Annotated in this window: 56 protein-coding genes (2 of these 56 cut by a window edge); 33 read left to right on the forward strand and 23 right to left on the reverse strand. The window is 65.0% G+C overall.

Features of this window, described 5'->3' with window-relative positions:
• Positions 1–630, forward strand: partial view of a trehalose-phosphatase gene (gene otsB / locus LB529_RS04490; RefSeq protein WP_224710353.1) — the 3' portion only. It extends 153 nt beyond the left edge of the window; the window shows 630 of its 783 coding nt (coding positions 154–783); its start codon lies beyond the left edge, outside the window; the stop codon is at positions 628–630.
• Between the two features lie 120 nt (positions 631–750).
• Here otsB and LB529_RS04495 read toward each other — a convergent pair whose 3' ends face one another.
• The 8 genes from LB529_RS04495 to LB529_RS04535 all read right to left on the reverse strand — a co-directional run bounded on the left by LB529_RS04495 (position 751) and on the right by LB529_RS04535 (position 9,572).
• A complete protein-coding gene (locus tag LB529_RS04495) occupies positions 751–1,860 on the reverse strand; it encodes an ABC transporter ATP-binding protein (RefSeq protein WP_224522943.1) in 1,110 nt (369 codons plus the stop codon).
• Positions 1,857–2,657 (reverse strand): ABC transporter permease, encoded by an 801-nt coding sequence (locus LB529_RS04500; RefSeq protein ID WP_224522942.1) that lies wholly within the window; start codon positions 2,655–2,657, stop codon positions 1,857–1,859. Before LB529_RS04500 ends, LB529_RS04495 begins: the two co-directional genes overlap by 4 nt.
• Before the next feature lies 1 nt (position 2,658).
• A complete protein-coding gene (locus tag LB529_RS04505; protein ID WP_224522941.1) occupies positions 2,659–3,519 on the reverse strand; it encodes an ABC transporter permease in 861 nt (286 codons plus the stop codon).
• A gap of 68 nt (positions 3,520–3,587) precedes the next feature.
• Positions 3,588–4,592, reverse strand: coding sequence for an ABC transporter substrate-binding protein (locus tag LB529_RS04510; protein WP_224522940.1), 1,005 nt, complete (start codon positions 4,590–4,592; stop codon positions 3,588–3,590).
• 61 nt (positions 4,593–4,653) lie between these two features.
• Positions 4,654–6,129, reverse strand: coding sequence for an aldehyde dehydrogenase (locus LB529_RS04515; protein WP_224522939.1), 1,476 nt, complete (start codon positions 6,127–6,129; stop codon positions 4,654–4,656).
• The gene (locus tag LB529_RS04520) at positions 6,126–7,178 is read right to left on the reverse strand and encodes an LLM class flavin-dependent oxidoreductase (protein WP_224710354.1); all 1,053 of its coding nucleotides are present in this window, start codon (positions 7,176–7,178) and stop codon (positions 6,126–6,128) included. The genes LB529_RS04515 and LB529_RS04520 overlap by 4 nt, the downstream gene beginning before the upstream one ends.
• A 5-nt stretch (positions 7,179–7,183) precedes the next feature.
• Positions 7,184–8,992: an alpha/beta fold hydrolase gene (locus tag LB529_RS29125; protein WP_318012543.1), complete on the reverse strand. Its 1,809-nt coding sequence runs from the start codon at positions 8,990–8,992 to the stop codon at positions 7,184–7,186.
• Positions 8,985–9,572 carry an amino acid synthesis family protein gene (locus LB529_RS04535; RefSeq protein WP_224625592.1) on the reverse strand — a complete coding sequence of 196 codons (588 nt, stop codon included), beginning with the start codon at positions 9,570–9,572 and terminating at the stop codon, positions 8,985–8,987. Before LB529_RS04535 ends, LB529_RS29125 begins: the two co-directional genes overlap by 8 nt.
• 139 nt (positions 9,573–9,711) lie before the next feature.
• Between LB529_RS04535 and LB529_RS04540 the strand changes: the two genes are divergently transcribed.
• Positions 9,712–10,386, forward strand: coding sequence for a GntR family transcriptional regulator (locus LB529_RS04540; RefSeq protein WP_224710355.1), 675 nt, complete (start codon positions 9,712–9,714; stop codon positions 10,384–10,386).
• A 15-nt stretch (positions 10,387–10,401) separates the two neighbouring features.
• Here the strand turns inward: LB529_RS04540 and LB529_RS04545 are convergent, their stop codons facing one another.
• Positions 10,402–11,433, reverse strand: a complete 1,032-nt coding sequence (locus tag LB529_RS04545; RefSeq protein WP_224710356.1) for a hydroxyacid dehydrogenase — start codon at positions 11,431–11,433, stop codon at positions 10,402–10,404.
• A gap of 144 nt (positions 11,434–11,577) precedes the next feature.
• Here LB529_RS04545 and LB529_RS04550 point away from each other — a divergent pair, with 144 nt between their 5' ends.
• From LB529_RS04550 to LB529_RS04570, 5 genes are all read left to right on the forward strand, one after another.
• Complete coding sequence (locus LB529_RS04550) at positions 11,578–12,654, forward strand: LacI family DNA-binding transcriptional regulator (protein WP_224710357.1); 1,077 nt, start codon at positions 11,578–11,580, stop codon at positions 12,652–12,654.
• 60 nt (positions 12,655–12,714) lie between these two features.
• Positions 12,715–13,704, forward strand: coding sequence for a substrate-binding domain-containing protein (locus LB529_RS04555; RefSeq protein WP_224710358.1), 990 nt, complete (start codon positions 12,715–12,717; stop codon positions 13,702–13,704).
• 147 nt (positions 13,705–13,851) lie between these two features.
• Positions 13,852–14,838 carry an ABC transporter permease gene (locus LB529_RS04560; RefSeq protein WP_224710359.1) on the forward strand — a complete coding sequence of 329 codons (987 nt, stop codon included), beginning with the start codon at positions 13,852–13,854 and terminating at the stop codon, positions 14,836–14,838.
• Positions 14,835–15,611 (forward strand): ATP-binding cassette domain-containing protein, encoded by a 777-nt coding sequence (locus tag LB529_RS04565; RefSeq protein ID WP_224710360.1) that lies wholly within the window; start codon positions 14,835–14,837, stop codon positions 15,609–15,611. Before LB529_RS04560 ends, LB529_RS04565 begins: the two co-directional genes overlap by 4 nt.
• A 1-nt stretch (position 15,612) precedes the next feature.
• A complete protein-coding gene (locus tag LB529_RS04570) occupies positions 15,613–16,467 on the forward strand; it encodes a sugar phosphate isomerase/epimerase family protein (protein ID WP_140838949.1) in 855 nt (284 codons plus the stop codon).
• Between the two features lie 4 nt (positions 16,468–16,471).
• Here the strand turns inward: LB529_RS04570 and LB529_RS04575 are convergent, their stop codons facing one another.
• From LB529_RS04575 to pcaQ, 8 genes are all read right to left on the reverse strand, one after another.
• Complete coding sequence (locus LB529_RS04575) at positions 16,472–17,917, reverse strand: aldehyde dehydrogenase (protein WP_224710361.1); 1,446 nt, start codon at positions 17,915–17,917, stop codon at positions 16,472–16,474.
• Positions 17,918–17,953: 36 nt separating this feature from the next.
• Positions 17,954–18,739: a coniferyl-alcohol dehydrogenase gene (locus LB529_RS04580; protein WP_224710409.1), complete on the reverse strand. Its 786-nt coding sequence runs from the start codon at positions 18,737–18,739 to the stop codon at positions 17,954–17,956.
• A 2-nt stretch (positions 18,740–18,741) separates the two neighbouring features.
• Positions 18,742–19,803, reverse strand: coding sequence for a branched-chain amino acid ABC transporter permease (locus LB529_RS04585; RefSeq protein ID WP_224710362.1), 1,062 nt, complete (start codon positions 19,801–19,803; stop codon positions 18,742–18,744).
• Positions 19,800–20,696 carry a branched-chain amino acid ABC transporter permease gene (locus LB529_RS04590; RefSeq protein WP_224710363.1) on the reverse strand — a complete coding sequence of 299 codons (897 nt, stop codon included), beginning with the start codon at positions 20,694–20,696 and terminating at the stop codon, positions 19,800–19,802. The genes LB529_RS04585 and LB529_RS04590 overlap by 4 nt, the downstream gene beginning before the upstream one ends.
• Positions 20,693–21,421, reverse strand: a complete 729-nt coding sequence (locus tag LB529_RS04595) for an ABC transporter ATP-binding protein (RefSeq protein WP_224710364.1) — start codon at positions 21,419–21,421, stop codon at positions 20,693–20,695. Before LB529_RS04595 ends, LB529_RS04590 begins: the two co-directional genes overlap by 4 nt.
• Positions 21,418–22,092 (reverse strand): ABC transporter ATP-binding protein, encoded by a 675-nt coding sequence (locus LB529_RS04600; protein ID WP_224544960.1) that lies wholly within the window; start codon positions 22,090–22,092, stop codon positions 21,418–21,420. Before LB529_RS04600 ends, LB529_RS04595 begins: the two co-directional genes overlap by 4 nt.
• A gap of 85 nt (positions 22,093–22,177) precedes the next feature.
• Positions 22,178–23,494 carry an ABC transporter substrate-binding protein gene (locus LB529_RS04605; protein ID WP_224609892.1) on the reverse strand — a complete coding sequence of 439 codons (1,317 nt, stop codon included), beginning with the start codon at positions 23,492–23,494 and terminating at the stop codon, positions 22,178–22,180.
• A 181-nt stretch (positions 23,495–23,675) separates the two neighbouring features.
• Positions 23,676–24,593 (reverse strand): pca operon transcription factor PcaQ, encoded by a 918-nt coding sequence (gene pcaQ / locus LB529_RS04610; RefSeq protein WP_095769789.1) that lies wholly within the window; start codon positions 24,591–24,593, stop codon positions 23,676–23,678.
• Between the two features lie 92 nt (positions 24,594–24,685).
• Here pcaQ and pcaD point away from each other — a divergent pair, with 92 nt between their 5' ends.
• Genes pcaD through pobA form a run of 6 tightly spaced genes read left to right on the forward strand, consistent with a single transcriptional unit; the run spans position 24,686 to position 29,484 of the window.
• The gene (gene pcaD, locus LB529_RS04615; protein ID WP_224710365.1) at positions 24,686–25,498 is read left to right on the forward strand and encodes a 3-oxoadipate enol-lactonase; all 813 of its coding nucleotides are present in this window, start codon (positions 24,686–24,688) and stop codon (positions 25,496–25,498) included.
• The gene (pcaC, locus tag LB529_RS04620) at positions 25,491–25,889 is read left to right on the forward strand and encodes a 4-carboxymuconolactone decarboxylase (protein WP_140838939.1); all 399 of its coding nucleotides are present in this window, start codon (positions 25,491–25,493) and stop codon (positions 25,887–25,889) included. The genes pcaD and pcaC overlap by 8 nt, the downstream gene beginning before the upstream one ends.
• A complete protein-coding gene (pcaH, locus tag LB529_RS04625) occupies positions 25,882–26,634 on the forward strand; it encodes a protocatechuate 3,4-dioxygenase subunit beta (RefSeq protein ID WP_140838937.1) in 753 nt (250 codons plus the stop codon). Before pcaC ends, pcaH begins: the two co-directional genes overlap by 8 nt.
• Positions 26,634–27,248, forward strand: coding sequence for a protocatechuate 3,4-dioxygenase subunit alpha (gene pcaG, locus LB529_RS04630; protein WP_224710366.1), 615 nt, complete (start codon positions 26,634–26,636; stop codon positions 27,246–27,248). The genes pcaH and pcaG overlap by 1 nt, the downstream gene beginning before the upstream one ends.
• An 11-nt stretch (positions 27,249–27,259) precedes the next feature.
• A complete protein-coding gene (locus LB529_RS04635) occupies positions 27,260–28,312 on the forward strand; it encodes a 3-carboxy-cis,cis-muconate cycloisomerase (RefSeq protein ID WP_224710367.1) in 1,053 nt (350 codons plus the stop codon).
• Positions 28,312–29,484: a 4-hydroxybenzoate 3-monooxygenase gene (gene pobA, locus LB529_RS04640; protein ID WP_224710368.1), complete on the forward strand. Its 1,173-nt coding sequence runs from the start codon at positions 28,312–28,314 to the stop codon at positions 29,482–29,484. Before LB529_RS04635 ends, pobA begins: the two co-directional genes overlap by 1 nt.
• 9 nt (positions 29,485–29,493) lie before the next feature.
• On the opposite strand, the gene pcaF is transcribed toward pobA, so the two are convergent.
• From pcaF to LB529_RS04655, 3 genes are read right to left on the reverse strand one after another with little or no spacing between them, the layout of a single operon-like run.
• Complete coding sequence (pcaF, locus tag LB529_RS04645; protein WP_224710369.1) at positions 29,494–30,699, reverse strand: 3-oxoadipyl-CoA thiolase; 1,206 nt, start codon at positions 30,697–30,699, stop codon at positions 29,494–29,496.
• On the reverse strand, positions 30,700–31,503 hold the full coding sequence (locus tag LB529_RS04650) for a CoA-transferase subunit beta (RefSeq protein WP_224710370.1): 804 nt from the start codon (positions 31,501–31,503) through the stop codon (positions 30,700–30,702).
• A complete protein-coding gene (locus LB529_RS04655) occupies positions 31,500–32,357 on the reverse strand; it encodes a CoA transferase subunit A (RefSeq protein WP_224710371.1) in 858 nt (285 codons plus the stop codon). The genes LB529_RS04650 and LB529_RS04655 overlap by 4 nt, the downstream gene beginning before the upstream one ends.
• Positions 32,358–32,458: 101 nt before the next feature.
• Here LB529_RS04655 and LB529_RS04660 point away from each other — a divergent pair, with 101 nt between their 5' ends.
• The 8 genes from LB529_RS04660 to LB529_RS04695 all read left to right on the forward strand — a co-directional run bounded on the left by LB529_RS04660 (position 32,459) and on the right by LB529_RS04695 (position 39,954).
• Entirely contained in the window at positions 32,459–33,229 is a 771-nt protein-coding gene (locus tag LB529_RS04660; RefSeq protein WP_224710372.1) for an IclR family transcriptional regulator C-terminal domain-containing protein, read from the forward strand.
• 142 nt (positions 33,230–33,371) lie between these two features.
• Positions 33,372–34,097, forward strand: coding sequence for a GntR family transcriptional regulator (locus tag LB529_RS04665; RefSeq protein ID WP_224710373.1), 726 nt, complete (start codon positions 33,372–33,374; stop codon positions 34,095–34,097).
• 2 nt (positions 34,098–34,099) lie between these two features.
• Entirely contained in the window at positions 34,100–35,128 is a 1,029-nt protein-coding gene (locus LB529_RS04670) for an ADP-ribosylglycohydrolase family protein (RefSeq protein ID WP_224710374.1), read from the forward strand.
• Positions 35,128–36,102, forward strand: a complete 975-nt coding sequence (locus LB529_RS04675) for a PfkB family carbohydrate kinase (protein WP_224710375.1) — start codon at positions 35,128–35,130, stop codon at positions 36,100–36,102. Before LB529_RS04670 ends, LB529_RS04675 begins: the two co-directional genes overlap by 1 nt.
• Before the next feature lie 39 nt (positions 36,103–36,141).
• The gene (locus LB529_RS04680) at positions 36,142–37,206 is read left to right on the forward strand and encodes an ABC transporter substrate-binding protein (protein ID WP_224625571.1); all 1,065 of its coding nucleotides are present in this window, start codon (positions 36,142–36,144) and stop codon (positions 37,204–37,206) included.
• A gap of 26 nt (positions 37,207–37,232) precedes the next feature.
• Positions 37,233–38,102 (forward strand): ABC transporter permease, encoded by an 870-nt coding sequence (locus tag LB529_RS04685; RefSeq protein WP_224710376.1) that lies wholly within the window; start codon positions 37,233–37,235, stop codon positions 38,100–38,102.
• Entirely contained in the window at positions 38,102–38,890 is a 789-nt protein-coding gene (locus tag LB529_RS04690) for an ABC transporter permease (protein WP_224609870.1), read from the forward strand. Before LB529_RS04685 ends, LB529_RS04690 begins: the two co-directional genes overlap by 1 nt.
• Complete coding sequence (locus tag LB529_RS04695; protein ID WP_224710377.1) at positions 38,890–39,954, forward strand: ABC transporter ATP-binding protein; 1,065 nt, start codon at positions 38,890–38,892, stop codon at positions 39,952–39,954. The genes LB529_RS04690 and LB529_RS04695 overlap by 1 nt, the downstream gene beginning before the upstream one ends.
• 18 nt (positions 39,955–39,972) lie before the next feature.
• Here the strand turns inward: LB529_RS04695 and LB529_RS04700 are convergent, their stop codons facing one another.
• Positions 39,973–41,001 (reverse strand): LacI family DNA-binding transcriptional regulator, encoded by a 1,029-nt coding sequence (locus tag LB529_RS04700; protein WP_224710378.1) that lies wholly within the window; start codon positions 40,999–41,001, stop codon positions 39,973–39,975.
• Positions 41,002–41,353: 352 nt separating this feature from the next.
• Between LB529_RS04700 and LB529_RS04705 the strand changes: the two genes are divergently transcribed.
• From LB529_RS04705 to LB529_RS04755, 11 genes are all read left to right on the forward strand, one after another.
• A complete protein-coding gene (locus LB529_RS04705) occupies positions 41,354–42,967 on the forward strand; it encodes an extracellular solute-binding protein (RefSeq protein WP_224710379.1) in 1,614 nt (537 codons plus the stop codon).
• Between the two features lie 81 nt (positions 42,968–43,048).
• Positions 43,049–43,909, forward strand: a complete 861-nt coding sequence (locus LB529_RS04710; RefSeq protein WP_224710380.1) for a carbohydrate ABC transporter permease — start codon at positions 43,049–43,051, stop codon at positions 43,907–43,909.
• Positions 43,906–44,862, forward strand: a complete 957-nt coding sequence (locus LB529_RS04715) for a carbohydrate ABC transporter permease (protein ID WP_224710381.1) — start codon at positions 43,906–43,908, stop codon at positions 44,860–44,862. Before LB529_RS04710 ends, LB529_RS04715 begins: the two co-directional genes overlap by 4 nt.
• Entirely contained in the window at positions 44,859–45,944 is a 1,086-nt protein-coding gene (locus LB529_RS04720; RefSeq protein ID WP_224710382.1) for an ABC transporter ATP-binding protein, read from the forward strand. Before LB529_RS04715 ends, LB529_RS04720 begins: the two co-directional genes overlap by 4 nt.
• Before the next feature lie 3 nt (positions 45,945–45,947).
• Positions 45,948–47,009 (forward strand): ABC transporter ATP-binding protein, encoded by a 1,062-nt coding sequence (locus tag LB529_RS04725; RefSeq protein WP_224710383.1) that lies wholly within the window; start codon positions 45,948–45,950, stop codon positions 47,007–47,009.
• A 35-nt stretch (positions 47,010–47,044) separates the two neighbouring features.
• Positions 47,045–48,133: a Gfo/Idh/MocA family protein gene (locus tag LB529_RS04730; RefSeq protein WP_224710384.1), complete on the forward strand. Its 1,089-nt coding sequence runs from the start codon at positions 47,045–47,047 to the stop codon at positions 48,131–48,133.
• A gap of 35 nt (positions 48,134–48,168) precedes the next feature.
• Positions 48,169–49,083, forward strand: coding sequence for a sugar phosphate isomerase/epimerase family protein (locus LB529_RS04735; RefSeq protein ID WP_224710385.1), 915 nt, complete (start codon positions 48,169–48,171; stop codon positions 49,081–49,083).
• A 44-nt stretch (positions 49,084–49,127) separates the two neighbouring features.
• Positions 49,128–50,309 (forward strand): aldose 1-epimerase family protein, encoded by a 1,182-nt coding sequence (locus LB529_RS04740; RefSeq protein WP_224710386.1) that lies wholly within the window; start codon positions 49,128–49,130, stop codon positions 50,307–50,309.
• An 82-nt stretch (positions 50,310–50,391) separates the two neighbouring features.
• On the forward strand, positions 50,392–51,477 hold the full coding sequence (locus LB529_RS04745; RefSeq protein ID WP_224710410.1) for a fatty acid desaturase family protein: 1,086 nt from the start codon (positions 50,392–50,394) through the stop codon (positions 51,475–51,477).
• Between the two features lie 29 nt (positions 51,478–51,506).
• Complete coding sequence (locus LB529_RS04750; RefSeq protein ID WP_224710387.1) at positions 51,507–51,821, forward strand: MocE family 2Fe-2S type ferredoxin; 315 nt, start codon at positions 51,507–51,509, stop codon at positions 51,819–51,821.
• 29 nt (positions 51,822–51,850) lie between these two features.
• Positions 51,851–52,654: a 3-methyl-2-oxobutanoate hydroxymethyltransferase gene (locus LB529_RS04755; protein WP_224710388.1), complete on the forward strand. Its 804-nt coding sequence runs from the start codon at positions 51,851–51,853 to the stop codon at positions 52,652–52,654.
• Positions 52,655–52,672: 18 nt separating this feature from the next.
• Here LB529_RS04755 and hutH read toward each other — a convergent pair whose 3' ends face one another.
• Both hutH and LB529_RS04765 read right to left on the reverse strand, forming a co-directional pair.
• Positions 52,673–54,169 carry a histidine ammonia-lyase gene (hutH, locus tag LB529_RS04760; RefSeq protein WP_224710389.1) on the reverse strand — a complete coding sequence of 499 codons (1,497 nt, stop codon included), beginning with the start codon at positions 54,167–54,169 and terminating at the stop codon, positions 52,673–52,675.
• Positions 54,166–55,167, reverse strand: coding sequence for an ornithine cyclodeaminase family protein (locus tag LB529_RS04765; RefSeq protein ID WP_224710390.1), 1,002 nt, complete (start codon positions 55,165–55,167; stop codon positions 54,166–54,168). Before LB529_RS04765 ends, hutH begins: the two co-directional genes overlap by 4 nt.
• A gap of 443 nt (positions 55,168–55,610) precedes the next feature.
• On the opposite strand from LB529_RS04765, the gene LB529_RS04770 reads away from it, so the two are divergent.
• Positions 55,611–55,861, forward strand: the start of a protein-coding gene (locus LB529_RS04770) for an ABC transporter permease (RefSeq protein ID WP_224710391.1). It continues 736 nt past the right edge of the window; 251 of the gene's 987 nt are visible here — the first part of the coding sequence; it begins with the start codon at positions 55,611–55,613; its stop codon lies beyond the right edge, outside the window.

Below are 55,861 nucleotides of genomic sequence, written 5' to 3' on the forward strand. Positions count from 1 at the left end.
CGGCTGGACGGAGCGCTCGCCTTCATCACCGGCCGCTCGATCGCGGCAGTGGACCATCTGTTCAATCCCTTGAAGCTCAGGATCGCCGGTCTCTATGGGCTGGAGCACAGGCTTGCGCCGGATGGCCGGATCGAGGCCGCCGACGAGCCGGCGGACATGGCGGCGCTCGCCGACGAGATCGAACTGGAGCTGGCAAGCAAGGCCGTCTATGTCGAGCGCAAGGGACCTGTGCTCGCCATCCATACGAGAGCAGCGCCCCAGCTTCTGGCACGGGCGACGGAACTGGTCGAGGCAGCGCTTCAGCGCCTGCCCAAAGGCTACCGTGTGATCGCCGGCAATGCCGGCGTCGAGCTGATGCCGCTCGAGGCCGCCAAGGGCGCTGCGATCCGGCGCTTCATGCAGACTGGTCCGTTCAGCGGCAGGCGTCCTGTGTTCCTTGGCGACGACACGTCCGACGAGAACGGCTTCGAAACGGTCAATGCCGCGGGCGGAATCTCGATCCGCGTGAAGCCGCAGGACGAGACGGCTGCCCGCTTCGTCATCGAGGATGTTGCAAGCGCGATCGCCTGGCTAGAAGCCAATTTCGGCGAGCCGGTCGCACCAACGGTGAGCCGCAACCTCGTCGCCTAAATCGGCAAAAGGTGCTCCACAGCTGCTGCTGCAGGCCCGGATCATGGCGATGATCCCGTCCTTGTCGGTCTTCTTCGACTCGCGCACGCTCGCCCGGGCGTTCAACTTTGATCGGGACCGTTAATACGTCACCTCCTTGCCCGGGGTTTTGCTCGAGGCAGGAAATAGGAAGGCGCCGGCAGGATCGAAGAATATCTGCCGCCTGCCCAGCGAGGCATCATGCGTTGCCGCTGCCGAAGATGTCGGCCGGATGTCGATTTCCTGTCCAGCGCTCGTGCGCGCGACAATACGCCGGCGCTCGCCGTAGAAGGCGACATCGACGATCTCGACCGAAAGCTCCGCATTGTTCGGCGAGCGCTCCAGGCGAAATGCTTCGGGCCTGATCATCAGCCTGGTTTTCTGTCCGGGCGCGAAGCTGCCATTGGCATTTATGCCGGAGACAAGCGCGCCGTCGGCGAGGCGAATGGTCGAGGCGCCGCCCACCGTTTCCAGATGCTCGGCGGCGAGGAAATTCGAGTTGCCGATAAAGCCGGCAACAAAATCGGTTGCGGGTCTAAGGTAGAGGTCTTCGCCGGTGCCGATCTGTTCGATGCGGCCATCCCTGAAGAGGGCGATGCGGTCCGACAGATGCAGCGCTTCTTCCTGATCGTGGGTGACGTAAAGGATGGTGACGCCGGTTTCGCGATGGATGCGTCGGATCTCGGCCTGGATCTCCTCGCGCAGCTTCTTGTCCAGTGCCGACAATGGTTCGTCCATCAGCAGGATCGGCGGATCATACGCCAGCGCACGGGCAAGCGCGACGCGCTGCTGCTGACCGCCCGAGAGAGCCGCGGGCAGACGCTCGGCGAAGCTTTCCAGCCGCACCAGGGAGAGCATGTCGGCGACCTTGCGCCTGACCTCGGTCTCAGGCCGGCGGCGGACGCGAAGCGGGAAGGCGACGTTTTCGGCGACGCTCAGATGCGGGAACAGCGTGTAGCGCTGAAAAACCATGCCGATGTTGCGCTTGTGCGAAGGCACTGAAAGCAGCGACTTGCCCTGCAGCAGCACGTCGCCGGAGGTCGGATCCTGGAAGCCGGCGATGGCATAGAGCGTGGTCGACTTGCCGGAACCGGACGGCCCGAGGAAGGTCAGGAATTCGCCCTTCGGAATATCCAGCGTCAAATCATGAACGGCGGTGAAGGCACCGAACGCCTTGCGCAATTTGCGGATCGAGAGAAAGGGTTGGGTCATGTCTGCAGCTTTCGGCGCAAGAGTGCCGTCACGATCATCAGGGCCAGCGTGAGCGCGACCAGCAGACTGGAGGCGGCGGCGATGACGGGGGTGAGGTCGGAGCGGAGACTCCCCCAGATCTTGACCGGCAAGGTCTGCAAAGTGGGGCTCGCCATGAAGATCGCCACCACCACCTCGTCCCATGAAGCGAGGAAGGAAAAGATCGCGGCGGAGAAGATGCCGATGCGGATCGACGGCAGAGTGATCCTGAGCTTGGCCTGCAGCGGGCTGGCGCCGCAGACGATGGCCGCATCCTCGATCGACTTGTCGAAGCCTTCCAGAGCGGTCGCGATCGGAATGATCGCGAAGGGCAGCGCCAATACGGTGTGGGCGACGACGAAGCCGATGGTGGTGCCGCCGAGGCCAAGCCGCAGGAAGAAGGCGTAGATGGCGATGGCGAAAACGACAACCGGCAGCACCATTGGCGTGAGCAGCAGCCCGCGCAGGACTTCGCGGCCGCGGAACGTGCCGCGGACCAGCGCGAAGGAGGCGAGCAGGCCGATGGTGACGGCCAGGATAGCGGTCATCGTGGCGATGCGGGCGCTCGTCAGCGCGGCCTCGATCCACGACGGATCTGCAAACAGTTCGTGATACCATTTCAATGTCCAGCCGGGCGGCGGGAAGGCAAGCCAGCGTGACGAGCCGAAGGACAGCAGCACGATGAACACCACGGGCAGCAGCAGGAAGGCGGCGACCAGCGCGGTGAAGGCGAGCAGTGCTGCCTTCAACCAGCCGAGGCGGTCGTAGTCGAGCAGCATCTCAGGTGCCTCCCGCCGCGCGTTTTGACCCGACCAGGCGCAGTTGCAATGCATAAAGCGCCATGGTGACGACGAGCAGGATGAAGGCGGCAGCACTCCCCAGGCCCCAGTTGAGCAGTGACTGGATCATCTGCGCGATCATTTCAGCGAGCATCATGTTCGACGTGCCGCCGAGCAGCGCCGGCGTGACGAAATAGCCGAGCGACATGACGAAGACCATCAGGCCGCCGGCGGCGATGCCGGGCAGAGACAGCGGCAACAGGATGCGCCTGAAGGCGGCGAGCGGGCTGGCACCACAAAGGGCGGCTGCGCGCAAAGTCATCGGATCGATGGCGCGCAAGGTGCCGACCAGCGGCAGGATCATGAAGGGCAGCATGATGTAGACCATGCCGATGGTGACGCCGGTGAGATTGTTGATGAGCGGCAGCGGCTGGTCGATGATGCCGGCCCCCATCAGCGCCCGGTTGATGACGCCGGTGCGCTGCAACAGCACCATCCAAGCATAGGTGCGGGTCAAGAGGTTCGTCCACATCGAAAGGATGATGATGCCGAACAGGATCGAGGCGAGCGCCGGCGGCATGATCGCCAGCATCCAGGCAACCGGAAAAGCGACGACCACGGTGACGAGGGTGACGACGAAGGCGACGAGGAAAGTGTTGAAGAAGACGCGCGCGTATGTGCCGTCGCCAAGCAACGCCGCATAGTTCTGCAGGCCCGGAGCGGGGTCGGTGACACTGCGCAGCAGGAGCGCCAGCACCGGCACTCCGAAAAAGAGCCCGATCAGGATCAACGCCGGAAGCAGGCCGCCGAGGCCTGCCGGTATTCGAGGGCTTGCGACCCCTTGCTGTGCTTCCACCGACATGACGGTAATCCCGGATTGGGATCGGGACGGCGAGCGCCGTCCCGATCCTTGTCACGAAAGGACGGCGTCTACTTTGCCTGCCAGGCGTACCAGCGTGTGGCGATCTCGTCGCGATGCTCGGCCCAGTAGTTCATGTCGAGATTGATCTGTCCGTCGACATGCGCGTCGGGCAAGCCCTTGACCACGTCGGCGGGCATTTCGGCCTTGGCCTTGGTATTGATCGGCGCGTAGCCGCTCGCCTCGGCAAATTTCGCCTGGCCGGTCGGGCTGGTCGCGGCGGCGAGGAACTTCATGGCGCCGTCCTTGTTCTTGGCGCCCTTCGGCACCACTAGGACGTCGGCGGCGGTGAGGTTCTGGTTCCAGGACACGCCGACATCGGCGCCGTCCTTCTCGAGCGCGAAGACGCGGCCGTTCCAGAGCTGGCCGAAGGCGGCCTCGCCGGAGGCGATCAGCTGCTGCGATTCGGCGCCGCCGCCCCACCAGACGATGTCCGACTTGATGGTGTCGAGCTTCTTGAAGGCGCGGTCGAGGTCGAGCGGATAGAGCTTGTCGGCCGGCACGCCGTCGGCGAGCAGCGCGATCTCGATCACGCCCGGCGCCGACCATTTGTAAAAGGTGCGCTTGCCCGGAAACTTCTTGGTGTCGAACATGTCCGCCCAGCTTGCCGGCTCACCGGAGACGGCGCCCTTGTTCCAGGCGAGCACGAAGGAATAGTAAAAGCTGCCGACGGCGTTCTCATTGCTGAAGCGGGGGTCGAGATCGGCCTTCGGCACGACGGCGAAGTCGATCGGCTCGAGCAACCCGTCCTTGGCCGCCTTGATGGCGAAATCCATCTCGACGTCGACGACGTCCCAGGTGACGTTCTTGGCGTCGACCATCGCCTTCAGCTTGCCGTAGTCGGTCGGTCCGTCCTGCAGCACCTTGATGCCCGAAGAGGCGGTGAAAGGCTCGGCCCAGGATTTGGTCTGGGCTTCCTGCGTCGTCCCGCCCCAGCTGGTGAACACCATTTCATCGGCCTTCGCGGCCGTGGTCGCCATCAGTCCGGCAAGGATGCCGGCGAAAATCAGTTTCATGTCGTTCTCCTCTGATTGGTTGTTCCGTTTCTTGTTCTTGTCTGCACCTCGCCATGCCTTCTCAGCGCATGACGAACGGATCGGGGATCGGGTCGTCGGAGGTGCGTATCCACACCGATTTCGAGCGCGTGTAATCGCGGATGGCGTCGATGCCGCCTTCGCGACCGAGACCCGAAAGGCCGTAGCCGCCGAAGGGGACCAGCGGCGAGACGGCCCGGTAGGTGTTGACCCAGACGACGCCGGCATGGACGCCGCGGGCCATGCGATGCGCCTTGGCGAGATTCGAGGTGAAGACGCCGGAGGCGAGCCCGAATTGCGTGTCGTTGGCCAAAGCCAGCGCTTCAGCCTCGCTGTCGAAGGCAAGCACGCTCAGCACCGGACCGAACAGCTCTTCGCGCACGCAGGCGAGAGCCTGGTCCTGCGCCTCTATGATGGTCGGCGCGTAGTAGTATCCGTCAGTCTTGCCCTTCGGCCGCGCGCCGCCGGTGACCAGTCGGCCGCCTGCTGCCACGCTCTCCGCCACGATTGCCTCGATCCTTTCGCGCTGGCGCGCGGTCGCCAGCGGACCCATCTCGGTTGCGGGATCCTGCGGGTCGCCGATGACGATGGCTTCCGCCTTGCGCTTCAGCCGCGCGAGGAATTCGTCCTTGACCGAGCGCTCGACCAGCAGCCGCGAGCCCGCGACGCAGCTCTGGCCGGTAGCCGCGAAGATGCCGGCGACGACCGCATTGGCGGCGCTGTCGAGATCGGCGTCGGCGAAGACGACGACCGGGCTTTTGCCACCGAGCTCGAGCGTGGTGTAAGCGAGATTGTCGGCGGTGTTGGCGACGATCCGCCGGGCGGTCGAAGGGCCGCCGGTGAAGGCGACACGGGCGACGAGCGGATGGCTGGTCAGGCGGTGTCCGCAATCATGGCCGAAGCCGGTGAGGATGTTGACCGCGCCGGCTGGAAAGCCGGCTTCGCTAACCAACTCCGCGAAAGCGAGCAGCGGCGCCGGCCCATCCTCGGAGGCCTTGAGCACGACGGTGCAGCCGGCGGCCAGCGCCGGGCCGAGCTTGACCGCCGACAGGAAGAGTTGCGAGTTCCAGGGTACGACGGCGGCAACGACGCCGATCGGCGCGGGCCGCACCGTCACTTCCATGTCAGCCTTGTCGATCGGGATGAAGGCACCTTCGTGCTTGTCGGCCAGTCCGCCATAATAGCGGTAGTAATCGCCGACATAGGCGATCTGTGCGCGCGTCTCGCGGATGATCTTGCCGGTGTCGCGCGTTTCAAGCTCGGCGAGACGGCCGGCATTGGCGGCGACGAGATCGCCGAGATTCACCAGCAGTTTTCCACGCGCCGTTGCGGTCAGCGTCGACCATGGGCCGGAGCGCAACGCCCGGTGCGCGGCCTCCACCGCGCGGTCGACATCGGCAACGGAAGCGGCGGGCATCGTCGCCCAGGGCAGGCCCGTCGACGGATCGATGCTGTCGAAAGTGGAGGACGCCTCGGCGAACTGGCCGTCTATGTAGTTCCTGAAGGCGGTGCTGCTCATCGCGACCCCATCTCCTGGAAGGCCGGCATCACCTTGTCGATGAACAGCCGCAGCGACTTCTTCTTGCGCTCATGCGAGAGGCCGCTGTCGATCCAGATCGAGTACTGGTCATAGCCTTGCGCCTCGTAGCTCTTCAGCCTCGCGATCACCTCGTCGGCCTCGCCGATGACGAGGTTCTGCCGGATCTTGTCGGGCGCGTATTGGGGCATCGCCGCGATCTCATCCTCGGTCAGTTGCTCGAGAACGCCCTGGCGGACGGGTTTCTTGTTCTGGAACCAGGCGCCGAACTGGCAGTAGAACTGCGAGAGGTCCTGGGTCAGGCGGTCGGCGTCGGCGGCGTCCTCGGCGACGAACGTGTGCATCAGGAGCATGATCTGTGGCCGCGCTATGTCCGGATGCGCCTGGCATGCGGCATTGAAGCGTTCCATCAGGCTTGCGACCTCGCCGTCGCCGGAGGCCAGGGGCGTCACCTGGACTTGGCATTGGTTGGCCACTGCGAAGTCGTGGGAGTTCGGATCGCGCGCGGCCACCCAGATCGGCGGGTAGGGTTTTTGCAAAGGCTTGGGCGAGGAGGTCGTCGGCGGGAACTGCCAGAACTCGCCGGAATGCTCGTAATCGCCGTCCCAGAGGCCGCGGATCGCCGGTATGATCTCGCGCATGCGCTGGCCGGCGCCCCACGCATCCAGTCCCGGGAAGACGCGCTGATACTCATAGCTGTAGGCGCCGCGCGCGATGCCCAGATCCAGCCGACCGCCGGTGATGACATCGGCCATCGCCGCTTCGCCGGCGAGCTTGATCGGATGCCAGAACGGCGCGATGATCGTGCCGGTGCCAAGACGGATGGTTTTCGTCTTGGCGGCGAGATAGGCGATGTTGATGAAGGGATTCGGCGAGATGGTGAATTCCATCCCGTGATGCTCGCCAATCCAGGCCGTCTCGAAGCCGGCCTGCTCCGCCAGCAGCACCAGTTCTTCAAGTTCCGTAAGCAATTCGGAATGCGGCTTGGCGAGATCCGAGCGCTCCATATGGACGAAAAGCGAAAATTTCATCGGTCTCACCGCTGGCCGGAATGGATTGGGCCGGAATGGCTTGGCGTCGACGGCGCCGGCCTTGCGAGCGGCCGGACCTCGCCTTCCACCTCGTTGCCGACATAGACGCCGAACGTGTCTTCGGCGCGCTCGCGCGCGTAGCGGGCGAGCATCGAACGCACTGCTGGATCGGCGATCTTCAATTCGGCGATGCGTTCGATCTCGACAAACCGGATCTGGCCGTCGCCGGAGACGGGGGCGTCCACCGTCCCGCGATAGTAGACGTGCGTGCGGGCAGCGTCCGTCGCGTCGTCCCACACTGCGTAAAGGAAGCCGAGCTCGGCATCAATCGCCTTGGCGGCAAGTTTTCCCCTGAGGCTGCGGGCATCGTTCGCGGCACCGAGACCGCGACCGGCCGGCAATTGGTAGGATCCCTCGGCAGTCTCGAAGAAGAGGACGCGGCCTTCTTTCTCGAGAATCGCGCCGACCTCGGTTCCGGGGGGAGCGCTCGCCGCCAGCGCCTCCTGGCTAAGCCCCGGCGTGACATAGGCGCCCCGGCAGTAGCCGAGAGGCTGGGCACCATTGTGGCTGAAGTCATGGACGCGGCCGATGAGGATCGAATGGTCACCGGCATCGACCAATTGCTCCATGCCGCAATCGAACACCGCAACTGATCCCTCGATCAGCGGATTGCCGGTCTGCCCGGGCTGCCATGCCACGGAGGCGAATTTGTCCGCGGTCTTTGAGGCGAAGACACCGGATGCGGCTTTCTGGGCTTCCGACAGGACGTTGATGGCAAAGCCTCTCGAAGTCGAGAAGGCCTGATGCCCCAGCGCCTTCTTGGCAATGCAGACCAGCACCAGTGGCGGGTCGAGCGAGACGGAGGTGAAGGAGTTGGCGGTGAAGCCGCGCGCATCGCCAGCCTCGTCGATCGTGGTGACGATGGTGACGCCGGTCAGGAAGGAGCCGAGCGCGCGTCGAAATTCCATGGCGTCGAATGCGGGACCGGCCTCCGCGCCTGCGGAAGCACTCGACGCCTCGTCGAGAAAGTTCATTATCCGTTGAGTCACTTTTTGCGGCGAAGCGATTGTCATCATGTGCTTTTCGCCATTCAGCACCAAGCACCGCCCCGCCGGCGCAAGCCGCGCCATCGCCGCTGACATGGCGGGTGTCGAGTTGCGATCCTCCGAGCCGGTCATGAACAGCGCGGGTGCGGCAAGGTCGGCCAGGTGATCGGTGTGCGCGGTGTCGGCGCTGGCAAAGAGGCGGTAGGTGCGGGCATAGCCTTCGGCGTCGACGCTTTCGAGCGCGGCGCGGGCCGTCGCGGCCGCGTCTGAAAGAGCCGGCGGAATCGGGTTGCCGAACCAGCGGGCGATCGTGGCGGCGATGGCCGACGGATCGCCGGGCCGGCCAAGCGCTGCCGCCCGTTCGCGCACCGCCTGCGCGAGCTCGGGCGGGCGACGGAAGACGGCGTTGAGACAGACGATGGCGCTGATGCGCGACGGGGCGCGAAGCGCGATTTCCTGTGCGACAAGCGCGCCCATCGAGTGGCCGATGACAGCGACGCGGGCAAGGCCGAGATGATCAAGCAGGCGGATCGCCTGATCGGCGAAGTCCGACAGGCGGGCGTTCTCCGGCGGCAGGGGCGAAGAACCGTGGCCGAGTATGTCGATGGCGATCACGTCGAAGCGGTCCTGCATCGCGGCGATCTGGGGCTGCCAGATCGCGGCATCCATGCCGACGCCGTGGATGAGCAGGACCGGCGCGCCCGAACCGGCGCGGATGAAGCCGGTGCCGTCGGGCGCCTTGCTGCGGATCGTCGCGGCGTCAGCCATGCAGATCTCCGAGCTCCTTCAGGTCCTGGTAGCGGTCGCCGATCCGGTGATGCGGGCGGCCGCCGATGGACGCGCCGAGCGCCACCACCAGCTCGTCCGGCGCGGGCGCGTCGCCGATCTGGAAATGCACGGTCAGGTAATGCGAGCGGCGGCCTTCGTCGTTCTTGTCCATCAGCGGGATCATGATCGGCGTGTTCGGACCGCCACGCAGATTGGTGAAGGCGAGATAGGTCTTGGCGCCGACGGCCCGGCGATAGTGATTGCCGAAATGCAGCGTGTGGATCAGCGCCGACGCATGCTCGACCTCACCCGACGTGCCGCAAATGGCGGCCTTGCCGTAGCCTTCGATGACCTCGCCCGAGCCTGCCGCGCCGATAATCTCATTGGTCAGCGTTTCGCCGAGCACCGGCGCGAAAGCGCGGATCTCGGGGGAGAGGTCCTCGATGAAGCCGCGGCCTGCCCATGGGTTGGTGAGCACCGCGGCGACGCCGATCAGACGCAGCGGCCGCGGGGCCGTCTTGCCGCCCTCGATCAGGGTGTTCTCGGTATAGGTGACGATCTTGCGGATGGCCGGCTGCATGAAATTCCTCAGGATGGGAGCCGCTCGGGGCCCATCGATTTCTGTATCGTCTTATGGTATACCATGCTATGGAGTGCCATGCGTCTTGTCAATCGGTCATGGAATCGGTTTTTGTGACGAGGCTAAGGATTCAGGAAAAATGGCTGACACGCTTCGCATAGACCGCTCCGCCAAAACGTTGAGGACGCTGGCGCTGGAGCGCATGCGCGAGGCGATCATGGATTTCCATTTCCAGCCCGGCGAAAGGCTGGTCGAGCGGCCGCTATGCGACCAGCTCGGGGTCAGCCGTTCGGTCGTGCGCGAGGTGCTGCGGCAGTTGGAGGCCGAAGGCCTGGTGCAGATGATACCTGGACATGGGCCGGCCGTGGCGAAGCCTGATCTTGGCCGGACCGACGAGATCTACGAGTTGCGCGCGCTGCTGGAGGGCATTGCGGCGAAGGCCTGCGCCACATCGGCCACCGACGGTCAGATCGCGCTGCTCGATACGGCGCTGGCAAAGCTGCTCGAGGCGTGGGCGTCGGGCGTGCCGGCCGAGGTGATGCGGGCGACGGCGAGCTTCTATGAGGTGCTCTTTGAAGCCGCCGACAAGCGCATAGCTTGGGAGATCGTCACCGGTCTCAACGTCCGCATCAACCAGCTGCGTTCGATGACAATCCTGTCGCAGAACCGCCGCGAGCCGGCGATCGCCGAAATGCAGGCGATCATGGAGGCGATCCGTTCGCGCAAGCCGGAAGCGGCGGAGGCGGCGGCGCGGCGGCATGTGGAGACGGCCTGGCAAATCGCGCGCGACGCGCTTCGGCTCGGGACGCTTTAGGCAGCCTACTCGAAACTAATTCCTGTCGACCGGCTTGGAGCGCATGCGCGAAACCGTCTCGCGCTCGGCGCGCTTGGAGCGCAGCGGCGGCAGGCCGCGGTCGATAAGGTCCATATCCTCCAGCACCATGTCGCCCATGCGCTTGAAGGCGATATCGAGCGCGCCGGCGCGATGCGCCGAACGCAGGAAGCCGGGGAGGGTGCGGACGGGATGGTCCTTGGCCAGCGGCTCCTCGGGGAAGACGTCGCTTGCAGCGACGATGTGGCCGCTCTTCACCGCTTGCATCAATGCCGGGAAATCGACGACGCCGGCGCGGCTGAGCAGGATGAAGGCCGCGCCCTTGCGCATCCTGGCAAAGGCGTCGGCGCCCAGGAAACCCTCATTCTCGCTGGTGACGGAAGCGACGACGAAGACGAAATCGCTTTGCGACAGCACCTCGTCCAGCGAGGCCGGCTCGACGCCATTGTCGATCAGGATCGATGGCGGCAGCCATGGATCAAAAACTTTCGTGCGGGTGCGGAAGCCGGTCAGCAAGCGGTTGAGCGCGCGGCCGAGATCGCCGAAGCCGATGATGCCCACATCCGCCCCGGAGAGAAGCCGCGCGGTCTGGTTGCCGTCGCCGCCCCACAGTTCCTTGCCCTGCCGGAAAGCGAGGTCGGCGTCGACGATGTTTCTGGCAAGGTTCAGCGCCATGGCAAGGCCGAGCTCCGCCACCGGTTCGGCAAAAACCAGGCCGGTGGTGACGACATGGATGCCGCGCGCAAACAGCGTCTCATAAGGCATGTTGTTGAGGAGGTTGGTCTCGACGTTGAAGATACAGCGCAGCGCCTTCAGCTTCTCCAGAGTCTCAGCTGAAATCGGCGGCTGGCCGATGATAAAACGCGCCTCGGCCAGAGTTTCGGCGGGCAGGGCGGCAACGCCTTCCGGGGTGGTCTCGACAATGCGATAGTGTTTGCGCAGGCGCGCCAGCTGCGGCGGCGTGAAGATGAGCTCCAATGTGCGCGGTTCGGGCGCGCTGATAACCAGCGGCAAGGCTTTGTCGGGCATGTTTTTCCTCCGGGCGCGATTGGATCGCGTCAACCACGCATTCAAGTCTTACTCCCGATGAAACGATTTACAAGAACGAAAAATCGATTTATCGATTACGATAGCGAGGCAGAAAATCAGCTGCCTGCCCTCGGGAGGAGGTCAATGGCACAACACCAAACCCGGCAGCGGCGTCCGTCGATCCACGACGTGGCAAGCCATGCCGGCGTGTCCGCGGCCACCGTCTCCAAGGTGCTGGCCGGCGTCACCACGGTCAAGCCGGAAAACGCGCAGCGTGTGTTCGATGCCGTCGAGCATCTGGGCTATCGCGTCGATCCTTTAGCCTCCGATATGCGCAGGGCCAAGCGCCGCATCATCGGCGCCATCATGCCCGAATTCGAGAGCGAGTTCTTCGGCCAGATGGTGACCGAGCTCGAAGGCCTTGCCGAACAGCGCGGCTACACGTTGGTCGCCGCATCGAGCCGTGAATCGGAGGCGCGCGAGAAGGAAATCCTTGCCCGCATGCATGACTGGCGCGTTGCCGGCGTCGTGCTGGCGCCTGTGCGCAACGAGCATGGTCCGGCGGCCGCCTTCATGAAAGCCCACGGCATGACCGGCGTGCTGATCGACCGCGTCTTGTCCGACGACGCGTTCGACACCGTCTCGGCCGACAGCGCCTCCGCCAGCGCCGAAGTGGCGCGGATGCTGGTCGGCAATGGGCACAGTCATATACTGGTCATCGGCCTTGCGGAGCAGGCGGCGACGGTGCGCGCGCGCCTGGAAGGTTTTCGCAGCCAGGCGCTGGCGCTCAACCCATCGGTGCGCATCGACGTCATCACCTCGGAAGTCAGCGTCGCGCCGCTGCGATCCTCGCTGCGCGATTACTTTGCCAGGGGAGAGCGGCCGACCGCCGTCTATTCGCTGCTTTTGAAGGGCACGCTCGTCGCGCTGTCCGAGTTCCGCCGGCGTGGCTGGCATTGCCCGAACGACATCTCGCTGGTCGGCTTCGACGATGCGGAGTGGATGCAGGTGACATGGCCGGCGATCGCCGCCGTGGTGCAGCCGGTGCACCGGATTGCCAGCGAGGCGATGAACCTTTTGTTTCGCAGGGTCGAGGGTGACGTGGGACCACCCACGGCGCGGCTCGAGCCCTGCCAGGTGTTGATGCGGGAATCCGTTGGCTCGCCAGGCAGCGGTCCGCATTCCGGGGGAGGAGACCGACAACAGCCCCCATTGTCGTGAGCGGAAGCATGCGCCGGCCCTGGCCGTGGCGTCCGGCGCCAAGGATCAACGGAGGATAGAATGATATCGCATTTCCCGAGGATAAATCGATTTACCCTTGCCATCGGCGTCGCGCTTGCGTTTTCCGCCGTCGGCGTTGCCAATGCCGAGGACGGCGAATATGGCGTGCTGATGAAGACACTGGCCAATCCGTTCTGGGGCGCGATGGCGCAGGGTGTCGCGGACGGCGCCAAGGAAGCCGGCGTGAAATATTTCCAGCAGGCGGCCGAGAGCGATCAGGCAGCCGAACCGCAGCTCAACCTTTGCAATACGATGCTCGAACGCAAGCCGGTGGCGATGATCACCGCGGCCATCAACTCGACCAACCTCCTGCCTTGCCTGAAGTCGGCGCAGGATGCCGGGATCAAGATCGTCGACCTCGACAACAATCTCGACCAAGCGGTGCTCGACAAGGAAGGCGTCAAGGTCACCTTCCATATCGGCTCCGACAACATCGCCGCCGGCGCGCAGGGCGCGGAGTATCTCGCCAACAAGCTCGGCAAGGACGCCAAGGGTCCGGTGCTGGTGATCGAAGGTCTGTCCGGCAACATCACCGGCGAGAAGCGTGCCAAGGGTTTTGCCGACAAGCTGAAGGAGCTGGCGCCCGGCCTCGAAATCGTCGCTTCGCTGCCGGGCGACTGGGACCGCGGCAAGGCCGCTTCGATCGCCACCGACACGCTGACGGCGCATCCCGATCTCGTCGCCATCTTCTGCGCGAACGACGGCATGGCGCTTGGTGCAGTGGAATCGGTCTATGCGGCGGGCAAGGGTTCGCAGGTGACGATCATCGGCGTCGACGGCAATGTCGATGCGGTGAAATCGATCAAGGAAGGCCGCCTCAATGCCTCGGTGGCGCAGCTTCCCTATCTGGTCGGCAAGCAGGCGGTCGAGAACGTCAAGAAGGCGCTCGGCGGCGAGAAGGTTCCGGAAAGCATTGCCGTGCCGACTTTGGTGCTGACCAAGGACGTGCTCGACGCCGGCAAGGAACCGATGCTGCAATATGTGAAGTGAGTAGGGATAGGCAGTAGGCAGTAGGCAGTAGGCAGTAGGCAGTAGGGGAGACACGCGGGTTCGCACCGCTCAGATCGCTCTTATATTTCTCTACTGCCTAAGTCCTACTGCCTACTGCCTTACCGCCCTCTCTCAAGGTGCAAAGACATGGCTTCTGAACAGCCCGGCTTCTGGGCTCGGGTGCAGCGAGCATCCGTCGAAAGGCTCCACATCCGGCTGGAGTCGCTGGTGGTGCTTCTGGCGCTGAGCACGGCGATGGCGCTCCTGTCGCCCTATTTCCTGTCGCTCAGCAATTTCCTCAACATCCTGCTTGCGACCTCGACAATCGGCGTGCTGGCGATCGCCGCCACTTTCGTCATCGGTTCGGGCGGGCTCGATCTGTCGCTCGGCTCGGTCATGGGGCTTGCGGGCGTCGCAGGCGCTTTCGTGGCGGTCAATCTCGGCTGGCCGTCGGTCTTCGCCGTCGCCGCCTGCATCCTGGCCGGCGGGATCGCCGGCTACATCAACGGCCAACTGGTCACCCGCGCCTTCGTGCCGGCCTTCATCGTCACACTCGGCATGCTAGGCCTGGCGCGCGGTCTGGCGCTGGTCATCTCGAAGGGCAGGGCGATCTACGGCCTGCCGCCCGAGATCGTCTATATCGGGCAGGGGCGGCCGTTCGGCGTCCCGATGCCGGTGATCATCCTGGTGCTGACGGCCATCGTCGCGCATGCGGTGCTTGCCTATACGCGTTTCGGTCGCCACACGCTAGCGCTGGGAGATAGCGAAGGTGCTGCGCGAGCCGCGGGCATCCGCGTCGAGCATCACCGCCGCATCATCTACACGCTGTCGGGGGCGCTGGCCGGGCTTGCCGGCCTGCTGTTCACCGCCCGCGTCAATGCCGGCGATCCGACCGCCGGCATCAATTACGAGCTCACCGCCATCACGGCGGCGATCATCGGCGGCACCAACCTGTTCGGCGGCCGCGCCTCGATCCTCGGCACCATGATCGGCGCGCTGATCATGGGCGTCTTGCAGAACGGGCTGACGCTGCTTGCCGTCCAATCCTACTACCAGCAGATGGCGATTGGCGCGGTGCTGATCCTCGCGGTCTTCATCGACCAGTATCAGGTGCGGAAGGAGTCGCGCGTATGACCCTGCTTTCGCTGCGCGGCATCCGCAAAAGCTTCGGCGCGGTCGACGTGCTGCATGGCGTCGATCTTTCGGTCGCGGCCGGCGAGGTGGTCGGACTGGTCGGCGACAATGGCGCCGGCAAGTCGACGCTGATGAAGACCATCACCGGCATCTACCGTGCCGACACCGGCTCGATCGAGTTCGATGGCAAGGATATCCTGGCGCTGGACCCCGGTCAGCGGCGGCGCCTCGGCATCGAAATGATTTACCAGGATCTGTCTTTGGCCAAGCAACAGGACGTGGCGTCGAATATCTTCCTCGGACGCGAACCGACGAAAAAGTTGCTCGGCCTGTTCCCCGGCTTCGTCGACAAAAGCGAGATGGATCGCCAAGCGTCGAAAATGATCGAGCGGCTGGGCGCGCATCTGCCGTCGATAAACCGGTCGGTCGGTTCGTTCTCCGGCGGCCAGCAGCAGACGGTGGCGATCGCGCGCGCGCTCACCTTCAATCCGAAGCTCGTCATCATGGACGAACCGACTGCGGCGCTTGCCGTGCGCGAGGTGCAGAGCGTGCTCGATCTCATCCGGCGGCTGAGGTCGGAAGGCATCGCGGTGATCCTGATCTCGCACCGGCTGAACGACGTGCTGTCGGTCACCGACCGCATCGTCGTGCTGCGCCACGGCAGGGCGGACGCCGATCTCGTCACCGCCAGGACCAACATGAACGAAGTCGTCAGCCGCATCGTTGGCGGCGGCGATACGGCCGCAGCGGCGGCGCATGAGCAACGAGGCTGACATGAACACGTTCGGACTGCATACTTTCGCCATCGCACCGGTCTGGGACCTCGCCCGCATCGAGCCGCAGATGGACAGGCTCAAGGAATACGGCATCGGGCTGATGGAGATTCCTTTGCTTCGGCCTGAGGAGATCGACACCAAGCGGACGCGCAGCTTTGCCAATCACTATCGTGTTGAACTGGTCCCCTCGCTGGGCCTGCCGCGCGCGCTCGATGTGGTCGAACGGCCGGACGAGGCGCTGGATTTCCTCGAACCGGCTTTCCGGGTCTGCAACGAGGTCGGCGCGGAAGCGCTCGGCGGCGTCACCTACGGCACGATCGGCAAGACCACCGGCCGCGCGCCGACGCAAAGGGAAATCGACGGTATGTGCCGTTTCCTCGAACGCGCGGCGAAGGCGGCGAAGTCGCGCGGCCTGAAGCTCGGCATCGAGCCCTGCAACCGCTATGAGACGCACCTGATCAACCGCGGCATCGACGCGGCAAAGATCATCGAGCGCATCGGCGCGCCCAACATCTTCATTCATCTCGACACCTACCACATGCATATCGAGGAAGAGAGCTTTGCTTCCGGTTTCGAGGCGGCGGCGCCCTATCTCGGCTATGTGCATGTGTCGGAAGCCAACCGCGGCGTGCCGGGGCGTGGCATGCTGAACTGGGCGGCCTGCATGAAGGCCATCGCCGACATCGGCTATCAGGGCGCGATCACGCTCGAAAGCATGAACCATGTCGATGTCGACATCGCCGGCGGGCTCGCCGTGTGGCGGCCGGTGGCCGAGAATCCGCGCGACGTCATCGAGGTCGGACTGCCGTTCTTGCGCGAGGAGGCGAGGAAGGCCGGGCTGACGCTGGGGTGAACCCTCAGAACGGGTAGTGCTGTCCGGGATCCTCGATCGTCACCCAGCGCAGGTCGGTGAATTCGGCGATCGAGGCCTTGCCCCCGAAACGGCCATAGCCCGAGCCCTTGACGCCGCCGAAAGGCATCTGCGCCTCGTCGCCGACGGTCGGGCCGTTGATGTGGCAGATGCCGGCCTGGATGCGCGCGGCTATCGCCATGGCGCGGCGGATGTCGCGGCTGAAGACGGCCGACGACAGGCCGTATTCGGTGTCGTTGGCGACGCGCACCGCTTCGTCCTCGCCTTTCACGCGAATGACCGGCTTCACCGGACCGAAGGACTCTTCCGAATAGACGCGCATGGCGGGCGTCACGTGGTCGAGGAGCGTCGCTTCCACCACCGTTCCTGTCCGCTTGCCGCCGGCCGCGAGCGTTGCACTCTTCGCGGTCGCGTCGGCAATCAGCTCCTCCATCTTATCCGCCGCCTGGCTGCTGATCAGCGAGCCGAGCACGACATGACCGCGCGGGTCGCCGGCCGGCAGTTGCGAGGCACGCGCGGCAAGCTTGGCGACGAACTCGTCGGCGATCTTCTCATCGACGATCAGCCGCTCGGTCGACATGCAGATCTGACCCTGATGCATGAAGGCGCCGAAAGTCGCGGCATTCACTGCAGCGTCGATGTCGGCGTCATCCAGCACGACCAGTGGCGCCTTGCCGCCGAGCTCGAGCAGCGCCGGCTTGAGGTGCCGCCCCGAGAGCTCGGCGATGATGCGGCCGACCTTGGTCGAGCCGGTGAAATTGACGCGCTTCACCGCCGGATGCGCGATCAGCGCCTCGACGATTGCCGCCGCGTCCTTCGGGTCGTTGGTGACGACATTGACGACGCCCTTTGGCAGGCCGGCCTCGACCAGCACCTGACCGATCAGGCGATGCGTGCCGGGGCATAGTTCGGACGCCTTCAGCACCACCGTGTTGCCGCAGGCGAGCGGCATTGCGAGTGCGCGCGTGCCGAGGATGACCGGCGCGTTCCACGGCGCGATGCCGAGGCACACACCAGCCGGCTGGCGGATCGCCATGGCGAGCGTGCCCGGCTTGTCGGATGGAATAACCTCGCCGGAAATCTGCGTGGTCATCGCCGCCGCCTCGCGCAGCATGTTGGACGCCAGCATGACGTTGAAGCCCGCCCAGGGTCCGGTGGCGCCGGTCTCTTCCATCATCAGCTTGGTGAATTCCCCGACCTTCGAGGCCATGACGTCGGCCGCCTTCAGAAGCAGCATCCGGCGCTCGCCAGGTCCGGTCTTCGACCAGGCGTCGAAGGCTGCCGCCGCCGCATCTGCCGCGGCGTTGGCGTCGGCAATGCTTGCGGCGGCGGCGCGCGTCGCGAGCTTGCCGGTGAAGGGGTCCAGGCGCTCGTAAGAGGCTTTGCCGGTCGCCGCCCTTTCGTCGCCGTCAATCAGAAGTCCGATGTCCATGGGTTTCTCCCTCGCTTTCGCTGGAGCGTTGCAAAATTAGAAGCCAAGCACTTCCGCGTTGATCGACGCTTCGAGGCCGCCGTCGACCGGCACGTTGGCGCCGTTGATCCAGCGCGCGCCGTCGGAGCACAGGAACAGCACGACGGGCGCGATGTCGCCCGATGTGCCGGCGCGGCCGACGCGCGCGATATCGCTGTCGACCTTGGCGTCACCGAGGACCGAGCGGAACTGTTTCAGGATCGGCGTCTCGACCGGACCGGGGCTGACCGCGTTGACGCGGATGCCGCGGCTCTTGAACAGGTCCTGATGCGCCGCGCGGAAGGTCCACAGGAGCAAAAGCTCCTTCGAGACCGGATAGCCTTCCTCGTTCTTGACCGCGTGGTCGGCGATCACTCTGGCGACATCGGGAAAGCCCTCGACGCCAACCATCGAGGCGGCTCGGTTGAGATTGGCGCGCCAGCCGAAGCCGGCGATGGAGGCGACATTGACGATGGCGCCGCCCTCGCGAAGCCTTGGCGCCATCGCTTCCGAGAGCGCGCGCAGGCCGTAGAAATTGACGGCGAGCGTCGGCGCCGCGCCCATATTGCCGGAAAGGCCGGCGACGTTGCAGAGCGCATCGATGCGCTGCGGCAACCGCGCCACGAGGTCGTCGACGCCGGCTTTGGACGAGATGTCGGACTTGACGAAGACGCCCTGATGTCCGGCCGGCTCGCGCAGGTCGACGCCGATGACGTCGGCGCCTAGTTGGCCCGCGAGTTCCGCCGTGCGGGTGCCGATGCCCGAGGCGACGCCGGTGATGAGGATCGTCTTGCCGAACAGCATGCTCATGCCTTCTCGCTGTGTGCCGCAGTGGGTGCTGGTGAAATGGCCTCGCCGGTCGGATCCGCCACGCTGGCGGGAAGCCTGACGCGGTAGCCGACCGACAGCAGGCGCCAACCAAAGCGCTCTTCGAGCGTGCCCCAGAGGCCACGCGGCAAGAGCAGCGAGAAGACCAGTGCCGCGGCGCCGAGCCCAATCAGGTACCAGACGCCGGTGCCGCCGAACCAGGTCTCGATGAGGAAGAAGAGCAGCGCGCCGAGGATGGCGCCCTCGAAGGTGCCGATACCGCCGACCAGCACCATGAAGATCATGTAAGCGGTCCACTGCACGTTGAAATAGGTCTTCGGCTGGAAGGTGATCGCGGTGGCCAGCCACAGCGCGCCGGCGACGCCGATGCCGAAGGCGGCGAGCATGAAGAGCAGCCGCTTGGTACCGGTGACGCGCACGCCGACGGAGGCCGCCGCATCCTCATTGTCGCGGATGGCGCGAATGGCGGCGCCGGTGCTGCCGCGCAGCAGGCTGAACAGGATCGCGAGCAGGGCGGTCATCGACGCCAACGCCAGCCAGTAGATGGTCAGCCGGCGTGTCGACGCGTCGTAGACGTTGAGCGAGATCAGCGACGTGCCGGTCTCGCCCTGGATCAGCCGGTCGAGATTGACGAGCAGGTGGGTGAGCGCTGCGATCACCCACATGCCGATGGCGAACTCGCCGTTCCTCAAGCGTAGCATGAACAACGAGATCGGCCAGGACACGGCGCCGACAATGACCGCCGAAACGAAGAGCGAGACAAACGGATTGAGCCCGGCATTGGCGAGGCGGATGGCGAAGTAGGCGCCAAGGCCGAAGAACACCTGCTGGCCGACCGAGACCAGCCCGCCGAAACCGGCCAGCGCATTCCACATGGCGGCGAGGATCACATAGATGAACAAAGCGGTCATGCGATCGACCGCGCCGGCGGACAGGAATTGCGGCGCGACGGCGAGCAGCAGAATGATGGTCAAAACGCCGATGCCGGCGCTGCGCGAAGCGGCCGTGCCACGCTCGATGACCGGGGAGGCGGCGTTCATGAGGCTTTCCGCGTGGAGAGGCGCAGCAAGCTGTGCAGGCCGAGGCCGGAAGTGTAGAGCCGGATGAACAGCACGATCAGGAAAGCGACGTGGCCGCCGATGAGGAAACCTTGCGGATGGATCCTGGCGCCGAGCGTCTGGGCGAGCGCCAGCACGATGCCGCCGATCAGCGTTCCCCAGAGCGAGCCGGCGCCGCCGATGACGGCGGCTTCGAAGGCGAACAGCAGTTGCGTTGCGCCGGCATAGGGATCGAAGGTGGCGCGCATGCCGAGGAAGGCGCCGGCGAGACCGAGCGTGACCATGGCGATTGCCGCGGCTATTGCCATGGAGCGGCGCGCGTCGACACCGACGATGCCGGCGGTATCAGGGTCTTCCGAGGTCGCGCGGATCGAGCGGCCTAACCCGGTGCGGGTGAGGAACAGTTGTAGTCCACCAAGCAGGACGACGGCGGTGATGAAGATGATCACCGCGAGCTTGCCGACATAGAGGCTGCCCGGCCATTCCCAGGAATCGTAGGACAGGCTGCCGATGAAGGGCGCCAGCGAGCGCGTGTCGGCGCCGAACTGTTCGAACAGCACATTGTCGATGACGATGGCGAGGCCGAAGGTTGTGAGGATCGGCAGCAGCGCGCCGCCGCGCGCGCTGCGCTCGAGCAGGAAGTGCTGCAGGGCCCAGCCAATCGCGGCCATCAGCGGCAGCACGACGAGCAGGCCCAGAAATGGCGAGATGTGGAAGCGCGAGGCGAGCAGCCACAGCGCGAAGGCCGACAGCACGGCGAGGCTGCCATGCGCCAGGTTGATGATGCGCATCACCGAGAACATGAAGGAGAGGCCGCAGGCGATCAGCGCGTAATAGCCGCCGAGCAGGACGCCCTGGACGATCTGGTTCATCATGCCGGCACGCCTCCGGCGCCCTTCCGGTGCAGGCCGAAATAGGCCTTGGTCACCTCGTCGCGCGACACGCTCTTGCTGTCGCCGGCAAGGACGATCCGGCCCTCCAGCATGCAGATCACCTTGTCGGAGACGGAGAGCGCGCGGTTGAGGTCCTGCTCGACCAGGATGATCGTCGTGCCGGAGCCGATCAGCCCCTGCAGAGAGGCATAGACGCGGTCGACGACCAGCGGCGACAGGCCGAGCGAGACCTCGTCGAGCAGGAGCAGGTCGGGATTGCTCATCAGCGCACGGCCGAGTGCGGTCGCCTGCTGCTCGCCGCCGGAAAGATGCCCGGCCTTGGCATGGCGGCGCGGCTTCAAGTTGGGGAAGGTGTCGAGCACGCGTTCGACGCTCCAGTCGCCGGGGCGGCCGGCAGTGCGGCCGAGCAGAAGGTTTTCCTCGACCGTCATCTGCACGAACAGCCGCCGCCCTTCGGGAACCAGGGCGATGCCCTTGCGGACGCGTTCATGCGAAGGCACACCGGAGAGATCGTCGCCGTCGAAGACCACACGGCCCGAGGCCGCCTGGTGCGCGCCGGCGATTGCACGCAGCAGCGTCGTCTTGCCCGCGCCGTTGGCGCCGACCAGCGCCAGCGTCTCGCCACGCTCGAGGCTGAAGCTGATGCCGCGCACCGCCTGCAGCAGGCCGTGGCGGACAACGAGATCCTCGGCCGACAGCAGGCTCATTTCGGGCCTCCGCCGAGATAGGCGCTGATCACCTGCGGGTCGGCCATCACCGCCTGCGGCTCGCCGTCAGCGATAATCTTGCCGGCGTCCATGCAGATCAGCCGTTCGGCCACTTGCAAAAGCACGTGGACGATGTGCTCGATCCAGACGATGCCTATCCTGCGGCGGCGCAATTCGCGGATGGTCTCGACGAGCTCGCCCGCCTCGCCGTCGGTCAGGCCGCCGCCGATCTCGTCGAGCAGAAGCAGCGTCGGTTTCGCGGCGAGCGCGCGGGCGAGCTCCAGCCGCTTGCGGTCGAGCAGGCCGAGCGTTTCGGCGCGGCGGTTGGCTATGCTGAGCATGCCGCAGAGCTTCAGCGAGCCGAGCGCTTCCTCATAAGCCTCGTCGCGGCCGAGTCCGGCGCCGTGCGAGGCGGCGACGAAGACATTCTCGAAGACGGTCATGCCGCCGAAGGGTTTCGGCACCTGATGGGTGCGCACCAGGCCCAGCCGGCAGCGCTGCGTGGCCGGCAGCGTGGTCACGTCATCGCCCTTGAAGGCGATGGTTCCGGCGCTCGGCGGATAGGCACCGGAAAGCACGCTGAGCAGCGTCGTCTTGCCGGCGCCGTTCGGGCCGACGATGCCGACCGCTTCCTCGGCGCCCATGGCGAAGTCGATGTCGTCGAGCACCACAAGCGCGCCGAAGCGCTTGTGGATGCCGGCGGCGCTGAGAACGGCACCGTTGGGCGTCGCGTTCACGATGCGGTCCCCGACTTAATCAGCCGTTGTAAGGCTGGAGCTTGGCCCCAACCGGCACGTTCGGGTCGGTGGCGTTCTCGGTCACGACATAGTCGAGCGGGAATTTCGAGCCTTCCTTGGCGGCGACCCATTGCGTGCCGATGATCGGGCCGGGGGACACGTTCGCGACGGGGCCGCTGGTGAAGTCGACCTTGCCGATCATGGTCTCGGTCTTCAACACGCTCAGTGCCTTGGCGACCGCCGCCTTGTCCTTGGCGTTGGAACTCGCCTTCAGGGCTTCGAAGCCGGCGTCGAGCAGCGACATCGAGGCGCCGAGCTGCTGTGTCCACTGCTTGCCGCTCGCCGTCTCGTAACCGTCGGCAAGCTCGGTGCCGGAGACGCCGGTCAGCGGCGACTTGTAGGGGAAGGCTTTGTGCCAATAGGCGGCGCTCGAGATCTTCATGCCGAGATCGCCGAGCGCCTCGATGTCGGAGGGGAACAGGCCGGTCTTGGCGACCTGGGCGATCTTGATCTGCCGGGTCAGCCCCTGCTGCGCGGCCTGGCGCCAGAAGGCGGCGAAGTCCGGCGGGATCGGGAAGGAATTGAAGATCTCGACGCCTTCTTGCTTGAACAGCGCGATCTGCGAGGAATAGTCGGTTGTGCCGGTCTCATAGGCGCCGGGATCGACGATCGTAAAACCCTGCTTGGCCAGGAGCGGCGCGAGGTTGGCGCGAATGGCGTTGCCGTCGGCGTCGTTCGGATACATGACGCCGACCTTCTTGTTGGTCTCGATCAGGTTCCACTGCGAAATATAGGTCTTGAAGAATTCGCCGACGCCGAAGCCGAAATGATAGGTCCATTTGAAAGGCGAGGGCGCGCCCGGCTTGGCGCCGCGGCCGAAATACCACGCCTCCCACGGCATGACGGTGGAGAGGCACGGCACGCCGGCCGCCTCGCAGGCATCGGCGACCGGGTTGATCACCTCGGGCGTGGAAACGGCCAGCATCAGGTCGATGGCCTGGTTGTTGATCAGGTCTTTTGCCAACTGGCCGGCGCGCGACGGATCCGACTGGGTGTCCTGGTCGAGGATCTCGACGCTGTATTTCTTGCCGCCGAGCTCGATGCCGTTGGCCAGGGCCTTGCGGGCGAGGTCCAGCACATAGCCGTCGGTTTCGCCGAAGCCGGCGAGCGGGCCGGTGCGCGGGCTGACGAAGCCGACCTTGAGCGTGTCGGCGGCCTGCGCGAAAGCCTTGCCGCGGCCGAACGCAAGTGCTGCGCCACCGGCCATCGATGTAGCAATGAACTGGCGTCGTGAAATGCCCGATATGGCGGGCTTGCTGCCGATATTATGAGACATCTGCTCCTCCCTCAGTCGCCGTTCGACACGACGGCAAACGGGTCTTCCGCTTGCGGCCGGACGGCACGGCTTTCGATCCTCCGGAGATCACATTGCACTAGCGGTTTGGTTCGGTAAAATGATATTTTACGGTGTTTTATTAACCGCTGGGTTAGCGAAATTCGAACTGCTAGCTCGATCGTCAGGCGTGGTGCCGCGCGGCTTCGCGGATCGTCTGCAACAGGATGGTGAAGGCGGGCGAGGGCGCGGTGTCTGTGCGCATGGTCAAACCCACCGGCCCTTTGGTCTCCTCCGTATCCACCGGCAGTGCGACGAAAGCGCCGCTGGCGATCTCATTGGCAACGACGCCGGCCGAGATGATCCACACAGCATTGCTCTGGCGCATGAAGGAACGGCCGAAGGAATCAGAAACGGTTTCGATCTCCGTGGCGGGCGCGGTCATGCCGTTGGTGATGAAGAGCCGGTCGACGAAGGGGCGTATGACGGATTCCCGCGTCGGCATCAGGACGGGGAAGTCGTCGAGCCGCGCGAAGATGTCTGCCCCGGGTTCCGACAGGGGATGCCCGGCCCGCACCACGAACAGCACCTGCTCGGAATAGAGATGTTCGAAGAAGAAGCCGGTCATGTGCTCCGGCGCCGCGAGCCGGCCGACGACGAGGTCGAGCGCGCCGACGCGCAACTGTTCGAGCAGCACGGCGTTCTCGCCGGTGACGATCTTGAGCGCGGCGCCGGTGTTTTCCTCGAGGAACAGGTTCATGGCGAGCGGCATCACGCGCGCCGACACCGTCGGCAGCGCGCCGATGCGGATCGGGTCGCGATGGAGAGCGCCGTCCTGGCGCACGGAATCGACGCCGCGCTTCAGCGCCGAGATCGCCGAGCCGGCATGGCCGAGGAAGATCTCGCCGAGACGCGTGACCCGGATGCCGCGCCCGTCGCGCTCGACCACGGCGACGCCGAGCGCTTCTTCCAGCTCACGCAAGGTCTTGGTCACGGCCGGCGCACTGACATGCAGGAAGTCGGCCGCGCGCGCCACGCTGCCTTGCCGAGCGACTTCGAGAAAGGCCTGCAGATGGCGGAAGCGGATCCGGCTTTCGGCCATGGTTCGATAACCTCAGAGTTAATGAAACGCCGCAAAATATCATTTTACCGAACCAAACCGCTGGTGCAATGTGGCTTTGGAGGATCGAAATCGTGCCATTCGTCAGCATAGGCGGCGTGACGCTGCATCACCGCTACATCGAGGCGACGGGCACGTCGCGTCCGATCATATTCATCAATTCGCTGGGCACCGATTTTCGGATCTGGGACGACGTCGTCGCGAAACTGAGGAGCGAAATGCCGATGCTCGTCTACGACAAGCGCGGCCATGGGCTGTCGGATATCGGCGGCGGCGTACGCTCGATCGACGACCATGTCGACGATCTCGCCGCCCTCATCGACCATTTCGGTTTCGACAAGGTCGTGCTCTTCGGCCTGTCCGTCGGCGGCATGATTGCGCAGCGGCTCTATACCCGCCACCCCAAATGTGTAGAGGCTCTGATCCTCAGCGACACGGCGCACAAGATCGGCACCGCCGAAAGCTGGAACACGCGCATCGCGACTATCGAGCGTGACGGCATCGAGGCGATCGCCGAAGGCATCATGAAAGTGTGGTTCACGCCGCAATTCCATGCCAAGCGTGCGGCGGACCTGGCCGGCTGCTGCAACATGCTGACCAGGCAGGCTTTGTCTGGCTACATCGGCACCTGCATGGCGGTGCGCGATGCCGATTTCACCGACAGCGCGCGGCGCATCGCGGTGCCGACGCTCTGCATCGTCGGCGATCAGGACGGCTCGACGCCACCCGATCTTGTTCGCTCGCTGGCGGATCTGATCCCAGGCGCCCGCTTCGAAATGATCCGCGATGCCGCGCACATCCCATGCATCGAGCAGCCCGACGCGCTCGTCACCTTGATCCGCGATTTCGCCGCCTCATTGCCTGAGGAAACGTCTGCCCATGGATGATGTCACGAAGAACCGCTACCGGACGGGTCTCGAGGTCCGCCGCTCCGTGCTTGGCGATCCCCACGTCGACCGTGCCGAGGATGCCGCGACCGATTTCGACCGGCCGTTCCAGCAGTTGATCACCGAGGCCGCCTGGGGAACGGTATGGGCGCGGCCGGGCTGGTCGAAGCGCGAGCGTTCGATCGTGACGCTGGCCCTGCTTGCAGCACTTGGCCATGACGACGAGGTGGCCATGCATGTGCGCGCCACCGCCAATACAGGCGCCACGCGGGATGACATCTGCGAGGCCTTCCTGCACGTCGCCGTCTATGCCGGCGTGCCGGCAGCCAACCGCGCCTTCAAGATTGCCAAGGAGGTGTTCGCGCAGATGGACGGAGCCGCCCATGGCTGAGCGAGGCTCGAACCGTTCACCCGAGACCGGCGCCTTCTTCCAGCGCGACCGCCAGTGGCATCCGGCCGCCTTCACGCCGAACTACAAGAGCTCGGTGCTGCGCTCGCCGCAACGGGCATTGGTGGCATTCGACAACACGCTGTCGGAACTGACCGGACCGGTCTTCGGGCACGCGATGCTCGGCGAGCTCGACAACGACCTGATCCACAATTTCGCCCGGCCTGGCGAGAGCGCCCTCGGCGAGCGCATCATCGTCCATGGACGCGTGCTCGACGAGCGGGGCAAGGGCGTGCCTGGCGTGCTGCTCGAATTCTGGCAGGCCAATGCCGGCGGCCGCTACCGTCACAAGAAGGACGCCTATCTCGCCCCCCTTGATCCGAATTTCGGCGGCTGCGGCCGCACGATCACCGGCGAAGACGGCAGCTACGCCTTTCGCACGGTCAGGCCCGGGCCCTATCCGTGGCCGAATGGGCCGAACGACTGGCGGCCGGCGCATATCCATTTTTCCGTGTTCGGCCATGGCTTCGCGCAGCGGCTGATCACACAGATGTATTTCGAGGGCGATCCGCTGATCTGGCGCTGCCCGATCGTCGGCGGCATTTCCAACAGGGAAGCTATCGAGGCGCTGATCGCCGCGCTCGACATGCAGTCGACCATCCCGATGGATGCGCTCGCCTACAAGTTCGACATCGTGCTGCGCGGGCGCCGCTCGACGCTGTTCGAGAACAGACCGGAGGGCAATTGATGGCACAGTCGCTCGACCGGTTGAAGGAGAGCCCTTCGCAGACCGCCGGACCCTATGTGCATATCGGGCTGACGCCCAATTTCTGCGGCATTGGCGGCATCTATGCGAGCGACCTCGGCTCATCGATGATCAACGACCAAACCAAGGGCGAGCGCATCGAGTTGCGCATTCGCGTGCTCGACGGCACCGGCACGCCGCTCAAGGATGCGCTGATCGAGATCTGGCAGGCGGACGCCAACGGGCTCTACAATTCGCCGTCGGAATTGCGCGGCGCCGCCGATCCGAATTTCCCTGGATGGGGCCGGCAGCCGACCGACATGGAAACGGGCGTCTGCCTGTTCCGGACAATCAAGCCGGGCCGCGTGCCGTTTCGCGACGGCCGGCTGATGGCGCCGCACATCACGCTGTGGATCGTGGCGCGCGGCATCAATGTCGGCCTGCACACCAGGCTCTATTTTTCCGACGAGGAAAAGGCCAATGCCGAGGACCCAATCCTCGCCCGCATCGAGCATCGCCTGCGTGTGCCGACGCTGATCGCCGAGCGCCGGGGCGATACTTACGTCTTCGACATCCACCTGCAGGGCGAAAAGGAGACGGTCTTCTTCGACAGCTGACCGGGGCCGCCATGACCGTTTCGCCCTTCGATCACCCGCTGCTTTCCGGCCTGCTCGGCGACGAAGAGGCGGCCAGACATTTTTCCGTCGAAGCCGACATCGCTGCGATGCTCAGCTTCGAGCGGGCGCTGGCCGAGGCGGAAGCCGGGTGCGGCGCGATAACCAGCGATGCGGCGGCGGCGATCTCGAAGGCGCTGGCGGCGTTCCGGCCGGATACGGCGAAGCTGCGCGCCGGCGTCGCCGCCGACGGCGTCGTGATGCCGGAACTGGTGCGACAGATCAAGGCTGCTGTTGGCGTGCCGCACGATGCATTCGTTCATTTCGGCGCCACCAGCCAGGATGTGATCGATACATCGCTGGTGCTGCGCCTGAGCGGGGCGGTCGAGCATGTCGGCCTGCTGCTCAGCGAGAACGTCGTGCGGCTCGCCGGACTCGAACAGGATTTCGAGGGCAGGGCGATGATGGCGGTGACGCGAATGCAGCCGGCGATACCGATCGTCGTGACCGACCGGATCGCTTCCTGGCGAGCACCGCTCCAGCGTCACCAGGAACGGTTGAAGGAGCTCTCCGGCCGACTGCTTGTCGTGCAGTTCGGCGGCGCCGCCGGCACGCTGGAAAAGCTCGGCGACAAGGCCGCCGCAGTGCGCGCCGCGCTTGCCGCGAAGCTTGGCCTCGCTGACGCGCCGCAATGGCACAATCAGCGCGACGCGCTCGCCGAGTTCGCCGGCTGGCTGTCGCTGGTGACCGGCAGCCTCGGCAAGTTCGGGAAGGACGTTGCGCTGATGGCGCAGGCGGGCACCGACATCAAGCTGTCCGGCGGCGGCGGTTCATCTACCATGCCGCACAAGCAGAATCCCGTGAAGGCGGAAGCCCTGGTGTCCCTCGCCCGCTTCAATGCCGTCCAACTTTCCGGCATGCACCAGGCGCTGGTGCATGAGCAGGAGCGCTCGGGTTCGGCCTGGACGCTGGAATGGCTCATCCTGCCGCAAATGGTCATGGCGACGGCGGCCGCGCTCAGGCTTGCAGCCGAGTTGGCCGGACAGATCGAGAGCCTCGGTCATTGATGCGCACGCAAGTCGCCATCATTGGCTCGGGGCCGTCCGGGCTGCTGCTCGGCCAATTGCTTGCCACGATTGGCGTCGAGACGATCATCCTCGAGCGGTCGAGCCGCGAGCATGTGCTTGGCCGGGTGCGCGCGGGCGTGCTCGAACAGGGCACGGTGGACCTGCTCGGCGAAGCGGGCGCGGCGGAGAGGCTCTATGAACAGGGCCTGCCGCATGAAGGCATTTCGCTCGCCTTCGACGGCCGCGCGCACCGCATCGACATGACCGCGCTCACCAGCGGCAAGCATGTAACCATCTATGGCCAGACCGAGGTGACGCTCGATCTGATGCAGAAGCGCGAAGCGGCGGGCCTTCCGACCGTCTTCGAAACGTCGAATGTCGCGCCGCACGATTTCGGCGGCGCGTCGCCCTTCGTCACCTACGAGAAGGACGGCGTCACGCACCGCATCGATTGCGACTTCATCGCCGGCTGCGACGGCTATCACGGCGTCAGCCGCAGGTCAGTGCCGGAAAACGCCTTGAAGACGTTCGAGCGACACTATCCGTTCGGCTGGCTGGGCGTGCTGGCCGAGGTGCCGCCGGCCGACCATGAGCTGGTCTATGCCAATCACGAGCGCGGCTTCGCGCTCTGCTCGATGCGCTCACCGCAGCGCAGCCGCTACTATGTGCAGGTTCCCGCCGAGGAGCGCGTCGAGGCCTGGTCGGACGACCGCTTCTGGGACGAGTTGCGCCGCCGCCTGCCGGTGCAGATAGCAGCTGCCGTGACGACCGGGCCGTCCTTCGAGAAGTCGATCGCGCCGCTGCGCTCCTTCGTCGCCGAGCCGATGCGCTTCGGAAGGTTGTTCCTGGTCGGTGACGCCGCCCACATCGTGCCACCGACCGGCGCGAAGGGCCTCAACCTTGCAGCCAGCGACGTGCGCTATCTCTTTGCCGGTCTTCGCGAATTCTACCGTGAGAGATCGCAAGCCGGGCTCGACGCCTATTCAGCCAAGGCGCTGTCGCGGGTGTGGAAAGCGGTGCGCTTTTCCTGGTGGATGACGACGATGCTGCACCGCTTTCCCGAGACCGGTGAATTCGGCCAACGCATCCAGGAAGCCGAACTCGATTACCTCGTGCATTCCAAGGCCGCTTCCACGGCGCTGGCCGAAAACTACGTCGGTCTGCCTTATTGATCCGACCGGTCAGACCCGCTCCAGCGCAATTGCGATGCCCTGGCCGACGCCTATGCACATGGTGGCCAAAGCCAGCTTGCCGCCGCGCTCGCGCAGCTCGAGCGCGGCCGTGCCGGTGATGCGCGCGCCCGACATGCCGAGCGGGTGACCGAGTGCGATCGCGCCGCCGTTCGGATTGACGTGCGCGGCGTCCTCGGCGATGCCGAGCTGGCGGAGTACGGCAATGCCTTGCGAGGCAAAAGCTTCGTTCAATTCGACGACATCGAATTGCTCGGGCGTCAGGCCGAGGCGGGCGCAAAGCTTCTTGGTGGCCGGGGCCGGACCGATGCCCATGATGCGCGGCGCCACACCGGCGACAGCACCCCCGAGGATGCGGGCGATCGGCGTCAGGCCATGCTTCTTCGCCGCCGCTTCCGAAGCGATGATGAGGGCCGCCGCACCGTCATTGACCCCTGAGGCGTTGCCGGCAGTGACGCTGCCGCCCTGGCGGAATGGCGCCGGCAGTTTGGCCAGGATCTCGACGGTGGTGCCGGCGCGTGGATGCTCGTCCTTCGAGACGACGACCGGATCGCCTTTCTTCTGCGGGATCGTCACGGACGTGATCTCTTTCGCCAGCCGGCCGCTGCCTTGAGCGGCAACGGCCTTGTCCTGGCTGCGCACCGCGAACGCGTCTTGGTCCGCGCGGGAAACGGAAAAATCCTCGGCGACGTTCTCCCCGGTCTCCGGCATGGACTCGACGCCATATTGCTTCTTCATCAGCGGGTTGACGAAGCGCCAGCCGATGGTGGTGTCGTAGATCTCGGCGTTGCGCGAAAAGGCGGCGTCGGCCTTCGGCATGACGAAAGGCGCGCGGCTCATCGATTCGACGCCGCCGGCGATCATCAGCTCGGCCTCGCCCGATTTGATGGCGCGCGCGGCGATGGTGACGGCATCCATGCCAGAGCCGCACAAGCGGTTGACTGTCGAACCGGGGATGTCCTGCGGCAGGCCGGCAAGCAGCAGTGCCATGCGCGCCACGTTGCGATTGTCCTCGCCGGCCTGGTTGGCGCAGCCATAGACGACATCATCGACGGCCGCCCAATGGACGCCGGCATTGCGCTCGACCAAGGCCTTCAACGGGATGGCGCCGAGGTCGTCGGCGCGGACGGAGGACAATGAACCGCCGAAGCGGCCGATGGGCGTGCGGATGTAGTCGCAAATGAAGGCTTCAGTCATCTAGGCAGCTTTCCGCTCGGCGATCCCCTGATGCGCCGCCTTGGTGCGGACATGCAGGTCGCGCAATGTGTTCAGCTCGAGTTCCGTCGGCGCCGGCGTCTCGTCAAGAGCCTCCGCGAACTTGACCGTCCAGCCACAGGTCTCCTGTACCTGCTCGCGCGAGACGCCGGGATGCAGCGACACCACTGTGAATTCCTTGGTCACCGGGTCCGGCTTCCAGATGGCGAGGTCCGTGATCAAAAGCGTTGGCCCGGCGGTATCGATGCCGAGCCGCTTGCGATGATCGCCGCCATCGCCATGGCCGAAGGAGGTGAAGAAGTCGACCTTTTCGACCATGCCGCGCTTCGACTGCGCCATGGTGATGTAGACCTGCCTGGACGAGGTGGCGATCTCCGGCGCGCCGCCGCCGCCGGGCAAGCGGGTCTTGGGATGCGCATAGTCGCCGATGACGGTGGTGTTGATATTGCCGAATTTGTCGAGCTGGGCGGCGCCCAGAAAGCCGATCGAGATGCGGCCGCCCTGCAGCCAGTAGCGGAACATCTCCGGCACCGCGACGGTGGTGACCGCCGTCTCGCACAATTCGCCGTCGCCGATCGACAGCGGCAGCACGTCGGGCGCCGTGCCGATGGTGCCGCTCTCATAGATCAAGGTGATATGCGGCGCATGCGTCAGCCGCGCGACGTTGCAGGCGGCCGACGGCGCGCCGATGCCGACGAAGCAGACATCGTCGCTTTTCAAAGCGCGGCTGGCGGCGATCGTCATCATCTCGTTCGGGGTGAAACCAATCTCCTTCGCGTCGCTCATGCGGCTTTCCTCAGATGCTCGACGCGGCCGGCAAAGTCATCCGGGCTGCTCTCGATGACGTTCTGCTGCATCCACGCCTGGAAGCGGCCGCGGTCGGCGGCGATCTCGTCCCATTCGAGATAGGCGACGTTGTCGCGCTCGTAATAGCCATGCGTGTAGGAGGGATGCGAGCCGCCGGGCACGACCGAAATCGCCGCGATCGTCCAGCTGGGCAGCACGGTGAGATTGGGGTGGAGGTCGTCGAAGCTGTCGACCACTTCCTCGACCGTCACCACCGCCCGCTTTGCGGCAAGAACGGCTTCCTTCTGGATGCCGATGATGCCCTCGACCAGCACGTTGCCCTTCCGGTCCGCCTTCTGCGCATGGATGAAGGTGACGTCCGGCCTTATCGCCGGAACGGCCGCCAACACCTCGCCCGTGAAAGGGCAGGTGACGGATTTGATGTTTGGATTGACCGCGGCAAGACCGGCGCCGCGATAGCCGCGGAACACCGCGCAAGGCAGGCCGGCGGCGCCCGCCTCATAGGCATTGGCCATGCCGGCGTGGCTGTGCTCCTCGATCTCGATGGCGCGGGGAAAGCCGTTCTCGATGGCGTCGCGGGCGCGTCTGAGCAGGCCGACGCCAGGATTGCCGACATAGGAGAAGACGATTTTCCTCGCCATGCCCATGCCGATCATCTGGTCATAGATCAGGTCGGGCGTCATGCGGATCAGCGTCAGGTCGCGAAAGCCCTGGCGGATCGCCTCATGCGCGGCGGCGGTCGGGATCAGATGAGTGAAGCCCTCGAAAGCGACCGTATCGCCGTCATGCAGATTTTCCGCGACCGCTTCTTTCAGCGGCAGGAACTTGACCATCACCAGACCTCACGAAAAGTTCGCATTGCGAACATCTGTTTTATATGAGATATTTCTAACTCCGAGCTCTGCATTGAGTCAACGCCGGCCTGGAGGCGCTCGTGGGAGAGGAAGTAATTTCGCGCGACCATGTCGGCTCGCTGGAACGCGGCCTGGCGGTGATGGAAATCCTTGCGCGCCATCCGGCCGGCATGACGCTGACCGAGATGGCCGAAGAGGCGGATCTCACGCGCGCCGGCGCCCGCCGCTTTCTGCTGACATTGGTCGCCACGGGCTATGCGACGCAGTCCGGCCGGCTGTTTTCGCTATCGCCGCGTCTTTTGACGGTCGCGCGGACCTGGCTCGGCGGCGCATCGCTCTGGACGTTCGCGGCGCCGATCATGCGCGAGGTGGCGGGCAAATTCGACGAGGCCTGCAACGCGGCGGTGCTATCGGGTGAGGACGTCGTCTATGTTGCGCGCATCCCCGGACGGCGGATCTTAAGCGTCGCGCTCGATGTAGGCACGCGGCTGCCGGCCTATTGCACCTCGATGGGGCGGGTGCTGCTTTCCGGTCTGGGGGCGGACGACTTGAAGACCTTCCTGGCGCAAGCGACCATCGAGCGCCGGACGCCGAAGACGATCACCGGCCGCGCTGCGCTCGGCAAGGCCATCGCCAAGGCGAGAGCGGATGGCTTCGCCATCGTCGACGAGGAATTGGAGCTCGGCCTGCGCTCGATCGCGGTTCCGATCATCGATCGCGCCGACCGCACCGTCTGCGCCATCAACGTCTCGACGCAATCGGCGCGTTTCTCGGTCGAGGCGATGGAGCGCGACATCCTGCCGGTGCTGCGCCAGGCCAAGCAGCGCGTGGAGGAGTTCTTCTTCGCTTGAGGGCGCGTCTCCCGTTGCCGCCGCACGTTCATTCTGCGCCCGGTCCTCCTTCCGTTCTTGAATGGTGATGAAGGTTCGTTGACGGGGGAATTCAAATCCGATATTGAACAGGATTATACAGGTTCACTGAACAGGTATCGATATGGCCCGTCGCGCGACGCAGATCACTCCCGGCACGGGCAAGCCCGAGCAGATCGCGACGGTTCTGGAGCATGAGATACGCTCCGGCCTGCTCGGTTTCGGCGACCGCCTGCAGAGCGAAAACGAGCTCGTTCAGCGCTTCTCCGTCAGCCGCAACACGGTCCGCAAAGGGCTTGAGGAACTGTCGAGCCGCGGGCTGATCACCACCAAGGTCGGCATCGGTTCGTTCGTCACCTTCGACGGCATGCCGGTCGACGACGCGATCGGCTGGTCGCGCGCGCTTGCCAATGCGGGCGCCAATGCCGAGACACGCACGTTGCGGCTCGAGATCATCGAGGACGCCGAACTGGCGGCCAGGCTCGGCGTCGAGAGCGCGTCCTTCATCGCCGTCGATCGTGCCCGCACCAACGCCGACGACGGCCATGCCATCTCGATCGAGCGCAGCCGGCTGCCGTTGTCGCCGGAGTTGGAAGACATACCGCTGCGCGGCCTGCGCGAAGGCTCGCTGCACCAGACGCTGCGCGGGGCAGGGCTTGTTCCCGATCACGGCGAGGAATGGGTCGACATCGAGATGCTGAGCGCTTCCGACGCAGCCATCCTCGCCTGCGCGCCCGGCACGCCGTTCCTGCGCACACGCCGCCTGACACGCGCCGCCGACGGGCGCGCCATCGAATTCGTCACCAGCCTGCTCAACCCGGCGCATTTCGCGCTGCACCTGGAGTTCTGAGCATGGCGGCCGACGCGATGGACCGGGCTATGGGCGCGCTGATCGGCGGGGCGCTGGGCGATGCGCTGGGCATGCCGACGCAGCTTCTGTCGATGGCCCACATCGCCGAGCTTTACGGCCATGTCGAGGAGTTCGTCGCGCCTGCCGCCGATCACCCGGTGTCGAAAGGGCTGCCCGCCGGCGCGATCACCGACGATACCGAACAGGCGCTGCTGCTTGGCCGCATCCTCGTCGAATCCGGCGAGCGCTTCGATCATGCACGCTGGGTCAACGCGCTGCTCGACTGGGAGCGCGAGGTCAAGGCGCGCGGCAGCTACGACCTGCTTGGACCATCAACCAAGCGCGCAATCGATGCCATCAACAGCGGCGTGCCGGCGGAGGAGGCCGGGCGCAGCGGCGACACCAATGGCGCTGCGATGCGCATCGCGCCGGTCGGCATCATGATGCCGCCGGAGCCGCTCGACGTTCTGGTCTCCAAGGTGGCGGAAACCTGCCGGGCCACGCACAACACCTCGATCGCCATCGCATCGGCTGCGGCGGTCGCAGCCGCTGTCAGTCTCGGTGTTTCGGGCGGCGACTGGCGCATCGCTTCCGACCATGGGGTCGCCGCCGCAAGGCTTGGTGCTGCACTCGGCCATTGGGTTACCGGCGGCGACATCGCCGCGCGCATCGTCTGGGCGCGGGAGCTTGTCCGCGGCAAGGCGGAGAAGCAAGCCATCAAGCTGATCGTCGACCTGGTTGGCACCGGCGTCGCCAGCCAGGAATCGGTGCCGGCGGCCTTCGCAGTGCTGGAGGTCGCGCAAGGCGATGCGTGGCGGGCTGCCGTCATTGGCGCCAATCTCGGAGGCGACACCGACACGATCGGTGCGATTGCCGCCGGCATGGCCGGGGCCTGCGCCGGCCTGTCGAGGCTGCCGCAGGATCGCATCGCCCAACTACATGGGATTGACCTCGCGGACGTCCGCGCGCTGGCTGGCGACCTGGTCGCCGCACGCGGCTCCAAGGCCGGCCCAGGCAAGGAGGTTGCCTGATGAGCGGGCGGCTCGTCCATGTCGGCAGCGCCGTGGTCGACTATGTCTACCGCATCGATGCCTTGCCGGCGGCCGGCACGGAAAAGACCGCGTCAGCTTACGCGCGGGTCGCCGGCGGCGGCTTCAACATGATGGTGGCGGCAAGCCGCACCGGCATGAAGGTGGTGTTCGGCGGCCAGCTCGGCACCGGGCCGGACGGAGACTTCCTGCGCGCAGCCTTCGCGGCCGAAGGCATCGAGACACTGACGCCGCCATCGCCTTCGATGGACAGCGGCCATTGCGTCGCGATGATCAGCGGCGACGCGGAGCGCACCTTCGTCTCCTGGCCGGGCGCCGAGAGCCGGCTCACGCCGGACATGATGAAGCCGGTCCAAGTCGTTCCGGGTGATTGGGTTTTCACCTCCGGCTACACGCTGAGCTATCCCGGCAGTCGCGACACGCTTGCCGGTTGGATCGAAGCGCTGCCGGCCGGCATTCCTTTCGTATTCGATCCGACACCGGTGATCGCCGACATTCCACGGCCGATCCTGGACAGGGTTCTGGCGCGTACGACCTGGTTGAGCTGCAACACCAATGAGGCCGCCGAGATTGCCGGCGCCGGCGACGCCCAGACCGTCGCGATCCGATTGCTCGCCGAGCATTGCCCCAGGGCCGAAGGCGTCGTCATCCGCGCCGGCGCGCATGGCTGCTTGGTGCGCATGGCCGATGGCGGCACCCGCGCGGTGCCGGGTTTCAAGGTCGAAGCCGTCGACACCAACGGGGCCGGCGACACGCATATCGGCGCCTTCGTCAGCGGCCTTTCGCGCGGCATGGGCGCTTGCGAGGCGGCACGCTATGCCAATGCGGCGGCTGCGCTTTCGGTCACCCGCCATGGCGGATCTTCGGCGCCCACCGACACGGAAATCCGGGAGTTCCTGACTGAGCGCGGCGAAACGACGACCGCGCTCGGCCGGGCGGAAGCGACTGCAACTTAACAAGCCCGTCAATCGGGCAAACAATGAGAGGAAAAGAACATGCGCATGCCAAGACTGACCGCTTTCCTGACGGCGACCGCCGTCTTCGTCTCAGCATTTACGCTTGGAGCACAGGCCGCCGAGGAAGTGCATGTGCTCAACTGGAAGGGCTATGGCGCCGACGAGCCCTGGGCGGTCGCCAATTTCGAGAAGGCGACCGGCTTCAAGGTGGTCAACGACTTCTTCAACTCCGAACAGGAGATGCTGACCAAGATTCGCACCAATCCCGGCCTCTACGACGTCGTCATGATCAACGCCGCCTTCAACGACCAGGCGATGGCCGGCAAGCTGATCCAGCCGATCGATGTCTCGAAGCTTTCCAACTATGCCGACATCGCCAAGGACAAGGCCAGCTCGCCGATGCTCAATCATGACGGCAAGGTCTATGGCGTGCCGTGGGTGTGGGGCCTGACGGCTCTGGCGATCAACGACAAGTCCTTCGACAAGCCGCCGACGAGCATCGCCGAGATGTGGAACCCGGCGCATAAGGGCCGCGTCATCATCCGCGACGATGCCGTCGAGGCGGTGCAGTTCGGCGCGATCGCGTCGGGGCAGGACATCAACGACATCAAGGATATGGACGCGGTCAAGGCGAAGCTCACCTCGCTGATGCCGCAGATCAAGACCTTCTGGAGCTCGGAGAACGACTGGAACCAGATGGTCGCCTCCAACCAGATCGACATCGGCACCTATTGGAGCGGCTCGGCTGACCGCGCCAAGACGCATTTCAAGCTGCCGGTCTCGCTGGTCATCCCGCAGGAAGGCGCCGTCGCCTGGCTCGACGCCTTTTCGATCCCGGTCGGCTCGAAGAATGTCGCGGGCGCCGAGGCCTTCATCAACTACATGATCGACCCGAAATTCTACGTCGAATGGGTCACCAAGGTCGGCGCACCGGTTTCGGCCAACACCAAGGCTGTCGACGCGCTGCCCGAGGACGCCTTCAACCGCAAGGTCATGGGCAGCCCCGAGGTCGCAAAGCGCATCCAGTTCCAGGCGCCGATCACCGACGCGCAGCGCGAGAAATACCTGGCGCTTTGGCAGGAGCTGAAGGTCAACGTGAAGTAATCACGTCTTTCGGTGAGGAGAGGCAGATGGCTGACCAGCTTGCGATCGGTTCGCGCCGCGGACTGAAGCCGGCCCTGCCGCTTCTCCTTCCCGCCTATCTGTGGCTGACGGTGGCGATCTTCCTGCCGCTGTCGGCCATGGTGTTCTTCTCCTTCATGACCGACCTGCCGCTGGCCGGAAAGGAATGGTCGTTCACGCTCGGCAATTACGCAGCTTTCTTCTCGCAGAGCCTCTATTCGACGCTGTTGTTTTCATCGCTGCGGCTCGGGCTGGAGGTGACGCTGTGGTGCGTCGTCCTCGGCTACCCGGCGGCCTATGTGCTTGCGAAGGTGCTGAAAGGGCGCAGCCGCGAGGCGATCTTCCTGCTCGTTATCCTGCCCTTCTGGTCGAACGGGCTGGTGCGCATCTTCTCCTGGGCGATGGTGCTGCGCGAAGGCGGCATTCTCGACACCGCGCTCAATGCGGTTCTGCCGTTCAAGATCAACATTGATCTCATGTATTCCTACCCAGCCGTCATCATCGGCCTGGTGCACTCCTATGCGCCCTATATGGTGCTGACCTGCTATCTCACGCTGCAGGCCATCGATGATTCGCTGATCGAGGCGGGCCGCTCGCTTGGCGCATCGCGGCGGCAGGTGCTGTGGCGGGTGATCATCCCGCTGTCGATGCCGGGCCTGATCGCGGGTGCCGCGCTGATCTTCGTACCGGTGGTCGGCTCCTTCATGGAGCCGCGCATCCTCGGCGGCCGCACCGGTACCTTCTACGGCACCATCATCGAGGACCAGTTCGTCGCCGTCTTCAACTGGCCGCTGGGCGCGGCACTCTCCTTTATCCTGCTCGCGGTCGTGCTGATCATCCTGGCGCTGGCCGCGCCTGTCCTGCGGAGGGCTGCGTGATGGCGACGACGCGCATCCTCGAATGGCTCGGGCGCTTCTACATCGTGCTTTTGCTCGGCTTCCTCTACCTGCCGATCATCATCATGGCGGCGATGTCCTTCAACGCTTCGCCCTTCTACCAATTGCCGTTCGAATGGACGACGGACTGGTATTCATCGCTCTGGCAGAACGACCAGTTGATCGCGGCGACCTGGAACAGCATCGAGATCGCCGTCATCACCACTTTGATCTCGACGGTGCTGGGCTCGATGGCCTCGCTGGCGCTCTACCGTTACGACTTCCGCGGCAAGAAAGTCCTGCAGGCGCTGCTCTTCCCACCGATCGCCATCCCGTGGCTAATCACCGGCACGGCAATGCTGATCTTCTTCTTCGGCGTCGGCATCGGCCGCGGGCTGGTGGCAATCCTGCTCGGCCATGTTGCGCTGGCGCTGCCTTATGTGATCGTCGTCGTGTCGGCCCGGCTGCAGACCTTCGCGCCAGAGCTGGAGGAAGCGGCGCGCTCGCTCGGCGCCAACCAGTGGCAGGTGACCATGCGGGTTACTTTGCCGTGGATCATCCCCGGGGTGATCGCCGGCGGGCTGTTCGCCTTCGCCGTGTCGTTCGACCAGTTCGTGGTCTCGTATTTCCTGTCGACGCCCGGCCAAACGACATTGCCGGTCGAAATCTATGCCGCGATCCGCAAGGGTTTCACGCCCGAGATCAACGCGGTCTCGACGATCATCATTGTCGTGTCGATGGCGCTGATGCTGCTCACGGCGCGCTTCTTCAAGTTTGGCGGAGAGAAATAATGGCTGGCGTCCAGGTCGCGAACGTTTCGCGCAGCTTCGGCGCGCACAAGGCGCTGGACGATGTCTCGATCGACTTTGCCGATGGCGGCTTCTATGCGCTGCTCGGACCATCCGGCAGCGGCAAGACCACGCTGCTCCGTCAGATCGCCGGCTTCGATTTTCCGGATTCCGGCCGCATTGCGATCGGCGGCGAGAGCGTCGAGCGCGTGCCGGTCGAAAAGCGGCGCATCGGCATGGTGTTCCAGAACTATGCGCTGTTTCCCAATATGAGCGTCGCCGACAATATCGCCTTCGGCCTGTCGGTGCGCGGCGAGCCGAAAGCGACAATCGCTGCGGAAGTGCAACGCGCGCTCGATCTCGTACAGCTCGGCAAGCTCGGCGGGCGAAAGCCGCACCAGCTCTCCGGCGGCCAGCGCCAGCGCGTGGCGCTGGCGCGGGCCATCGTTACCAAGCCGCGCGTGCTCTTGCTCGACGAGCCGCTCGGCGCGCTCGACAAGGCATTGCGCGTCGACATGCAGATCGAGCTGAAGCGCATCCAGCGCGAGATCGGCATCACGACCATTTTCGTCACCCACGACCAGGAAGAGGCGCTGACGATGAGCGACCGCATCGGCATATTGCGCGACGGCAGGCTGGTGCAGGAAGGACCGCCGGAAGAGATCTACGACAGGCCGCAAAGCGAGTTCGCCGCGACTTTCCTCGGCGACGCCAATATCTTTCACGGCAACGCGACCGGCTCAGGGATCAGGCTGCCCGACGGCACGACGATCGCGGCTTCGACAGGCGCATCGGTGCCGGCCGGCGCCAAGGCGAGCTGCGCCGTTCGGCCCGAGCGCATCCGGATTTCGCCCGGCGCGGCAAAGCCCGATCCAGCCAATGTCAACACGCTCACGGGGCAGGTCTCAAAGCGCATCTTCGCCGGCAACAACAGCACCTATTTCGTCGACCGCGGCGGCCAGACTTTGAAGGTGATCGTCCAGAACACCGGTGCCGAACGCCTCGCAGAGGGACAGCCCGTCGTACTCAGCTGGTCGCCGGACAGCACGGTGCTGATTGGGGCCTGAGATTGGCGAGCCCCGCGGTCAAATTTCCGGGATGCTCTCGCGGAAAATCACCTGCAGCCGAGGCTGGTGGAGTTCGTAGGGCAATCCTCTGACCGAATGCGACAGGATGTTGAGCGCCTCCCTGGCCTCGACGCGGGGGTTCTGGTCGATCACCGCGTCGAGCGTGCCGTCGAGCAAAAGTTCCTTCGTGCCGTCAGTCACCTCATGGCCGAGGAAGATGATCTCCTTCGCGCGTCCGCGCTCCTTCAGCGCGCGGGCAATGCCGGTGTTGCCGGCGCCGACATTGTAGATCGCGGCAAGGTCGGGGTGGCGCTCGAGCAAAGCGGAGGCTTCCGAATAGGCCTTTTCGCGATCGTCGAGCATTTCACGCATCTCGACGATCTCGAGGTTGGGCGATTCTTCGGCGAGGATATGGCGGAAACCCATCTCGCGCTCCTCATGGCCGCGATAGGCGAGCGAGCCTGCGAACAGCGCGACCTTGCCCGGGCGGCCGGCGCCCATGAAGCGGTTGAGCAGATAGCCGGCCAACCGGCCCGCGGCGCGGTTGTCGATGCCGATATAGGCGACCCTCGGCACGTGCAGGATGTCGGAGGCGATGGTGACGACCTTGATGTCGCTGGCCGACAGCGAGCGGATCGCCTCGCGCACCGTCGGGTGGTCGAGCGCGATGACGCCGACGCCCTGCGTCTGGCCATGCAGGTCCTGCAACAGGCGGGCGAGCCGGTCGGGGTTGAAGCCTTCGATGGTCGTCACGCGGACGTCGAGATCGGGCCGCGTCAATGCCTGCGCCTCGATATGCCGGTGCAGCAGCTTGATGAAGGAATTGGTGCCGGCCGGCAGCGCGAAATCGAGCCTGACCGTCTGTCCAGGCACGGCTCGCTGCGGCGTCCCGTTCGGCGTCTCGGCGATGTATCCCAGGCGCTGCGCCATCTCGATGACGACCTCGCGCGTGCGCGCCCGCACGCCCGGCCGGTTGTTCAGCACGCGATCGACCGTGGCGGGAGAAACGCCGGCTTCCCGGGCTATGTCTGTCAGGGTTGACCGCACGTCGAGCACCTCATCGCAAGCATCAAAATCACGCAGCTTCCACCCAGTTCCGGAAAACGCCTCAGCAGCGACCGCGATTCTGATGTGAAATGATGTAACCGCCCTTGGCTTGCGCGCAAGCCGGCGCGGTACATAAGGCGGCGAAGGTCCGGCCAAGCCGGGCGGATCGAGGCGAAAGCCCCTCAAATCCAAGCAATGGGTGCGACGTGATGGGTTCGGCGGACGGCATTTTCTCCCTCATTTGCGATCTTATGACGTATTTTGAGTATTTATGATGTTGACAGGCTTCATGCGCTGTCGTCAATATCCCTCACGTGGGCCATGGAGGAACAGGCCCCGAGGGAGGAATTCGATGTCTCAACTGATCCGCATGTCGCGGCGCCGCTTGTTGGCGTCCGGAGGAAAGGCGGCTGTCTTCGTCGCCGCGACCGGTATTGCACCGCAGTTCATTCGCCCCGGCCGCGCCTTCGCGGCGGATGCGCTGGCGCCCGGCATGATCGGCGGGCCGACCGGCTTCGACGGCGCCGAGCGCTACCAGTACGGGCCCGACACGCCGGAAGGGCGTGCGGTCGAGGCGGCCAAGGCCCTGAAGGCGGCGGGTAAGGCGCCGGCAAAGATCGTGCTCGGCCTGTCGGACGGCTCGATCGGCCAGCTGACCAAGCCTTTTCCGGCCGGCGCGCCGTCCATCAAGGATCTGTGGGAAAAGGAAACCGGCATCGCGATCGAGATCGTCGGCCTGCCGAACGGCCAGGAATTCACCAAGACGATGCAGGACATCTCCACCAAGGGTGGGGCCTACGACATCTACTCGACCGAATGGAACCGGCTCGGCGATCTCGCCGAAACCGGCGGTATCGCCAAGCTCGACGACTTCGTCGACAAGCACCAGCCAGAATGGGACGACCCGAAGCAGGGTTACGTCAACGGCGCCAAGGGCGTGTCGCTGCTCAACCAGTATCGCGGCTCGACCTATGGCGTGTCGCTGGACGGCGACTTCCAGACCTGGGTCTACCGCACGGACCTGTTCGGCGACGCCGCCGAGCAGAAGGCCTTCAAGGACAAATACGGCTACGACCTTGCCCCGCCGAAGACCTGGAAGCAGCACAGCGACGTCGCGGCTTTCTTCCAGCGGCCGGACAAGGGCCTGTTCGGCTCCACCGACCTGCGCAACCAGGGCTGGGGCTATACCAACTGGTACCAGCGCTATGTCTCGATGGCCTCGCCCAATCAGTTCCTGTTCGGCGACGACGGCAAGCCGCTGATCAATTCCGAGGAGGGCATCGCCGCCACCAAGGAATACGTCGATTCGCTGGCGCATCATTCGCCCGACGCGATCTCGTGGGGCTGGCCGGAGCAGTATGGCAACTTCGCCAAGGGGGGTGCTGCGATGACCTGCGCCTTCTCCAACCTGCCGAAATTCCTCGACAATGCCGGCAACAAGGATTCGGCCGTCACCGGCAAGATCGGCTCCATGCTGCCGCCGGGACGCGAGAACGACGGCAAGCTGATCAGCCGGTCGGTGCTCTGGTTCTCGCTGACCGGCATGGTGTCGTCGCAGTCGAAGAATCCGGAGGCCGCCTACCTTCTGCTGCAGTGGCTTGGCTCGGCCCGCATCTATGCCTGGATGAGCGCCAATCCCGGCGGCTATCTCGATCCGTTCCGGCTCTCGGACTTCTCCGATCAGCTGGTCCGCCAGACCTATCACGCCTACCACATGGACGTGGTGCGCGAGACGGTGGCGCGCACGGTGCCGACCATCAACTATCCAGGCGCCACGGCCTTCCACAACGCGCTCGACGAGAACCTCGTGGCCTCGCTGACCAAGGCCAAGACACCGGAGCAGGCGATGGCCGACACCGAGCGGGAGTGGAAGAAGATCGCGCGCCGCATCGGCGAGGACAAGCTCCTCGAAGCCATCAAGACCAACAAGGAGGCCTGGCCCACGGTTCTCGATCCGATCAGCTGATCCGCCTCCCTGGATCAGAGCCGGAGGGGAGGGGCGTCAGCTCTTCCCCTCCTTCCTTGACGCCACCAGCAAAGCAGCCAGATGAAGCGTTCCGTTCCCTTCGAGATATTCCGTTACGCCGCGATCCTCGCGGCGATGGCGGTGACGCTGGTGCCGATCCTGTGGATGGTGTCGATGGCCTTCAAGCCGATCGGCGAATGGTCGGCGACCGGCGCCGACCTGACCTGGTGGCCGAAGCAGCCGACGCTCGCCAATTTCCAGTTCGTGTTCGGCCACTCCACCAACGACCTGATCGTCGCGCTCGACCATACGGCGGTGAAGCCGATCCTGTCGTCGCTGCTTTCTGCGGTGTTCGGAACCCTGATCGCCATGTCTGCGGGCACCGCCGCGGCCTACGGCCTGTCGCGCTTCGGCTCGGGCCAGAACCTGCCGCTGGCGCTGATCCAGCTCAGGCTGTTTCCACCGATGGCCGTGATGATCCCCGTGATGATCATGTGGGCCTTCCTCAATCTCAACGACACCTGGTGGGGGCTGGCGCTGATCTACGGCATCGTCACGCTGCCCTTCGCCTTCTGGCTGATGAAGACCTTCTTCGACGATATGCCGCGCGAGATCGAGGAGGCAGCACTTGTCGAGGGGTGCTCGCGGCTGCGCGTTTTCACTCGTATCACGCTGCCGATGATGCGCGCGCCGCTGGCGAGCGCCGCGCTCTTCGTCTTCATCCTCAACTGGTCGGATTATCTCATCGCGCTGCTGCTGACGACGCGCGAATGGGTGACGATCCCTGTCTACATGGCATCGCTGTCATCCTCGATGACCGGGCAGCTCTACGGCGCCAAGGCCGCGCTCGGCCTGATCGCCGCGGTGCCGCCGGTGGTCATGGGCATCGCCATCCAGCGCCATCTGGTGCGCGGGCTGACCTTCGGAGCGCTCAAGCAATGAGCGCGGTGACGGCGACGATTTCGGAGGACAAGATGGACGCGGGGACAAAGTCCGTCACGCCTGACGAAGGCGCGCGGCTGGGCTTCCGCCTGACCCTGCCGGCGCAGATCCTGGTGCTGTTCATCTCGGCCTTTCCGCTTCTGATGCAACTCTACATCAGCGTCACCGACTGGTCGCCGCTTTCGGGCGTCGGCTGGTGGAACGCCTGGGAGATGTGGAACAGTTTCGCCAACTACGCCGACCTTGCGGCCGACACCCGCTTCTGGAGCGCCTTGCAGCGCACGGCGATCGTCATGCTCGTCTGCGTGCCGGCGGAGTTCCTGCTGGGTCTCGCGCTGGCGACGCTGTTTGCCGACGACTTCCCCGGCAAGCGTATCTTCTATTCGATCCTTTTGATGCCGATGATGGTCGTGCCCGCGGTCGCCGGCTACATGTTCTTCATGCTGTTCCAGTCGGGCGGCCCGGTGAACGATATCCTGTCGCGGATCCTCGGCACGCCGGTTACCATCGCCTGGCTGTCCGACCCGAACCTGGCGCTGATCGCGGTCATGATCGCCGACATCTGGCAGTGGACGCCGCTGATGTTCCTCATCCTGCTCGCCGGCCTGGTCGGCGTGCCGGAAGACCAGATGAAGGCGGCGACGCTGCTCGGCGCCAATGCCTGGCAGCGCTTCGTCACCATCGTGCTGCCGAAGATGAAGACGATCATCATCATCGCGCTGGCGATCCGGGTGATCGAGAACTTCAAGATCTTCGACACGCTCTACATCATGACCGGCGGTGGCCCCGGCGTCGCCACCGAGACGATCTCCGTCTACATCTACAAGGTCACCACGCAAGATCTGATCTGGGGTTATGTGGCGGCGATCGCTCTCGCCATCCTGATCGTGCTTTCGATCGTCGCGGTCTACGCCATGAAGCGCATGGCCAAGGCGCGGGAGGTGCCTGCATGAGCGCCATCCACCTCCACAACCTGGTCAAGAAATTCGGCGACTTCACCGCGCTGAAGACGATGGATCTCGAAATCGCCGACGGCGAGTTCATGGCGCTGCTCGGACCGTCCGGCTGCGGCAAGTCGACGACGATGAACATGATCGCCGGCATGGAGGAGCCGACCAGCGGCAGGATCCTGTTCGGCGAACGCGATATGGCGGGCGTGCCGATGGGACGGCGCGGCGTCGGTTTCGTGTTCCAGAACTACGCGATCTTCACCCATATGACGGTGCGACAGAACCTTGCCTATGGTCCGAGGATGCGCGGCGCCGCCAAGGCCGAGATCGATCGCCGCGTCGGCGCCATCTCCGAGATGCTGCAGCTTTCGCCATTGCTCGACCGCAAGGCGGACCGGCTCTCCGTCAACATCCTGCAGCGCGTGGCGATCGGCCGCTCGGCGATCATGGAGCCGGCAATCTTCCTGCTCGACGAGCCGCTGTCCAATGTCGACGCGGCGTTTCGGGCGGCGATGCGCACCGAGCTCAAACAGCTGCAGCGCCAGTTCAGGCAGACGATGGTCTATGTGACGCATGACCAGCTCGAAGCCATGACCATGGCCGACCGCATCGCCGTGATGGATCACGGCGTGCTGCAGCAGGTCGGCACGCCACTCGAAGTCTATAACAATCCGGCCAATGTCTTCGTTGCGCGCTTCATCGGTGCCCCGGGCATGAACCTGCTCAAGGGCAGGCCGGCGGAGAGCGATCGCGGGCTGGTGATTGATCTGGGACCGCTCGGCGTCACACCGTCCTTACCGGATGAGCTGGTTTCGGCTGTGCGCGCGGTGCGCGGCGACGTGCTCTATGGCTTCCGGCCCGAGCAGGTGACGCTCGCCGAACGCGGGTTGTCGATGCCGGTGAGCTTCGTCGAGCGGATCGGCGCGCGCACCATCGTCCATCTCGGCGAAGGCGAGAGCGCGGTGAAGGCGGTGTTCGAGAACGATGTCGGGCTGTCGATTGGACAGACTGCAGTGGTCGCGCCGCCGGCCTCGTCGGTGCGCGTCTTCGAGGCCGCGACCGGCCTTGCAGTGAGGGCGGGCTGAGCCATGGCCGATATTGTTTTCCGCAACGTCACAAAGCGCTACGGCAACACGCTTGCCGTGGACGACGCTTCCTTCACCGTCAACGATAACGAGTTCTTCTGCTTCTTCGGCCCGCCGCTGTCGGGCAAGTCGACGATCCTGCGCCTTGTGCTCGGGCTGGAAGCGCCGGACGAAGGCGAGATCCTGATCGGGGGAAAGCCGGTCAACGGCGTGTCGCCGGCCGAGCGCAACGTCGCCATGGTGTTTCAGAACCTGGCGCTGTTCCCGCATATGAGCGCGCGCGACAATGTGCGTTTCCCGCTGGTCGAGCGGAAGGTCGCGGAGGCCGAGATCGAGAAGCGGCTGGCCGACGTCGCGGCGAAGCTGCATATCGGCCACATCCTGCACAAGCCGCCGGCGCAGCTTTCCGGCGGCGAGCGGCAGCGCGTGGCGATCGCGCGCGCTTTGGTGCGCGACCCGGCTGCCTATCTGATGGATGATCCGATCTCGGCGCTCGACGCCAGGCTGCGCGAAGAGACGCGCGTCGAGCTGAAGCGCATCCAGCGCGAGCTCGGCAAGACGTTGATCTATGTCACGCATGACCAGGAGGAGGCGATGTCGGTCGCCGACCGCATGGCGATCCTGGAGAACGGACGGATCAGGCAGATCGGCGCGCCGGCGGAAATCTACGACCGGCCGGCAAGCGCCTATGTGGCGCGCATGCTGGGATCGCCGATGATGAACATCCTGCCGTCGGTGCGCGGCGCAAGCGGGGTCGAGGCGGCCGAAGGGACAATCCGCATTGCCGATACCAAGGCGCCCGCCGAGGCGATCGAGATCGGGCTGAGGCCGGAAGACATCAAGGTGCGGCCATGGACGGGCAACGGGACGGCGGAAGGCCGCCCGGCGCGGGTGTTCGAAGTCGAGCCGCTCGGCGGCTACACCGTCGTGACTTTAGCGGCCGGGCAAGCACGGCTCAGGGCATTGCTGCGCGGGCAGCCCGACATCAGGCCGGATGCGATGGTGGCGATATCCTGCGAGCCGGGTCGCGTGCATTATTTCGGCCAGGACGGAGGCGCGCTGTGACGGCGGCCGTAAGCACTGAATTTCGGGAGGAAGAGATGGCAGAAAAAGGCTTCGAGCCGGACGTCAAGGTTCGCACCAGGGACTACAAGATCGGCTGCGTCGGCGCCGGCATGATCATGGCCGAGTGCCATCTGGCGGCCTACAAGGAAGCGGGCTTTCCAGTGGTGGCAATCGCCTCGCGCACCAAGGCGAATGCCCAGAAGGTCGCCACCCGCTGGGGTATTCCGACTGTACACGAGACGCCGGAACAGCTGATCGAGGATACCAACGTCGACATCATCGATCTGGCCTTTCCGCCGGATCAGCAGCCGGCGCTGATCCGCCACGCGCTGAAGCAGAAGCACATCAAGGCGATCCTGGCGCAGAAGCCGCTGGCGCTGTCGGTCGAGGAAGCCGTCAAGCTACGCGACGAGGCGGCGAAGGCCGGCAAGATCCTCTCGGTCAACCAGAACATGCGCTACGACCAGTCGATGCGCGTGTTGAAGCAGATCATCGACAGCGGCGCGCTGGGCGACATCGTCTTCGCGCAGATAGACATGCACGCGATCCCCCACTGGCAGACATTCCTCCAGGACTACGACCGTCTGACGCTCGCCAATATGAGCGTGCATCACCTCGACGTGCTGCGCTTCCTGTTCGGCGATCCGGACGAGATTACCACGCTGACGCGCAAGGACCCGCGCACCCAGTTCGATCATTCCGACGGAATCACCGTCTCGACACTGCGCTTCCCGTCGGGCGTGCTTGCCGTCTCGCTCGAAGACGTTTGGTCCGGCCCGCGGCACGAAGGCTATAAGGACGACCAGCACATCAACTGGCGCGTCGACGGCACCAAGGGCGTCGCCAAAGGCACGATCGGCTGGCCGACCGGTGCGGCCTCGACGCTGACCTACGCTTCGACCGAGACGACCGGCGGCGAATGGGTGAGCCCGAGCTGGGAAACGATGTGGTTCCCGCACGCCTTCATCGGCGTGATGGAACAGCTGCAGCACGCCGTGAAGACCGGCACGCCGCCGGCGCTCTCCGTCGCCGACAACGTCAAGACCATGGCGCTGGTCGAGGCAGGCTACCGCTCGATGGCGGCGGGCCGCACGGTCAAGCTTTCCGAGATCCCGACAAACTGAATCAACTGAATCGCTTACAAGGAGGAATTCACATCATGATGCAGGCAGGTGTTTTCACGGGCTATTTCCCGTACGGCCTCGAAGAGACGGCGCAGAAGATCCGCGGGCTCGGTTTCAACACGGTGCAGCTCGACCTGCACTTCAAGGACATCGACCTCTCGGCCGGCCAGATCACCGCGGACAAGGCGAAGAAGGTGCGCGACACCTTCCGTGACCATAACCTGCCGATCTGCTGCGTGTCGGGCTACACCAACATCATCCATCCGGACAAGGCGGAGCGCGAGAAGCGCGTCGGCTATCTCAAGGAGATCATCCGCAACGCGCGCCATTTCGGCTCGCCTTACGTCATCTCGGAAACCGGCACCTACAACACCGAGTCCGACTGGGTGCATCACCCGAAGAACAAGACCGAGGAAGGCTTTGAAGAGTGCCGCAAGGTGATCGCCGACCTCGCCCAGACGGCCTACGACCATGGCGCGGTCTTCCTGCTTGAAACCTATGTCAACAATGTCGTCGGCTCGGTCGAGGAGACGGTGAAGATGTTCGCGCAGGTCGACCATCCCGGCCTCGGCCTGTTGATGGATCCGACCAACTATTTCGAGACCCACAACATCGATCGGATGGACCAGATCCTGAACCAGGTCTTCGACACGCTGACCGACAAGATCAGAATAGCCCACGCCAAGGACGTGAAGCGCTCGGGCGACGACAAGTCGGAGAAGCATGCCGATATCGGCGACGCCGACGCGATGGAAAGCCACACCTTCCGCGGTGTCGGCGAGATCGAACTGCCGGCGCCGGGCTTAGGCTCGCTGAACTACGACCTCTACCTCAAGCGTCTTGCCGAGAAGCACCCGAACATCCCGGTGATCATCGAGCATCTGTCGGAAGACGACGTGCCGCGCGCCAAGAAGTTCCTCGACGGCAAGTTCCGCGAGAACGGCCTTTAAGGCTGGCAAAGGATGTGGTGCCAAGTGAGTGACGCAATCGCACCATGGTGAAGCTCTACGGACAGACGCTTTCGCGCCGGCAGGTCGCCGAACGCTCCGGCATGCTGTCGCAATTCGCCGGCGTGCGGCTGATGACGCTCGGCGACGGCGTCGAGCGCGGCATCCGCCTGCTCGAATTCCGCACCGGCTCGGGCCTGCGCTTCACCGCGTTGATTGACCGCGCGCTCGACATCGCCGATTGCGAGTACAAGGGTCAGGCGATCGGTTGGCATTCGCCGAGCGGTTTCCGCAATCCGGGCCTGCATGATTATGAAGGCGAGGACGGCTTTGCCTGGGGCCGGTCCTTTTCCGGCCTGCTGGTCACCTGCGGCCTCGACCACATTCTCGGCCGCAGCGAGGTGCCTGCCGAAAACTATAATTATCCTGGACGCAAGACAGTGACGCATTCGCTGCATGGCCGCGTCGGCACCATTCCGGCGCGGCTGACCGGCTATGGCGAAAGCTGGGACGGCGACCGCTGCGTCTTGTGGGCGGAAGGCGTCGTCCAGCAGGCCAGCGTGTTCGGCGAGGATCTGCATCTCATCCGCCGCATCGAGGCCGATGTCGGCGGCAGCGAGATCCGGCTCTCGGATCGTGTCGTCAACCACGGCTTCCACCGCACGCCGCATATGTATTTCTACCACGTCAATGTCGGGCATCCGCTGCTCGACGAAGGCTCGCGCTACCTTGCGCCGATCCGCGACGTGGTCTGGGCCGCGCATGAAGGCGAGCGCTACGAAGCGCAGAAGGTCGGCTACCGCACCGTTTCTGGGCCACAGCTCCGCTTCAGCGAGCAAGTCTGGCAGCATGAGCTTGGCGTCGACACCAGTGGCGAGGTGCCGGTCGCCGTCGTCAACGACCGGCTTGGCCTTGGCTTCGAGGTCGTCACCCGCAAGGACCAGCTGCCTTGTTGCTATGAGTGGCAGAATTTCCAGGCCGGGCAGTATGCACTTGGCATCGAGCCGTCGACGCACCATGTGCTCGGCAATCTTGCCGCGCGTGAGCGTGGCGAGATGATCTGGCTGGAGCACGGCGAGACCCGCGCCTATGACGCGCTGTTCCGCGTCCTCGATGGCAAGGACGCTATTGCCGATGCGGAACGAAGGGTAGCGGCAATCGCCCGCCAGCCCGAGCAGGATTATCCTCAGCCTTCGGGCAATTTCCCAAGACTGGCGGGTAGGGGATGAGCGCGACATTTATCCACAGCAAGCCCTCCGGCCGGCGGACCGGATTGCCAGTGCTTAGTGACGATTGGAGGCCGATGTGACGATGGCGAAGAAGCGCGACTACAGCCTTGTCGGCGAAAGCACTCGGCTTGCGATCGAGACCGGGCTTGCCTCGGCCGAGTGGTACCATACCGACGTGCCGCGCAAGACCATGAAGGAATTGATGCAGCGCTCCGACGGGCCGGCGATCCGCGACACCATCATCTGGATCGTCGCGATCCTGGGCTCGGCAGCCGGCATCGTCTGGTTCTGGGGCACATGGTGGATCGTGCCGTTCCTGTTCGTCTACGGCCTGCTCTACGGCTCGTCGAGCGACTCGCGCTGGCACGAATGCGGCCACGGCACTGCCTTCCGCACGCGCTGGATGAACGATGTCGTCTACCACATCGCCTCGTTCATGCTGATGCGCAATCCCGTGCAGTGGCGCTGGAGCCATGCGCGCCACCACACCGACACGATCATCGTCGGCCGCGACGCCGAGATCGCGGTGATGCGGCCGCCGGACCTCATCAAGGCGGCTTTGGCCTTCACCGGCATCCTCGACTTCCGTTATTCGCTGCCGACGCTGGTGCGCCAGGCCTTCGGCAGATTGTCGGACGACGAGAAGAGCTACATTCCGGAAATGGAGCAGCACAAAGCGGTGATCGCGGCGCGCTGGCATATGGTCGTCTACGCCGCGACGATTGCTGTCGCGATCGCGCTTGGATCATGGATACCGCTCGTATTGATCGGCCTGCCGCGGCTCTACGGCACCTGGCACATGGTGCTGACGGGGCTGTTGCAGCATATCGGGCTGGCCGACAACGTCATCGACCACCGGCTGAACACGCGCACCGTCTACATGAACCCGGTCAGCCGGTTCATCTACTGGAACATGAACTACCATGTGGAGCACCACATGTTCCCGATGGTGCCCTACCACGCGCTGCCGAAATTGCATGAGCTGATCAAGCATGATCTGCCGGTGGCGAACCCGTCGATGTGGCATGCCTATCGCGAGGTCTGGCCGATGCTGCTCAGGCAGCTGAAATACGAGGACTATTATCTCAAGCGCGAATTGCCGCCGACGGCCAAGCCCTATCGCGGCGAATTTCATGATCTCGACATAACGGCCGCGGCCGCCGAATAGGCCTCGCGCAGGCAAGCTGGAGACAGACGATGGCGGAGTGGGTTGAAGCATGCGCGGTGGACGACGTGGACGAGGAAGATGTGATCCGCTTCGACCATGGCGGCCGCACCTTCGCGATCTATCGCTCGCCGGACGACGCCTTCTTCGCGACCGACGGGTACTGCACGCATGAAAAGGCCCATCTCGCCGATGGGCTGGTGATGGACGACATCATCGAATGCCCCAAGCACAATGGCCGCTTCAATTACAAGACCGGCCAGGCCAAGGGCGCGCCGGTCTGCGTCGACCTCAAGACCTATCCGGTCAAGGTCGAGGCCGGTAAGGTGATGATCGATATCGGCTGAAAGCCGCCAGACAAAACAGGATGTAACCGATGAGCCGGAAGAGACCGACCGTTGCCGACCTGCGCGCCATGAAGGGCAAGCGGCAATTGACCATGCTGCGCGTGCTGACGCTGGAGGAAGCCGAGGCTGCCGAGCGGGCAGGGGTCGACATCGTCTCGGTGCCGCCGGACCTGGTTCTCAACCCGCAATATCGCGACGCCGCGCCCAGCCTCTTCACCATGCCGGGCGACAATTTCTTCGAGATCGGCACGGCCGACGATTTCGTGCGCTGGTCGTTCCGGCTCTACAAAGCCGGCGCCGACGCGGTCTATTGCAGCGCCGGCTACGGCACGATCAAGCGCATGGCCGACGACGCCATCCCGGTCATCGGCCATGTCGGCCTGATCCCGTCGCGCGCGACCTGGACCGGCGGCTTCAAGGCGGTCGGCAAGACAGCCGATACGGCCATGCAGGTGTTCGAGGCGGTCAAGCAGCTCGAGGCGGCCGGCGCGATCGGCGCCGAGATCGAGGTGGTGCCGGTGGAAGTGGCGAAGGCGATCTCGGAGCGCACATCGCTGATCATGCTGTCGATGGGCGCCGGCACCGGCTGCGACGCGCAATATCTATTCGCCGAGGATATTCTCGGCACCAATCGCGGTCACATGCCACGCCACTCGAAAGTCTATCGCAACTTCGCCGCCGAATATGACCGGCTGCAGCAGGAGCGCATCGCGGCGTTTTCCGAATATGTCGCCGACGTCAACGGCGGCGCCTATCCGGAGGACAGGCATATCGTGCACATGGATCCGGACGAGCTCACCCTCTTCATGAGGAAGGTGGACGCAAAGCCCTGAGCCAAGAGTCGAAAACCGTCAGCCCGTCGCCGGAGGGCCTTGCCAGATTCCGCTGACGAGAGCGGCATAAAGCGCCTCGGCGTCGATGCCGAGCGGCCTGTCTTCCTTGAGCGTCGCCACATGCGAACGCACGGCCGCGTGGATTGCGCCGGTGGCCGGCGCGAGCGCCATGCCCTCGCGCAAATCGACGGCCTGCGCCGCGGCCATCAGCTCGAAGGCGATCAGCCGCCGCCACAGCACGATCATCTCGGCGCATTTGGCGACGGCGAGCGGCGTCTGCGTGGCGTGATCCTCGACGCCCTCGGACACGGGCAGGAAATCGAGCATCACCGGATTGGCCTTGTGGCGGATCGCGGCCAGGATCGCCGTCACCGTCTTCTGCAGCGGCACGAAGCCGGCAGAGGCACCGCCGACCGGCGACAAATATTTCGGCAGGCCGTGGCGGGTCGAGCCGGTGAGCTGGACGAAGCGCGCGGCGGACGCTGCCGCGCATTGCGCGATCGCAAGGCCGAGCGTCTCGAAGGCAAGCGCCAGCGACGCTGTGTGGAAATTGCCGGTCGACATGACCAGTTCATCATCGGCCAGCACCAGCGGATTGTCGGCGGCGGCGTTGAGTTCGATCTCGACAGCAAGCCTGGCATGGTCGATCGCCTGGATCAGCGCGCCATGGATCGAGGGCATGCAGCGGATCGACAGTGGGTCCTGGATGGTGGTCGGCGCCGGCGCCTCATCGCGCGCCAGAAGGTCGCGCAGCGCCTTGGCCGCAAGCTGCTGGCAGGCGCCCGGGCGCGCCTGATGCTGGCGCGGATCGAGGATGGTGCGATTGGCGCCGATGCCTTCCATCGTCAGCGCGCCGGCCTGCTGCTGCTGTTCCAGCGCCGACAGCGCATCGGTCAGCGCCAGCGCTCCGATCCCGACGGAAACGGCCGAGGCGTTGATCAGGGAAAGACCGTCCTTCGGCGAGAGAGTGACGGGTGCAAGCCGCGCCATCATCAGCGCCTTGGCGGCAGGCATGCGGCGGCCCTGATATTCGGCTTCGCCATCGCCGATCAGCACGCGGGCAACCGCCGTCATCAGCAGAAGATCGCCGGCGCCGATCGAACCCAGCGACGGCATCACCGGATGCACGCCGGCATTGAGCGCTTCGACCAGCGCGGTGAAGACGCGCGGCGACAGGCCCGAGCCGCCGGCGGCGAGCATCGCAAGACGGGCGAACATCGCCGCCCGCACCACCGGAACCGGCAGAGCATCGCCGACGGCGGCGCTGCGGCCTTCGATCAGCTGGCGCTGGAAGGCGCCGGCGTCGCCTACGACAGCCGTGACGAGATTGGCGCCGAGCCCGGTGTTCAGCCCGTAAATCTGCTGGCCGCCGGCCGCGGCTGCATCGAGGACCTGGCGAGCCTTGTCGAGCTTTTCCAGGACGGCAGGCGTGATCTCGACCTTGCAGGCGTTGCGCGCGGCGGCAACCACATCCTCGATGCTGACGCCGGCGCCGGTGAGAACGAGCGGGCTCATGCGAAGCGCAGCCTCTGGCCGATGCCGTTTTCGCCGGCCTTGGCGAGCATGGCCTTGCCGAGCGCGATGTCCGACAGCGAGAGGCCGCGATGCCAGAACAGGATCGTCTCGCCATCGCTTTGCCGGCCGGCTTTGAGGCCGGCCGCGATCTGGCCGAGCTCGGCATGCAGCGTCGCCTCGCTCAGCCGTCCCGTCTCGACATGGGCGCGCAGCGAGCCGAACTTGCCGCCCTTGCATTGGCCCCAGTCGTCGACGACGATCTTCTGCATGATATCGGTCAATGACAGCTCGACCGCGCTCATCGTGCCATAGGGCACGACCAACGCGCCGCGCTTGATCCATTCGGTCTTGAGCAGCGGCTGCGGTTCCGGCAGCCGCGAGGCTTCGACGACGATGTCGGCGCCTTCGACGCAGCTTTTCCAGTCAGCCACGGCCATGACCGGCTTGCCGAGGTCGGCCGCCAGCCTAGCGACAAAGCTATCGCGGCTTTCGGGGCGGCGTGAGTGGACGCGGATCTCGTCGAAGTCGAAGAGATGGTCGAGCAGGCGCACGTTCCAATAGGCGGTGCCGCGCGCGCCGATATGGCCGAGCACCTTGGACGCCTTCTTCGCCAGATGCCTGGCGCCGATGGCAGTGACCGCGCCGGTGCGCATGTCGGTGATGACGGTGGCGTCGAGGATGGCGCGCGGCGTGCCGGTGCGCGGATCGAAAAGATTGAGGATGCCGAATTCCGACGGCAGGCCATGCCTGTAGTTGTCGACGTAGTCACCGACGATCTTCACGCCGGCGGCCTCGAGCGGCGCCACATAGCCGCGCAGCACGTTGAAGTGGCCGTGGAAGGAGGGATCCGGCTCGAGATGGACGCGCGGCTCGATCACCGTCTGGCCGTTGCCCTGCGCGACGAGTCCGGCTTCGACGGCGCCGATGATCTCGGCGTCCGTCATGGCAAGCGCTTCGATGTCGAGAGCATTGAGGTAGTCGATATAAATCGGCTTCATGCGTTTTCCTCGGCCCACCCCCGGGCTCATCCATAACAGGCGAGACGGCGACACGGAAGTTTGTTGGATAAGCTCTGGACTGGGCCAGCGCCACGGCGGTGTGTGCATGCTCCTGCCGGCCAATGCCGGCGCAGAGGTTTCGGGCCATTCAGCGAAGAATTGACGTCGTGCCGGGCGCATTTTGCGGACTTAAATTGCGTCGGTCCCGCGGGGTCCGAACAGGTTCTTCCGCGGGCCGTGCGATTACGGCAACGAACCGCCAAAAATCCAAGAGTTTCCGGCTATTGCGCCAGTTGCGGCAATTGATGCGTCCACTCGGAAAATAGTCGGAGAGGCGCGGTTCTTGAACGCGGATTCATTTGACGAGCCGCTGTTGAGCCGATTAGCTTTCATGCGGGGCGAGGGCCGGCAAGGCCTTGCCCTCGGGGCGAAAGACACAAGCGATGAATGCGATCGGCTGGCCGAACTGGAGGCGCCTTAATCAGGAAGGCATCGTCTTTGCGATCGCCATCCTGTTGTTCGCCGCCGCTGCGCTGGGCCTGCCCGGTTTCCTGACCGCCGACAATCTGGTGGCCATCGTGCGCTCGGTCTCGGTGCTCGGCATCCTGGCGCTTGGCATGGCGGTCGTCATCATCGGCCGCGGCATCGACCTGTCGGCGGTGGCGATCATGGCGATGTCGGTCGCCTGGTACCT

Source organism: Mesorhizobium sp. CA5, from assembly GCF_020165105.1.
Classification (GTDB): Bacteria; Pseudomonadota; Alphaproteobacteria; order Rhizobiales; family Rhizobiaceae; genus Mesorhizobium.

What these genes read in the sequence shown, in the direction of transcription:
- LB529_RS04595 (WP_224710364.1), bottom strand. Translation starts at nt 21,421, where the DNA reads ATGAGCCTGCTGTCGGCCGAGGATCTCGTTGTCCGCCACGGCCTGCTG.
- LB529_RS04590 (WP_224710363.1), bottom strand. Translation starts at nt 20,696, where the DNA reads ATGATGAACCAGATCGTCCAGGGCGTCCTGCTCGGCGGCTATTACGCG.
- pcaF (WP_224710369.1), bottom strand. Translation starts at nt 30,699, where the DNA reads ATGACTGAAGCCTTCATTTGCGACTACATCCGCACGCCCATCGGCCGC.
- pcaQ (WP_095769789.1), bottom strand. Translation starts at nt 24,593, where the DNA reads ATGGCCGAAAGCCGGATCCGCTTCCGCCATCTGCAGGCCTTTCTCGAA.
- LB529_RS04750 (WP_224710387.1), top strand. Translation starts at nt 51,507, where the DNA reads ATGGCGGAGTGGGTTGAAGCATGCGCGGTGGACGACGTGGACGAGGAA.
- LB529_RS04515 (WP_224522939.1), bottom strand. Translation starts at nt 6,129, where the DNA reads ATGAGCAGCACCGCCTTCAGGAACTACATAGACGGCCAGTTCGCCGAG.
- LB529_RS04545 (WP_224710356.1), bottom strand. Translation starts at nt 11,433, where the DNA reads ATGCCCGACAAAGCCTTGCCGCTGGTTATCAGCGCGCCCGAACCGCGC.
- LB529_RS04705 (WP_224710379.1), top strand. Translation starts at nt 41,354, where the DNA reads ATGTCTCAACTGATCCGCATGTCGCGGCGCCGCTTGTTGGCGTCCGGA.
- LB529_RS04735 (WP_224710385.1), top strand. Translation starts at nt 48,169, where the DNA reads ATGATGCAGGCAGGTGTTTTCACGGGCTATTTCCCGTACGGCCTCGAA.
- LB529_RS04500 (WP_224522942.1), bottom strand. Translation starts at nt 2,657, where the DNA reads ATGCTGCTCGACTACGACCGCCTCGGCTGGTTGAAGGCAGCACTGCTC.
- LB529_RS04715 (WP_224710381.1), top strand. Translation starts at nt 43,906, where the DNA reads ATGAGCGCGGTGACGGCGACGATTTCGGAGGACAAGATGGACGCGGGG.
- LB529_RS04495 (WP_224522943.1), bottom strand. Translation starts at nt 1,860, where the DNA reads ATGACCCAACCCTTTCTCTCGATCCGCAAATTGCGCAAGGCGTTCGGT.
- LB529_RS04685 (WP_224710376.1), top strand. Translation starts at nt 37,233, where the DNA reads ATGGCTGACCAGCTTGCGATCGGTTCGCGCCGCGGACTGAAGCCGGCC.
- LB529_RS04675 (WP_224710375.1), top strand. Translation starts at nt 35,128, where the DNA reads ATGAGCGGGCGGCTCGTCCATGTCGGCAGCGCCGTGGTCGACTATGTC.
- LB529_RS04725 (WP_224710383.1), top strand. Translation starts at nt 45,948, where the DNA reads ATGGCCGATATTGTTTTCCGCAACGTCACAAAGCGCTACGGCAACACG.
- LB529_RS04680 (WP_224625571.1), top strand. Translation starts at nt 36,142, where the DNA reads ATGCGCATGCCAAGACTGACCGCTTTCCTGACGGCGACCGCCGTCTTC.
- LB529_RS04745 (WP_224710410.1), top strand. Translation starts at nt 50,392, where the DNA reads ATGGCGAAGAAGCGCGACTACAGCCTTGTCGGCGAAAGCACTCGGCTT.
- pcaH (WP_140838937.1), top strand. Translation starts at nt 25,882, where the DNA reads ATGGCTGAGCGAGGCTCGAACCGTTCACCCGAGACCGGCGCCTTCTTC.
- LB529_RS04570 (WP_140838949.1), top strand. Translation starts at nt 15,613, where the DNA reads ATGAACACGTTCGGACTGCATACTTTCGCCATCGCACCGGTCTGGGAC.
- pcaG (WP_224710366.1), top strand. Translation starts at nt 26,634, where the DNA reads ATGGCACAGTCGCTCGACCGGTTGAAGGAGAGCCCTTCGCAGACCGCC.
- LB529_RS04690 (WP_224609870.1), top strand. Translation starts at nt 38,102, where the DNA reads ATGGCGACGACGCGCATCCTCGAATGGCTCGGGCGCTTCTACATCGTG.
- LB529_RS04665 (WP_224710373.1), top strand. Translation starts at nt 33,372, where the DNA reads ATGGCCCGTCGCGCGACGCAGATCACTCCCGGCACGGGCAAGCCCGAG.
- LB529_RS04720 (WP_224710382.1), top strand. Translation starts at nt 44,859, where the DNA reads ATGAGCGCCATCCACCTCCACAACCTGGTCAAGAAATTCGGCGACTTC.
- LB529_RS04740 (WP_224710386.1), top strand. Translation starts at nt 49,128, where the DNA reads ATGGTGAAGCTCTACGGACAGACGCTTTCGCGCCGGCAGGTCGCCGAA.
- LB529_RS04605 (WP_224609892.1), bottom strand. Translation starts at nt 23,494, where the DNA reads ATGTCTCATAATATCGGCAGCAAGCCCGCCATATCGGGCATTTCACGA.
- pcaC (WP_140838939.1), top strand. Translation starts at nt 25,491, where the DNA reads ATGGATGATGTCACGAAGAACCGCTACCGGACGGGTCTCGAGGTCCGC.
- LB529_RS04555 (WP_224710358.1), top strand. Translation starts at nt 12,715, where the DNA reads ATGATATCGCATTTCCCGAGGATAAATCGATTTACCCTTGCCATCGGC.
- LB529_RS04730 (WP_224710384.1), top strand. Translation starts at nt 47,045, where the DNA reads ATGGCAGAAAAAGGCTTCGAGCCGGACGTCAAGGTTCGCACCAGGGAC.
- LB529_RS29125 (WP_318012543.1), bottom strand. Translation starts at nt 8,992, where the DNA reads ATGGCTGACGCCGCGACGATCCGCAGCAAGGCGCCCGACGGCACCGGC.
- LB529_RS04565 (WP_224710360.1), top strand. Translation starts at nt 14,835, where the DNA reads ATGACCCTGCTTTCGCTGCGCGGCATCCGCAAAAGCTTCGGCGCGGTC.
- LB529_RS04670 (WP_224710374.1), top strand. Translation starts at nt 34,100, where the DNA reads ATGGCGGCCGACGCGATGGACCGGGCTATGGGCGCGCTGATCGGCGGG.
- LB529_RS04510 (WP_224522940.1), bottom strand. Translation starts at nt 4,592, where the DNA reads ATGAAACTGATTTTCGCCGGCATCCTTGCCGGACTGATGGCGACCACG.
- LB529_RS04710 (WP_224710380.1), top strand. Translation starts at nt 43,049, where the DNA reads ATGAAGCGTTCCGTTCCCTTCGAGATATTCCGTTACGCCGCGATCCTC.
- LB529_RS04765 (WP_224710390.1), bottom strand. Translation starts at nt 55,167, where the DNA reads ATGAAGCCGATTTATATCGACTACCTCAATGCTCTCGACATCGAAGCG.
- LB529_RS04535 (WP_224625592.1), bottom strand. Translation starts at nt 9,572, where the DNA reads ATGCAGCCGGCCATCCGCAAGATCGTCACCTATACCGAGAACACCCTG.
- LB529_RS04585 (WP_224710362.1), bottom strand. Translation starts at nt 19,803, where the DNA reads ATGAACGCCGCCTCCCCGGTCATCGAGCGTGGCACGGCCGCTTCGCGC.
- hutH (WP_224710389.1), bottom strand. Translation starts at nt 54,169, where the DNA reads ATGAGCCCGCTCGTTCTCACCGGCGCCGGCGTCAGCATCGAGGATGTG.
- LB529_RS04695 (WP_224710377.1), top strand. Translation starts at nt 38,890, where the DNA reads ATGGCTGGCGTCCAGGTCGCGAACGTTTCGCGCAGCTTCGGCGCGCAC.
- LB529_RS04550 (WP_224710357.1), top strand. Translation starts at nt 11,578, where the DNA reads ATGGCACAACACCAAACCCGGCAGCGGCGTCCGTCGATCCACGACGTG.
- LB529_RS04520 (WP_224710354.1), bottom strand. Translation starts at nt 7,178, where the DNA reads ATGAAATTTTCGCTTTTCGTCCATATGGAGCGCTCGGATCTCGCCAAG.
- pobA (WP_224710368.1), top strand. Translation starts at nt 28,312, where the DNA reads ATGCGCACGCAAGTCGCCATCATTGGCTCGGGGCCGTCCGGGCTGCTG.
- LB529_RS04580 (WP_224710409.1), bottom strand. Translation starts at nt 18,739, where the DNA reads ATGCTGTTCGGCAAGACGATCCTCATCACCGGCGTCGCCTCGGGCATC.
- LB529_RS04560 (WP_224710359.1), top strand. Translation starts at nt 13,852, where the DNA reads ATGGCTTCTGAACAGCCCGGCTTCTGGGCTCGGGTGCAGCGAGCATCC.
- LB529_RS04540 (WP_224710355.1), top strand. Translation starts at nt 9,712, where the DNA reads ATGGCTGACACGCTTCGCATAGACCGCTCCGCCAAAACGTTGAGGACG.
- LB529_RS04655 (WP_224710371.1), bottom strand. Translation starts at nt 32,357, where the DNA reads ATGGTCAAGTTCCTGCCGCTGAAAGAAGCGGTCGCGGAAAATCTGCAT.
- LB529_RS04650 (WP_224710370.1), bottom strand. Translation starts at nt 31,503, where the DNA reads ATGAGCGACGCGAAGGAGATTGGTTTCACCCCGAACGAGATGATGACG.
- LB529_RS04635 (WP_224710367.1), top strand. Translation starts at nt 27,260, where the DNA reads ATGACCGTTTCGCCCTTCGATCACCCGCTGCTTTCCGGCCTGCTCGGC.
- LB529_RS04505 (WP_224522941.1), bottom strand. Translation starts at nt 3,519, where the DNA reads ATGTCGGTGGAAGCACAGCAAGGGGTCGCAAGCCCTCGAATACCGGCA.
- LB529_RS04755 (WP_224710388.1), top strand. Translation starts at nt 51,851, where the DNA reads ATGAGCCGGAAGAGACCGACCGTTGCCGACCTGCGCGCCATGAAGGGC.
- LB529_RS04575 (WP_224710361.1), bottom strand. Translation starts at nt 17,917, where the DNA reads ATGGACATCGGACTTCTGATTGACGGCGACGAAAGGGCGGCGACCGGC.